Annotated in this window: 47 protein-coding genes and 1 pseudogene (1 of these 48 running past the window's edge); 19 read left to right on the top strand and 29 right to left on the bottom strand. The window is 65.4% G+C overall.

Translation table 11 applies throughout. The features are described from left to right. The 21 genes and pseudogenes from J5474_RS16845 to J5474_RS16745 all read right to left on the bottom strand — a co-directional run. Nucleotides 1-1,414: the 5' portion of an ATP-binding protein gene (locus J5474_RS16845; RefSeq protein ID WP_209362231.1), read on the bottom strand. The gene continues 656 nt to the left of window position 1, outside the view; the window shows 1,414 of its 2,070 coding nt (coding positions 1-1,414); the start codon lies at nt 1,412-1,414; the stop codon falls past the left edge of the window. Between the two features lie 611 nt (nt 1,415-2,025). Further along, nucleotides 2,026-2,976: a glycosyl transferase family protein gene (locus J5474_RS16840; RefSeq protein ID WP_209362229.1), complete on the bottom strand. Its 951-nt coding sequence runs from the start codon at nt 2,974-2,976 to the stop codon at nt 2,026-2,028. Beyond that, a complete protein-coding gene (locus J5474_RS16835; RefSeq protein ID WP_209362427.1) occupies nt 2,973-5,684 on the bottom strand; it encodes a nitrate reductase in 2,712 nt (903 codons plus the stop codon). Before J5474_RS16835 ends, J5474_RS16840 begins: the two co-directional genes overlap by 4 nt. A gap of 115 nt (nt 5,685-5,799) precedes the next feature. After that, nucleotides 5,800-6,996, bottom strand: a pseudogene (locus J5474_RS16830) (NAD(P)/FAD-dependent oxidoreductase); the annotation flags it as partial. A gap of 102 nt (nt 6,997-7,098) precedes the next feature. Beyond that, a complete protein-coding gene (locus tag J5474_RS16825; RefSeq protein ID WP_209362225.1) occupies nt 7,099-8,781 on the bottom strand; it encodes an ABC transporter ATP-binding protein in 1,683 nt (560 codons plus the stop codon). 5 nt (nt 8,782-8,786) lie between these two features. Beyond that, the gene (locus tag J5474_RS16820) at nt 8,787-9,869 is read right to left on the bottom strand and encodes an ABC transporter permease (protein WP_209362223.1); all 1,083 of its coding nucleotides are present in this window, start codon (nt 9,867-9,869) and stop codon (nt 8,787-8,789) included. Nucleotides 9,870-10,049: 180 nt separating this feature from the next. Next, complete coding sequence (locus tag J5474_RS16815) at nt 10,050-11,414, bottom strand: CmpA/NrtA family ABC transporter substrate-binding protein (RefSeq protein ID WP_209362220.1); 1,365 nt, start codon at nt 11,412-11,414, stop codon at nt 10,050-10,052. 285 nt (nt 11,415-11,699) lie between these two features. Beyond that, nucleotides 11,700-12,872, bottom strand: a complete 1,173-nt coding sequence (locus J5474_RS16810; protein ID WP_209362218.1) for a CmpA/NrtA family ABC transporter substrate-binding protein — start codon at nt 12,870-12,872, stop codon at nt 11,700-11,702. After that, nucleotides 12,869-13,453, bottom strand: a complete 585-nt coding sequence (locus tag J5474_RS16805) for an ANTAR domain-containing response regulator (RefSeq protein WP_209362216.1) — start codon at nt 13,451-13,453, stop codon at nt 12,869-12,871. The genes J5474_RS16810 and J5474_RS16805 overlap by 4 nt, the downstream gene beginning before the upstream one ends. 110 nt (nt 13,454-13,563) lie before the next feature. Continuing rightward, nucleotides 13,564-14,643, bottom strand: coding sequence for a DUF1513 domain-containing protein (locus tag J5474_RS16800; RefSeq protein ID WP_209362214.1), 1,080 nt, complete (start codon nt 14,641-14,643; stop codon nt 13,564-13,566). Nucleotide 14,644: 1 nt separating this feature from the next. Then, nucleotides 14,645-15,646: an imelysin family protein gene (locus J5474_RS16795; protein WP_209362212.1), complete on the bottom strand. Its 1,002-nt coding sequence runs from the start codon at nt 15,644-15,646 to the stop codon at nt 14,645-14,647. Continuing rightward, entirely contained in the window at nt 15,646-17,130 is a 1,485-nt protein-coding gene (locus J5474_RS16790; RefSeq protein WP_245216544.1) for a di-heme oxidoreductase family protein, read from the bottom strand. The genes J5474_RS16795 and J5474_RS16790 overlap by 1 nt, the downstream gene beginning before the upstream one ends. Before the next feature lie 156 nt (nt 17,131-17,286). Then, nucleotides 17,287-18,546: an imelysin family protein gene (locus J5474_RS16785; protein ID WP_209362208.1), complete on the bottom strand. Its 1,260-nt coding sequence runs from the start codon at nt 18,544-18,546 to the stop codon at nt 17,287-17,289. 212 nt (nt 18,547-18,758) lie between these two features. Continuing rightward, the gene (locus J5474_RS16780; RefSeq protein ID WP_209362206.1) at nt 18,759-19,634 is read right to left on the bottom strand and encodes a bifunctional helix-turn-helix transcriptional regulator/GNAT family N-acetyltransferase; all 876 of its coding nucleotides are present in this window, start codon (nt 19,632-19,634) and stop codon (nt 18,759-18,761) included. Between the two features lie 359 nt (nt 19,635-19,993). After that, complete coding sequence (locus J5474_RS16775) at nt 19,994-21,544, bottom strand: polyamine aminopropyltransferase (protein WP_245216531.1); 1,551 nt, start codon at nt 21,542-21,544, stop codon at nt 19,994-19,996. A gap of 7 nt (nt 21,545-21,551) precedes the next feature. Next, on the bottom strand, nt 21,552-21,776 hold the full coding sequence (locus J5474_RS16770; RefSeq protein ID WP_209362204.1) for a DUF350 domain-containing protein: 225 nt from the start codon (nt 21,774-21,776) through the stop codon (nt 21,552-21,554). Between the two features lie 31 nt (nt 21,777-21,807). Continuing rightward, nucleotides 21,808-21,969 carry a hypothetical protein gene (locus J5474_RS16765; RefSeq protein WP_209362201.1) on the bottom strand — a complete coding sequence of 54 codons (162 nt, stop codon included), beginning with the start codon at nt 21,967-21,969 and terminating at the stop codon, nt 21,808-21,810. Nucleotide 21,970: 1 nt separating this feature from the next. After that, entirely contained in the window at nt 21,971-23,257 is a 1,287-nt protein-coding gene (locus J5474_RS16760; protein ID WP_209362199.1) for a DUF4178 domain-containing protein, read from the bottom strand. Beyond that, nucleotides 23,254-23,853, bottom strand: a complete 600-nt coding sequence (locus J5474_RS16755) for a DUF4178 domain-containing protein (RefSeq protein ID WP_209362197.1) — start codon at nt 23,851-23,853, stop codon at nt 23,254-23,256. The genes J5474_RS16760 and J5474_RS16755 overlap by 4 nt, the downstream gene beginning before the upstream one ends. Before the next feature lie 59 nt (nt 23,854-23,912). Beyond that, complete coding sequence (locus J5474_RS16750) at nt 23,913-24,317, bottom strand: histidine kinase dimerization/phospho-acceptor domain-containing protein (protein ID WP_209362195.1); 405 nt, start codon at nt 24,315-24,317, stop codon at nt 23,913-23,915. A 92-nt stretch (nt 24,318-24,409) separates the two neighbouring features. Beyond that, nucleotides 24,410-24,928: a hypothetical protein gene (locus tag J5474_RS16745; protein WP_209362193.1), complete on the bottom strand. Its 519-nt coding sequence runs from the start codon at nt 24,926-24,928 to the stop codon at nt 24,410-24,412. Nucleotides 24,929-25,849: 921 nt separating this feature from the next. Between J5474_RS16745 and iolG the strand changes: the two genes are divergently transcribed. The 6 genes from iolG (at nt 25,850) to J5474_RS16715 (ending at nt 33,238) form a co-directional block, all read left to right on the top strand. After that, nucleotides 25,850-26,842: an inositol 2-dehydrogenase gene (gene iolG / locus J5474_RS16740; RefSeq protein ID WP_209362191.1), complete on the top strand. Its 993-nt coding sequence runs from the start codon at nt 25,850-25,852 to the stop codon at nt 26,840-26,842. Between the two features lie 593 nt (nt 26,843-27,435). Next, entirely contained in the window at nt 27,436-28,494 is a 1,059-nt protein-coding gene (locus J5474_RS16735) for a TRAP transporter substrate-binding protein (RefSeq protein WP_209362188.1), read from the top strand. Nucleotides 28,495-28,574: 80 nt separating this feature from the next. Next, complete coding sequence (locus J5474_RS16730; RefSeq protein WP_209362186.1) at nt 28,575-29,168, top strand: TRAP transporter small permease; 594 nt, start codon at nt 28,575-28,577, stop codon at nt 29,166-29,168. After that, nucleotides 29,165-30,478, top strand: coding sequence for a TRAP transporter large permease (locus tag J5474_RS16725; protein WP_209362184.1), 1,314 nt, complete (start codon nt 29,165-29,167; stop codon nt 30,476-30,478). Before J5474_RS16730 ends, J5474_RS16725 begins: the two co-directional genes overlap by 4 nt. 167 nt (nt 30,479-30,645) lie before the next feature. Next, entirely contained in the window at nt 30,646-31,407 is a 762-nt protein-coding gene (locus J5474_RS16720; RefSeq protein ID WP_209362182.1) for an SDR family NAD(P)-dependent oxidoreductase, read from the top strand. A gap of 40 nt (nt 31,408-31,447) precedes the next feature. After that, nucleotides 31,448-33,238 (top strand): feruloyl-CoA synthase, encoded by a 1,791-nt coding sequence (locus tag J5474_RS16715; protein WP_209362180.1) that lies wholly within the window; start codon nt 31,448-31,450, stop codon nt 33,236-33,238. Nucleotides 33,239-33,248: 10 nt separating this feature from the next. Here the strand turns inward: J5474_RS16715 and J5474_RS16710 are convergent, their stop codons facing one another. After that, on the bottom strand, nt 33,249-34,016 hold the full coding sequence (locus J5474_RS16710) for a sulfotransferase family protein (protein WP_209362174.1): 768 nt from the start codon (nt 34,014-34,016) through the stop codon (nt 33,249-33,251). 171 nt (nt 34,017-34,187) lie between these two features. On the opposite strand from J5474_RS16710, the gene J5474_RS16705 reads away from it, so the two are divergent. The 13 genes from J5474_RS16705 to J5474_RS16645 all read left to right on the top strand — a co-directional run bounded on the left by J5474_RS16705 (nt 34,188) and on the right by J5474_RS16645 (nt 49,942). Further along, nucleotides 34,188-36,224 carry an HAD-IIB family hydrolase gene (locus tag J5474_RS16705; RefSeq protein WP_245216530.1) on the top strand — a complete coding sequence of 679 codons (2,037 nt, stop codon included), beginning with the start codon at nt 34,188-34,190 and terminating at the stop codon, nt 36,222-36,224. 3 nt (nt 36,225-36,227) lie between these two features. Further along, a complete protein-coding gene (locus J5474_RS16700; protein ID WP_209362172.1) occupies nt 36,228-37,388 on the top strand; it encodes a glycosyltransferase in 1,161 nt (386 codons plus the stop codon). Next, complete coding sequence (locus tag J5474_RS16695; RefSeq protein WP_209362170.1) at nt 37,381-38,364, top strand: glycosyltransferase family 2 protein; 984 nt, start codon at nt 37,381-37,383, stop codon at nt 38,362-38,364. Before J5474_RS16700 ends, J5474_RS16695 begins: the two co-directional genes overlap by 8 nt. Nucleotides 38,365-38,369: 5 nt before the next feature. Then, a complete protein-coding gene (locus J5474_RS16690; RefSeq protein ID WP_209362167.1) occupies nt 38,370-39,503 on the top strand; it encodes a glycosyltransferase family 4 protein in 1,134 nt (377 codons plus the stop codon). Between the two features lie 233 nt (nt 39,504-39,736). Further along, the gene (locus tag J5474_RS16685; RefSeq protein ID WP_209362165.1) at nt 39,737-41,335 is read left to right on the top strand and encodes a benzoate-CoA ligase family protein; all 1,599 of its coding nucleotides are present in this window, start codon (nt 39,737-39,739) and stop codon (nt 41,333-41,335) included. Further along, nucleotides 41,332-42,138, top strand: a complete 807-nt coding sequence (locus J5474_RS16680; protein WP_209362162.1) for an alpha/beta fold hydrolase — start codon at nt 41,332-41,334, stop codon at nt 42,136-42,138. The genes J5474_RS16685 and J5474_RS16680 overlap by 4 nt, the downstream gene beginning before the upstream one ends. Continuing rightward, a complete protein-coding gene (locus tag J5474_RS16675) occupies nt 42,135-42,554 on the top strand; it encodes a DUF309 domain-containing protein (protein WP_209362160.1) in 420 nt (139 codons plus the stop codon). The genes J5474_RS16680 and J5474_RS16675 overlap by 4 nt, the downstream gene beginning before the upstream one ends. Before the next feature lie 79 nt (nt 42,555-42,633). After that, a complete protein-coding gene (boxC, locus tag J5474_RS16670; protein ID WP_209362158.1) occupies nt 42,634-44,295 on the top strand; it encodes a 2,3-epoxybenzoyl-CoA dihydrolase in 1,662 nt (553 codons plus the stop codon). A 42-nt stretch (nt 44,296-44,337) separates the two neighbouring features. After that, nucleotides 44,338-45,789: a benzoyl-CoA 2,3-epoxidase subunit BoxB gene (gene boxB, locus J5474_RS16665; protein ID WP_209362156.1), complete on the top strand. Its 1,452-nt coding sequence runs from the start codon at nt 44,338-44,340 to the stop codon at nt 45,787-45,789. A 122-nt stretch (nt 45,790-45,911) separates the two neighbouring features. After that, complete coding sequence (locus tag J5474_RS16660) at nt 45,912-46,076, top strand: hypothetical protein (protein WP_209362154.1); 165 nt, start codon at nt 45,912-45,914, stop codon at nt 46,074-46,076. A gap of 62 nt (nt 46,077-46,138) precedes the next feature. Beyond that, on the top strand, nt 46,139-47,323 hold the full coding sequence (gene boxA, locus J5474_RS16655; RefSeq protein ID WP_209362152.1) for a benzoyl-CoA 2,3-epoxidase subunit BoxA: 1,185 nt from the start codon (nt 46,139-46,141) through the stop codon (nt 47,321-47,323). A gap of 325 nt (nt 47,324-47,648) precedes the next feature. Continuing rightward, nucleotides 47,649-48,566: a helix-turn-helix transcriptional regulator gene (locus J5474_RS16650; RefSeq protein WP_209362150.1), complete on the top strand. Its 918-nt coding sequence runs from the start codon at nt 47,649-47,651 to the stop codon at nt 48,564-48,566. Between the two features lie 53 nt (nt 48,567-48,619). Next, a complete protein-coding gene (locus tag J5474_RS16645) occupies nt 48,620-49,942 on the top strand; it encodes a 3-hydroxyacyl-CoA dehydrogenase (RefSeq protein WP_209362148.1) in 1,323 nt (440 codons plus the stop codon). Here the strand turns inward: J5474_RS16645 and J5474_RS16640 are convergent. From J5474_RS16640 to J5474_RS16610, 7 genes are all read right to left on the bottom strand, one after another. Beyond that, the gene (locus J5474_RS16640) at nt 49,923-50,588 is read right to left on the bottom strand and encodes an HAD family hydrolase (protein ID WP_209362146.1); all 666 of its coding nucleotides are present in this window, start codon (nt 50,586-50,588) and stop codon (nt 49,923-49,925) included. The genes J5474_RS16645 and J5474_RS16640 overlap by 20 nt on opposite strands. Nucleotides 50,589-50,756: 168 nt before the next feature. Then, nucleotides 50,757-52,187: a 3'-5' exonuclease gene (locus J5474_RS16635; protein WP_245216529.1), complete on the bottom strand. Its 1,431-nt coding sequence runs from the start codon at nt 52,185-52,187 to the stop codon at nt 50,757-50,759. Then, on the bottom strand, nt 52,187-52,681 hold the full coding sequence (locus J5474_RS16630) for a hypothetical protein (RefSeq protein ID WP_209362144.1): 495 nt from the start codon (nt 52,679-52,681) through the stop codon (nt 52,187-52,189). Before J5474_RS16630 ends, J5474_RS16635 begins: the two co-directional genes overlap by 1 nt. An 85-nt stretch (nt 52,682-52,766) precedes the next feature. Beyond that, nucleotides 52,767-54,590, bottom strand: a complete 1,824-nt coding sequence (locus J5474_RS16625) for a DUF294 nucleotidyltransferase-like domain-containing protein (RefSeq protein WP_209362141.1) — start codon at nt 54,588-54,590, stop codon at nt 52,767-52,769. Between the two features lie 136 nt (nt 54,591-54,726). Continuing rightward, nucleotides 54,727-56,508 carry a sodium:solute symporter family protein gene (locus tag J5474_RS16620; RefSeq protein ID WP_209362139.1) on the bottom strand — a complete coding sequence of 594 codons (1,782 nt, stop codon included), beginning with the start codon at nt 56,506-56,508 and terminating at the stop codon, nt 54,727-54,729. Nucleotides 56,509-56,512: 4 nt separating this feature from the next. After that, on the bottom strand, nt 56,513-56,797 hold the full coding sequence (locus J5474_RS16615; RefSeq protein WP_209362137.1) for a DUF4212 domain-containing protein: 285 nt from the start codon (nt 56,795-56,797) through the stop codon (nt 56,513-56,515). Nucleotides 56,798-56,898: 101 nt separating this feature from the next. Next, the gene (locus tag J5474_RS16610) at nt 56,899-57,582 is read right to left on the bottom strand and encodes an adenylate kinase (RefSeq protein WP_209362135.1); all 684 of its coding nucleotides are present in this window, start codon (nt 57,580-57,582) and stop codon (nt 56,899-56,901) included. Nucleotides 57,583-57,671: the final 89 nt, after the last annotated feature.

Below are 57,671 nucleotides of genomic sequence, written 5' to 3'. Positions count from 1 at the left end.
CGAAGTCGCACAGCAGCAGGTCCCAATCTGCATCGTCCAACGCGGCGCGTGCCTCTTCCACGGTGGCGACGACGGCCACCTCGTAGTGCAAGCCGGTCAGAAGCCGGTTCAGCGCGGTTGCCAGTGCATTGGACGGTTCCACCAGCAGCACGCGGGCGTTGCCGTGCAGTTCCGGATCCTCGATGCCGCCTGCGATCTCCACCATCTCGCCGTTCAGAACCGCCCGGCCGAGGTAGATGTCGAACTGCGTGCCCTCGCCGGGGGTGCTGTCGATCAGCACCGTGCCGCCGCAGCGCGCCGCCAGCTCAAAGGCAGATCGCACGCCGAGCCCGGTGCCCTTGCCCTTTGGTTTTGTGGTGAAATACGGATCGCCGAGGCGGGTCAGAACCTCTGCCGGCATACCCGCCCCGGTGTCGCGAAAGGACAGACAGAGGTAGTCGCGCGCAAAAAGGCCGGTCGGGCGCTCTGCCTCCGGCACATTGCGCAGGCCAACCGTCACCGTTCCCGCGCGCTTTGCCTCGCGCAGGGCGTCGCGCGCGTTGGACAGCATGTTGAACACCACGGAGGCAAATCGCCCCGGTTCGCCGTAGAATTGCCAGCCGTCCTCCGGCAGGTCGAGTTCAAGCCGATTGCCGTGGCCGATCAGCTGCTGCATCAGCCCCTGATCGCGCCTCAGCATCTGCGCGGGGTCCGACAGCTCGGGTTGCTGATCATCCTTGCGCGAAAAGTCGAGCAACTGCCGTAACAATCGCTGACCACGCTCCACCGAGGCATCGACCTCGTCGAAGAGTGCTGCCTCGATCTCGCCTTCCAGTTTGCGCCGAACCAGTCGCTGCGCGGAGGTCATCACCGACAGCACATTGTTCATGTCGTGCACGACGGAGGCGACAAAGGCCCCCATGGTCTGGATCTTTTCGGCCTGACTGTTGTGCTGCTCCAGCACGCGGATCCGCTCGCGCTTGGTCTCCACGCGACGCTGCAACTGGGCGTTGGAATCGCGCAGGACGGCGACCTCCCGCTCCAGTTCCGCGGCGCGATTTGCGGTTTCGGTCATTTCGGTGAACATGGCGCAGATGCTCCCGCTACCGTCGCACTCCGTGATCATCCCCAGGCGTACAGACCACGTGCGGCCACCGCCGTATTCCGCAAGGCTGCGCGCCTCAAAGGCGGCATCGCCCTTCTGTCGGACCGTCTCCAGCGCGGCGCGGATCTCCGACAGCGTCGCAGCAGGCCACCACGCGGCGAAACCTTCACCCGGCAGACCGGCGTCGTCGGCCAGTCCCAGCGCCTCACGCGATCCGGGACTGATCCAGCGCACGGCGCCGTCCGTATCGAGATAGACCACCGGTGCGAGCGCACCGTGGGCCGGTCCTTCGCGGACCGCCTTCCGGATATCGAACGTCAACCCGCGCACGTCAGCTCCCGTTGCAAACAAGGCGAAAGAACAAACCGAAACCTACCCACAAGATTTGCCTATGACAACTGCTGTCGGCATCCTTTTGGCGGATCGCGGCCAGCCCCGCTTTACAGCAGACAACGCGCTAAGCGCCATGCATATTTTGAGGGCTGGATTGATCCCGCCGACATGGCACGGGCTGCCGCAAGGTCATCTTGGCGCGACTGGCCGCTGGACCGGGGAGAGGGATACCCCGCCCAGTCGGACGCCGCTCCCTGCGCTGGTGCCGATCGATGGAAGGATGTTCCCATTTGTCCGGCGCGTCATGCGTCGCTTATCGCTTGGCTGACATTTCTCACCGTCTATGCCTGTGAGCAAAGAAGAGATCGATCGGCAAATTCAGCGAATGCCATTTCGGCCGCAGGTGCAAAAAGTGCAGCCTCGGCCCTCGCTCCGATGCACCGTATTGATTTTCGACCTCGCGCTCCGGCAGGTGTTGTATTCGCCCGCACTCCGATCTGCGTAACGTTTTCTCTGTTCGTTGCGGCCTTTGGCACGCGGAACAGTTTTCCGCGCTGCCCTCCACAAGGCCCCTGACACTCACCGCATCTCCCTCCCTTCTCGGTCTTTCAGACCTTCTCGGGCAGAGCGCGTGTCCTTTGGTGCCACAGATCGTCTGCGTCACCGCTATCACCCAGCGTCTCCAGCGCCAGCGCGGCAGTGCCCAGCACCATGGCGCGGGCGAAGGTCGGTGCTTCGTCGCGGGCCCAAAGCGCTTCCAACGCCGTCATCGGGAAGGTCAGATCGCCCAGCCGCATCTGGTCGTCAATCAGCTCTGGCAGCGAGGCCTGCCATCGCGCGCCGCCGCGCAGGCCAAAGGCTTCCACGCCCTTGCCGGGGTGGCGCTCGAACTCGCCACCGCCGCCCTTGATGACGCTCAGGCTCTCCCACGCCAGAAGCTGCGCGGCATCCGCCTGCAAGAGCCGGTAGGAGGGGTGAAAGACGCCCTGCACGCTGGCGCGCGCCCGCCCCGGATTCAGCATCCGGCAGACGGTGTTGGCACAGGATCGCAGCCCCAGAACGCCCCTTAGCGACAGGAGCGAGAACAGCGCCGGATGCATCTCCTCCAGAGGCATGTACACGAGGTTACCCGCCTCCAGCGCCGTCTTTGCGCCTTCGGTTGTGGTGGCCACGGGGATGTTCAACGCCGCCACGCCCGTCCGCACGGCGCCGTCGGGCCCGTTCCAGCCGTGCATCAGAACCCGTCGGCCGCTGTCCGCCACCAGCTTTGCCGCCAGCAGGAACCACGGCAGCCCGCGCGTGCGTCCGGCGGCGTAGCTCGGCCAGTCGAGATCGATCGGGGGCAGGGGACCCGTGGCCGCCTGCGCAGCCTCTGCCAGTCCGGCGATTTCCTCCGCCGTCTCGCCCTTCATACGCAACAGCATCAGGAGCGCACCCACCGCATGGGGGTCGGCGCCGCTCAGCATCAGCCCCATTGCCTCGCGCGCCTCTTCGCGGGTCAGCGACCGTGACCGGCCCGGCCCGCGCCCCAGCGTGCGGACATGCGTGGCCAGCGTCACTCCGCAGCCTCTTTGGGCTGGGTCAGGTTGGGGCTTGTCGGCCTGACCGGCGTTTGTTCGGTCTGCGTCTGAACGCGCGTCAGCAGCGCCGCCAGTTCCGGGCGGCAGGATCCGCAGTTCGTCCCCGCCTGCAGGGCCTTGCCGATTTCGTCCACGCTGACCAATCCATCGCTTTCGATGGCGCGCAGTATGGTGTTCATTCCGACGTCGAAGCAAGCACAGACCACAACACCGGGGTCGGGCCGGTCAGCAGGCGCGCGACCGGACAGCAGCGTCAGGTCTGGCACCTCTGGCATCTGCACGAGGTAATCGCGCATCACGGCCACCGGCCCAGGGGAAACGAACAGCACCGCCACCAGCCGTCCGGCCTCGCGGAATGCCAGTCGCGCCGAACCAGCGGCGCGGTCCTCCAGGATCGACACCTCTGCCTGCGCCAGTCCGAACATTTCCCGCGCCGCCGTTTCCCAGTTTGGCGGTGCCGCGTAGCCTGCCATCTCGACCCGGTGGCCCGCCTTTGTCACCGCGCGCGCCCAGTAGTCGCCCGTCGGTGTCACGTTCCGCGCCGAGACGGCAAAGCCATACCACGCCGCCTGCATCCGGCTGACCTTCACCACGCTGGCCTTGCTCTCCGGCTGGCCGGAAACCGGGTCCACCACGGGCGCCACCACCGCATCGATGCGCGCCGCGGGCGCTGTTTCCCCGGTCCAGTGCATCGGCGCGAAAACCTGTCCGCGCAGTACGTCATCCGTGATCCTCGCCCGCAGGATCGCGCGGCCCTGTGGGCTGTCCAGCACGCACAGGTCCGCCAGGCCGATCCCCAGGTCCGCGGCGTCCTCCGGGTGAATTTCCAGAAACGGCTCCGCCAGATGGGCCGCCAGCCGGGGGCTGAGGGCGGTGCGCGTCATCGTGTGCCACTGATCGCGGATGCGGCCTGTGTTCAGCCGGAAGGGATAGCGCGGCCCTACCTTCGCCACGGGCGGTCGCCAAGCCACGGGTACCAGCCGGGCCTTTCCGTCAGCGTGGTAGAACTGTCCGTCGGCAAAGAACCGTCCGCCTGTGCGTGTGGCAGACACCGGCCAGCGCACCGGAGGCAGAGCGTCGTAACCCGCCCTATCCAGCCCCGCGAGCCCGCTGATGTCGAAATCCTTCCCGAACCGCCCTGCGATACCCGACAGTGCCGCATATTCGCGGAAGATCTCCGCCTCGGAGGCATAGTCGAAAGCGTTCTTGAACCCCATGCGGCGGCCCACTTCTGCCAATTGCGCCCAGTCAGGTCGTGTCAGTCCCGGCGCGGGCAGAACTGCGCGCTGGCGGCTGATGGTGCGGTCCGAATTCGTCACCGTGCCGCTTTTTTCGCCCCATGCCGTCGCGGGCAGCAGAACATCGGCCAGCCGCGCCGTGTCCGTCGCCGCCGTCACGTCGCTGACCACGACGAAATCGCAGCCCCGGATCGCCTCACGCACGGCGTCCGCGTCGGGCATGGAAACCGCCGGATTGGTGTGGATGACCCACAGCGCCTTGATCCGGCCGTCGCCAACGGCGCGGAACATGTCGACCGCCTTCAGGCCCGGCGCCTCCGGCACCCGGTCGCATCCCCAGAAGTCCCGCACCGCCGCGCGGTGGTCGGCGTTCTCCAGATCGAGATGGCAGGCCAGCATGTTCGCCAGACCGCCGACCTCGCGCCCGCCCATGGCGTTTGGCTGGCCGGTGACCGACAGCGGCCCGCAGCCCGGTTTGCCGATGCGCCCGGTGGCCAGATGGCAATTCAAGATGGCATTGACCTTGTCCGACCCCGCGCTCGACTGGTTCACCCCCTGACTGAAAACCGTCACCACCTTTTCATTATCGCGCCACAACCGGACAAAGGCCTGCACGTCCTCCTCGGCCAGCCCTGTCACGCTGATGTCGTCGTTCATCGCCTGCGCCAGCGTTTCGTCAAAGCCTTCAGTGTGCCGCAGGAAGGTCGCGTCCAGCGCGCCGCCCTCGTACAGATCCGCGAGCAGCCGGTTGAACAGCGCCACGTCGCTGCCGGGTTCTAGTGCCAGACGCAGGTCCGCCCCGTCACAGGACGCCGTGCGGCGCGGATCGACCACTACGATCTTTGTTCTACGCGCGGCCCGTGCCGCCAGCACACGCTGATACAGGACCGGGTGGCACCACGCCATGTTCGACCCTACCAGCACGATCAGATCGGCCTCTTCGAGGTCCTCGTAGGTCTGCGGCACCGTGTCCGTGCCAAACGCCCGGCGCTGCCCCGCCACGGTGGACGCCATGCAAAGCCTTGAATTCGTGTCAATGTTTGCAGTCCCCATAAAGCCCTTGGCGAGCTTGTTGGCGACATAGTAATCCTCTGTCAGCAATTGCCCGGAAACATAAAGCGCCACCGCATCCGGCCCGTGTTCGGCAATGGTCTCGCGGAACCGGTCGGCCACCAATTGCAGCGCGTCGTCCCAGCCCGTCGCGCGCCCGTTCACCACGGGCGCCAGAAGACGATGCGCCAGCCCCACGGTTTCCCCCAGCGCGGACCCCTTTGAACAAAGCCGCCCGCGGTTCGCGGGGTGGTCCGGGTCGCCGCGCACCTCCAGCCCGCCCTTGCCATCCGGCGTCAGCAGAACGCCACAGCCCACGCCACAATAGGCGCAGGTGGATTTCACCGTGACGCGGGGCTCCGCATCGTCGGCCAGTGCGGGCAGGGGGGCGCCGTCCATCACGCGGCACTCCGGGTCATCGCTCTTGTCCGCATCGTCGCCCTCTTCCTTTGCACCATTTTTCCTTTGCACCATTCGGTCACGCCGCGAGGCTCGACCGGCTTAACCCGTCAGTGCCCTGCGCATCCGGGCCGAAAATCAGCGTTTCCCGCATGGTGGAGACGTCTCGACCCTCCTGGATCAACTGGTGCAGCCAGTTGGCGCCCGTCACGTCGCCGTAAATTATCGCCCCGATCAGGCGGCCCCGTTCCAGCACCAACCGCTTGTAGATGCGGGCGGAAGGGTCGCGGAACACGATCTCCTCGCGCCCGTCGCCGCCCGTGAAATCGCCGGCACTGAACAGATCGCAGCCGGTAACCTTCAGCTTCGTTGCGAGTTCGCGCGGTACAAAGGCGTCCGCCACACCCGTCAACTCGTGCGCCAGCACGCGGGCCTGATCGTAGAGCGGCGCAACAAGGCCAAAGAGCGCGCCGTTGAACTCCACGCATTCCCCAAGTGCATAGACCCCCGGCACCTGCGTTCGCATCTGCGCATCCACCGTGATGGCCCGGCCGCAGGCAATTCCCGCTGTCTGCGCCAGTTGAAAGCTTGGTCGAATGCCGACCGCCATGACCACGATATCGCAGGGAATTTCACGCCCATCCTTCAGTACCACCGCCTCCGCGCGAGTCTTGCCCGCGATCTCTTCGGTGGCGGCGTCGAGGATCACGTCGATGCCCTTGCGCTCCTGATCTTCCTTAAGTAGCGCGCCTGCTTCCGGGTCGAGCTGCCGCTCCATCAGGTGATCCATGAGGTGTAGCACCGTCACCGCCATGCCACGGGCCCGAAGCCCGGCGGCGGCCTCCAGCCCGAGCAGACCACCGCCGATCACCACAGCCCGCGCGCCGGGCCGCGCGGCGGAGATCATCCGATCCGTGTCGTCGAGGTCGCGATAGGCCAGCACGCCGGGCAACCGGTGCCCCGGCACCGGAACGATGAACGGCGCAGAGCCGGTGGCGAGGATCAGTCTGTCATAGGACACCTGCCCATGTTCGGCCTCAACCACGCGGGCTTGCGTATCGATGGACAGCACACGCTCCCCAAAGCGACAGGTCACGCCCCGGCGCGCGTACCAGTCGGCGTCATGGGTAACGATCTGCTCGTATGTCTTCTCGCCGGACAGAACCGGCGAGAGCATGATGCGGTTGTACGTCCCGCGCGGCTCGGCATTGAAGAGCGTGATCTCGAAGCGGTCCGGAGCCTCCTCGGTCAGATGCTCCAACACCCGCCCCGCTGCCATGCCAGCACCGACGATGATGAGGCGTTCAGCCACAGGAGTGCACTCGCACGCAGAACTTGTAGAAAAGCCTTGGGGCGGGATGAGCCCAGCTTGCGCAATTAAGCCCCGAATCTGTGTCCGAATACCCCATCCCCGTCACTCCGCCGCGATGGCCGGCGCGGCCTGCTTGGTCTTCGGCTTGGCGCCGTGTTCGTATTCCTCGAGGAAATCCAGCACGTCCTGGCGGTACTTGTAGTAATCCGGGTGTTCGAGTAGGGCCTTGCGGCTGCGCGGGCGGGGCAAGTCGACGTCGACGATCTTGCCGATGGTCGCCTGCGGTCCGTTGGTCATCATCACCACCCGGTCGGCCAGCAGGATCGCCTCGTCCACGTCATGGGTGACGCAAACGGCCGTGACCTTCGTCCGGTCCCAGACCTCCATCAGCACCTCCTGCAAGTCCCACCGCGTCAGGCTGTCGAGCATCCCGAAAGGCTCGTCCAGAAGCAGCAGTTTGGGCGATAGCGCAAAGGCCCGCGCGATGCCGACGCGCTGTTTCATGCCGTTCGACATATCGGCGGTGGAACGGTCCATGGCATCGGCCAGTCCGACCCGTTCCAGGTAGTATTCCACCACGTCCTGACGTTCTGCCCGGCTCGCCTTCGGATAGACCTTGTCCACGCCGATGGCGCAGTTTTCCCGCGCGGTGAGCCAGGGGAAGAGGTTGGGCGACTGAAAGACCACCGCGCGCTCCGGGTCGGCGCCGCGCACCTCGAACCCGTCAAGTTTGATGACCCCCTTGGAGATCGGGTTCAGCCCCGCAGCCATGGTCAACACCGTGGACTTTCCACACCCGGAATGCCCGATAAGCGACACGAACTCCCCTTTGTTTAGCTTCAGGTTGAAGTCCTCCACCACGGTCAGCGGTCCCTTCGGAGTGGGGTAGACCTTGTGAAGCTGGCTGAACTCCAGATACTTTTCCTCGATCCCGGAGATCGCCGCCTGCAGGACTGCGGCGGGCACTGTGTGATTTGGCTTGATCCCTGGCAGAACCCGCACGCCCTCCGCCTTTGCACTCAGGCCAACGTCCATCAAGGTCCGGGTCACGTCGCGACGCAGCGCCTTGAAGGTCTCGTCGTTGTTCATCTCGGCGCGGTCACGCGGGCGCGGGATTGTGACGCGGAATTCCTCGCCCAAAGTCCCGTCCGGGTTCAGCGCGATGATCCGGTCCGCCAGCAGGATTGCCTCATCGACATCGTTGGTGATCAGCACGCAGGTCTTCTTGTCCTGCTCCCAGATGTGCTCGATCTCATCGGCGAGGTTCGCCCGAGTGAGCGCGTCGAGGGCGCTCAGCGGTTCGTCCAGCAGCAGCACCTCGGGTGACATCGCCAGCGCGCGCGCCACGTTCACCCGCTGGCGCATCCCGCCCGACAGTTCCGCGGGTCGGCGCTGGGCGGCATGGCCCAGTCCCACCATCGTAACGTATTGCGCCACGGTCGCGGCCTTTTCAGCCTTTGGCATCTTCGGAAAAACGCTGTCCAGCGCCAGCTTCACGTTGCCCTCAACGGTCAGCCAGGGCATCAGCGAGTAGCTCTGGAAAATCACGCCGCGCTCCGGCCCGGGGCCTTCGACCGGCTTGCCCTTGAAGGACACGCGGCCCTGCGTCGGCATCTCCAACCCCGCCATAAGGTTGATCAGCGTCGTCTTGCCCGTCCCGGAGAAGCCCAGGAGCACAAGAAACTCGCCCTCCTGCACGTCCAGATTGATGCTCTGCAACACCTTGGTTGCCGCCGTGCCCGTGCCGAAGCTTTTGGAAACGTTTTCGAATTTCAGGATGCTCATGGCGCTCACCGCTGGTTGGTGAAGGTAAAGAGGGACTGCAGCGCGTACATCACACGATCCAGCAAGAAGCCGATGATCCCGATGGTGAAGACCGCCACCATGATCTTGGCGAGGCTGGAGGACGATCCGTTCTGGAACTCGTCCCAGACGAACTTGCCCAGGCCCGGGTTCTGCGCCAGCATCTCGGCAGCGATCAGAACCATCCAACCCACGCCCAGCGAGAGCCGAAGCCCGGTAAAGATCAGCGGCAGAGCAGAGGGCAGCACCAGCCGGGTGATCTTTGTCCATGTGTTCATCTTCAGCACCTTGGAGACGTTCACCAGATCCCTGTCGATGCTTGCCACCCCCAGGGATGTGTTGATCAGCGTTGGCCAGAGGGAACAGAGCGTCACGGTAATTGCGGAGATAATGAACGATTTCGGGAACAAACCGCCGTCATTCGCGGCGAGGGCCGAGACGATCATCGTCACGATGGGCAGCCACGCCAACGGCGAGACCGGTTTGAAGATCTGGATCAGCGGGTTCAACCCGGCGTTCGCGGTGGGCGACAGACCGGCCAGGATGCCCAGCGGCACGGCGACCAATGTGGCGACCAGAAAACCCGCGAACACCGTCTGGATGGAGGTCCAGATCTGCTGATAGTAGGACGGCGCGCCGGTATAGGCCACGTCCTTCACCTGATCGGCCTTGCCTGCGGCGATCAGCTTGTCGTTGCGCTTGGCAACCATGGCTTCGAACTTGTCGCGTTTTTCGGCCTTGGCCTGTGCGTCCGCGTGGAGGTTCACCGCCTCTTCCCAGACCTGCGCGGGCCCCGGCACCGCGCCAAGACTGGTCTGCACCTTCGGCGCCAGCGTGCCCCACAGCAGCAGGAAGCCGACGATCGCCAGGACCGGCACGACCAGCAGGCGCCAGATCTCCTTCATCTGCGCCTGAGGATTGTCACCGGCGGCGGCCTTCAGCACGGGCGTGACCCATGACAGCCCCAGAACCTGAAACCATTTGTCGGCGTGGCTGATGCGGGTGAAAAGCCGGGCGCGCCGTTCTTCGCGGTCGGCATCGGCGGAAAAATTCGGATCGAGGGTGGTCATTTCGGGTCCTCGCTACGTCGCGGCTTCATGCCGGTCGTTGCTCAATATCTGGGCAAACCGCGAATGCTGCGTTGCGGTGTGCATGGGTTGTGCATGGGCGGTGCATGGATTGTGCAACCCCGTATTCAGAGCGATTTCTGCGCCCGTATTCATTCGCGGGCGCAGGGATTTTTCCGAGGATCACCCTTTGACTTCCGTGCCCACGACCGTTTGATCGCCCTTCAGGCCGATGGGCAGGCTGTCGAGATAAGCGTTGGGCGTGCGACCGTCGTAGCCGATGCTGTCGATCACGTCGGCGGCCGGAGTGGCGGCCTTGTAGCCGTCGCTCTCCCAATCGAAATCTGCCTCGTTTGCCAGCCCATCATCGACCAGCAGCCGCGCCGCTTGAAGGTATACCCCCGGCTTGTAGACCGACTTCGCCACCTCATCGTACCAGGAGTCCGGCTGAGGCTCCGCGATCTGGCCCCAGCGACGCATCTGAGTCAGGTACCACACGGCATCCGAGTAGTAGGGCTGTGTGGCATTGTACCGGAAGAAGACGTTGAAATCGGGCACTTCGCGCTTGTCGCCCTTCTCGTACTCGAAGGTTCCGGTCATCGAATTGGCGATCACCTCGGCGTCGGCTCCGACGTATTCCGGCTGGCTGAGGATCTTCACCGCCTCCATCCGGTTGGCGTTGTCGTTCTCGTCCAGCCACATGGCGGCGCGGATCAGAGCCTTGGTAACGGCGAGCGTGGTGTTGGGGTTCTCTTCCGCAAATTCCGCCGTGATCCCAAAGACTTTCTCGGGGTTGTTCTTCCACAGCTCGTAATCCGTAATCACGGGTACGCCGATCCCCTTGAAGACTGCGGCCTGGTTCCAGGGTTCGCCGACGCAGTAGCCATCGATGGTCCCTGCCTCCAGCGTGGCGGGCATCTGCGGCGGCGGCGTCACCGACAGCAGCACGTCCGCGTCGATCTGCCCAGAGATGTTCTCGGGGCTGTAATAGCCGGGGTTCAGGCCGCCAGCGGCGAGCCAGTAGCGCAATTCATAGTTGTGCGTCGAAACTGGGAAGACCATACCCATGTTGAATGGCTTTCCTTCGGCCTTGTAGTCCTCGACCACCGGTTTCAGCGCCGAGGCGCTGATCGGGTGCTGCGGGCGACCGTCGTCCATCACCGGCACGTTCGGCTTCATCGCGTCCCAGACGGCATTCGACACGGTAATCCCGTTGCCGTTCAAATCCATGGAAAAGGGCGTAATGATATGCGCCTGTGTGCCGTAGCCAATCGTGGCGGCCAGAGGCTGCCCGGCCAGCATATGCGCACCGTCCAGCTGCCCGTCGATCACACCGTCCAGCAGCACCTTCCAGTTGGCCTGCGCTTCGAGTGTCACAAACAGCCCTTCATCGAGGAAATAGCCCTGTTCATAGGCGACCGCGAGCGGCGCCATGTCGGTCAACTTGATAAATCCGAACTTCAGTTCGTCCCTTTCAAGTGCCAGTTCCGCGTAGGCCGGGGTCACGAGCGCCGTCGTGGCGACGAGGGCGGCAAGGAATGTCTTCATGGTCGCGTCGTCCCTTTTTCTTCAGTCGTGGCCCTGCAAGAGCCCGAAAAACAAAAAAACACCGTAGTCACTGCCCGGCGCGGGAGGAGAAGCGCAAGGCGGTGAGCTACGGTGCCCGGTGTTCCCGATCGTCGGGATGGAATGTCGTACCAGGCCACGTCCTTGCGACCCGGTGATTCGAGATTTCCGCAAATGCCGTCCCCGATCAAGCGACATGCTGCGGTGCAGCGGCATCCTGTCGCAGGTCAGGGCGCGATGCCGTAAACTTTGCCCAAATAAGGGGCGCTATCCCTTGAGCGGGTCAAAAACACGCCCGTCGAAGAACGCGTTTCGCAGGAGGGCAAGCTGCCCGTTCCGAGATGCCACGGCGGTAGGTTCCAGAATCGAACCCTCCAGTTTGTCCGACGCACCGGGCATCTCCGCCCCACTGCCGGCCAGCTGCTGGCGGTAGATATCGCTGCGAAAGACCGCGCCCGCCGTTTCCATAGCCGGTGCGAGGTCCAGCCCGTTACGCCCCGCCAGCCGGGCTCCGATCCACTTTGCCTGACTGCGCCATGGAAACGTTGCGGCGCCGTCGTGAAAGATCACGAAACGCGGGCAATCCCGCTGCTCGCCATGGCCGGAGACGGTCAATCGCCCCGAAAGACTGCGGTCGATCATCTCCGCCGGCACATCGAGGTAGCGCCCACGCGACAGAATTTCCGCTGCAGCACCACGCCGGTCACCGGCCTCCAGCCAGCGCCCCGCCTTCCAGACGGCGCGCATCAACCGCCCCAGCAGATGCGGTTCTGTCTCCGCCCAATCGCTGCGCACGGCCAGCACCTTTTCAGGACAGAAGGCCCAGATCGCGTTGCCCGGCAGCAGCAGAGCCCCGGCGCGGCTGTCCACGGCAAGTGAGCCCCACGGCTCTCCGACACAGAAGGCGTCCACGTCGCCGTCTGCCAGCGCCCGTGCCATCAGCGGCGGCGGCACGGTGCGCACCTCGTAGCGGGTGCCGGCCAGCGCGGTGCCGGAAATCCAGTAATCCAGCAGTTCGCGATGCATGGAAAAGGGAAAGGGTACGCCGAAGGTGATTGGCCTCTCGACCACGTCGGCCAGCACTTCTGCGGCCCTCACCGGGTCCGCGAAGTCAAAGAAATATCCCCTGTCGCGCATCTTCTGTTCCAGCGCGCGGCTCACGCCGATGACGTCGCCGTTGACCGACAAGACCGAAACGGCGGCGATCTCCTGCCGCACGCCACCCAGCCCCAAGGCCATCGCGACCGGCATGGTCGACAGCATATGGGCCGCGTCCACCCGGCCAAAGGCCAGCATGTCACGCAAGCTCGACCAGGACGAGGCAGGCACAAGATCAAGCGCGATGCCCTCGGCCTCCGCGAAGCCCATCTCCTGTGCGACGATGAGCGGTGCCGCATCCACAAGCGGGACGTAAGCCACTGGAAGCTCTACCACTTTCATGTCAGAAGTCCCGCCGTGGTGACGATGGCCTCTGCCACCTCCGCTACCCGGCGGCCCTGATCCATCGCAGCCTTGCGAAGCAGGGCGTAGGCCGCTGCCTCGTCGATGCCGCGCGCCTTCATCAGCACGCCCTTGGCGCGGTCGATGACCTTGCGTTCCTCGAGCGCGCGCCGCGTCTCAATCAATTCACGGCGCATTTGCTGCGACATCTGGAATCGCGCGATGGCCGCGTCCAGAACGGGCTTCAGCCGATCCGGGTGCAGCCCGTCGACCACATAGGCCGACAGCCCCGCCTCGATCGCCTCGCGCGCTAGACCGCCTGCGGCACCGCCGACGAACATGGCCACCGGACGCTCCAGCGGACCTGATGCCAGCGTCAGTTCCTCCAGCATGTCACGGGTTGGGTTGCCGGCGTCGATCAGCACCACGTCCGGACTGAGCGCGGCGATACGCCGGGCGAGCGCCGAGACATTGCCGATCACATGCACGTCAAAGTCGCCCCCGGCCTGAAGGGCATCCATGATCGAGATCGCTCGATCCCGGTCTTCCTCGACGACGACGATGGTCAGACGATTGCTCATGCCGTCTTTGTGCCTGTCGCGCAGGCGGGCGCAAGACGGTAACTTGTCCCGCTCGCATGAGATTGAAGCAAATGCCCGAAATTGCGGCGTTTCCGCGCCGAGGCGTGGATTCAGGCGCCGATGGGCACGATGTGATTGTCCCAGGCAACCTTGTGGGCCTGCATTGCGCGCGCGGTACCGTTTTCGATGCAGTGAAAGCCGCCAATGCCGGTGGAGGCAACGAACCCTGTGGCCCCTGGCGCCAGTCCGCAGACGTCCTCGAGCAGCACTTCGTGCACGAAGTGCCCGGTCCCTGCCTCGAATACCTGCACCCGTCCGCCGCGCGGCGAGGTGATCGCCACCTGCATCCCATCGCCGGAGAAGGATACACTGCCCGCGTAGCCCTGCATGGCGTCGTGGCGCGGCCCCTCCGCACTGGCCCAGACTGGCGCCTCGCCACGCCGATGCAGCATCAGCAGGGCCGGGGCCTCCGCCACATCACCCTGCCATTGCAGGGCCAACGCCACGCGGCCCATGGCATCCACCACGAGGTGCCGCATGGAATTCAGGTGCTCTCCGGCGGGGGGCTCCACCACCTCCATCACCTCTCCCGAAAGCGAAACATAGGCGAGGTTCGGGGCCATCATGGGCAGGTTCAGCTTTGCCCGCCCGGCGTCGGGGTGGGTCTCGATCCCGCCGTTCGCGATCACCAGGGAACCGCCGTCCGGCATCAGCCGCAATTCGTGCGGGCCGACCCCGTGCGACGGGAATTCGCCCAGCCGCCGATAGCCGCCAAAGACGTCCCACATGCCGATCACGCCCGCCGCATTCTCGAAGTCGTTCTCCGGAGTATACAGCACCGAGCCGTCCGGCGAAAACGCTCCGTGGCCGTAGAAGTGCCGCCCGGCGGGTGCTGCCATCTCGGCCTTCACCCTTCCGGAAAGGCAATCCAGAACAACGGCGTAGGTCCCGGGCCGGCGGGCAAAGGCTACCGCCTCCGCGCGCTCGGGGTGGGCCGCCGCCGCGTGGCCGCGCGCGGGCAACGCGACCGAGAACAAGCTCTCACCCGCCTCCGAGACGCCGTGCAACGCATAGCCCGATCCGTCCTTGGCCGCAGCGAGAAAGCGGGGCGCGCCCACATCGGACCATCCGCGTGCGGGCATCAGCCCTGCCGCGACCATCCCGCTCAACATGCCCCTGCGTGACAGCATTTCAGTCTCCATCCTGCGAATTGAACCCGGCGATGACGCCCAGTTCCGGGCCCAGTTCGGCACCCACCACAGTGCGGACGCGTTCGACCGCCGCTTGCAGCAGTTCCACCCGGAAGCGCCCCGCCGGGTTGTCTACCCCGGCAAAGATCGGGCTTTCCTGCGCGTCGATTTCCGCAAATGCTTTCTCGTAGGCCTCACGGATCTCTGCCGCTACCTTTGGGGCATCGGCCGCCAGCGCCAGGGCAAGGCTTTCGGTTGCTTCCAGAGACAGGCGAACATGCCGTATTGACCGCTCCGACCGGCGCGCCTCTGCCCGGGTCGGACGCGGTTTGTCAAAGCTGCCCATCGGACGTCCGATCCGCGTGTCGGAGGTGAACTGGAGCCCGGAGGTCACAGCCTTGAAAAGCTCCTGCAACGCTTCCTCTGTAGAGCGGTATCGGTCGCTTTCTGCATCAAACTCCTGCGCAAAGGTCTGCCAATCGACGAAAATGGCTTCTGCAATCTCCGACGTGTCGCGCGCGACGGCCCGCGTCAGCGCACAGCTGTAGTGTGATTCCTGCGCAAAGGCCGGATCGAAAAGCAGGTATTCCAGCGCATAGAACCCACGTGCCGCGATCGAGACCTGGCCGAAGGCTTCCACCGACTCCACCACCGGGTCCTCCGCCGCGATCAGACCTTGCAGGCTTTTCGGCGTCGCGTTTCGGGTGTCCGGCCAAAAGGCCAGAGCGAAGGCGCGATCAGCCACTTCCGCCGGGCCAAAGCGCAGGTGGCTGACCCGCACCCAAGCGTCAAAAGCGTCAGCCCATGCCGCGCGCAGAGCGTCACTGTCGGGGCTGCAATCGGCCTGCGCCGCATCTTCCAGCACCTGCGCCTTCTCGGCGAGCGTCTCGAAACCGGGCAGTACCTCAGACTTCACCACCGCGACAGGGTCGGGCGTGGCCCATCCCGCGCCCGACCACAGGCTGGCACAGAGGGCGATACAACAGGTGAGGGGTCTCGACATTACAGGCTCTCCAGGAATTTCAACAAGTTGGCGCGATCTTCCGGCGGCATTTCCACCACGGTGTCGCGCTGCGCCTGCGCCTCGCCGCCATGCCACAGCACCGCCTCCAGCAGCGACCGCGCCCGACCGTCGTGCAGGAAATAGCTATGCCCGGACACGGTGGCGGTCAAACCGATCCCCCACAAAGGCGGGGTCCGCCACTCTGTTCCGTCGGCCCGTGCCTCCGGTCGCCCGTCGGCCAGCCCCGGCCCCATATCGTGCAGCAGCATATCCGTATACGGCCATATCAACTGGAAGGACTGCTCCGGTTGGTCCTCCAGACGATGCGTGACAAAGCTCGGGTTGTGGCAGGACTGGCAGCCGGTCCGGTAGAAAACCTCCTTGCCGCGCAAAACCTCCGTTTTGTCCGCCCCGCGTCGTCCCGGCACCCCGAGGTTGCGCGAATAGAAGGTCACAAGGTCGAGCCCTTCGCCGTCGATCTCGAAACCACGGTCGTCCTGATCACCGTGCAGGGCGGCGCGGCAGTCGACCTGCGCGTCGGTACATTCGCCAGCGCCATCCGGGAAGATCGGGTTGGAAATCCCGATATCGCCCACAAAGGCCGCGGCGGACTGCTCCTTGATCGTTGGAGCGCCCGCTTTCAGGCCGAATCTGCCCAGCATGGGGCGGTCGAACTCTGCCGACCAGACAATCTGCGCGCGACCGGATATGCCGTCGCGATCGGCGTCCTCCGGGTCGGCCAGCGCTACGATATCATCGGCTGGCACCGCCTCCAGAAGGCCCAGCCCGATCATCTGCGGCGCCACGCGAGGGGACAGCATCGCGCCCTCCCCCAGCGGACCGTAGCCGAGATCCTTTGCCCGATAGGTTGGCACGCGCAGGGCTATCGCTTCGCCGCCGGACAGTAAAACCTCTCGTTCTTCGTATGAAATATCCAGACGGTACTCCGCCGCGTGGCCGGGGAGTCCGAAATCCTGCAGCTGAAGCCCGTAGGTCGGGTCGGGCTGCGTGGCAATATAGCCTTTGATCTCCTTGATCAGATCCTCGGACCCGCCGGGCACGGAGACCCTCAGAAACATGGAAATCGCCGTGTCTTCCGGTCCCTCCGGGGGATGGCCGCGCCCGTCCTTCAGGTGGCAGCGCTGGCAGGAGCGCGCGTTGTAGAGCGGCCCCAGCCCGTCGGAGGCCAGCGTCGAGGAGGGCGCGGAAACCCAAACTTTCCGGAAGAGCCCGTTGCCGACCTTGAAGTCCAACTCCCGCTCGAACGAGATATTGCCGGACGGTTGCGAGAAGGCATCCGCCGTGTCCCGCGCGCGGACCGTTGCGCCGCCGCCGGGCATATCCTCAAAGCGTTGGGGCGTGCCAAAATCCGTCGGCGGCTTCAGCACGCCCTTGATGCGCTCACGCTCGGCCGCGGTCCGGGGGATCACACTCAGGTGAGCGTCCGAAAGAGCCTGTGCGCAGGTTCCGCCCGCAGCCATCATGGTGCCCGCCACAACCATCATGCCGAGAACGCCCAGTTTCATGCGTCAACTCCGTCCTCCGCAAAGCAAACCCGGGCGTCCGCCGGAGGGAGGCGGACGCCCGGTGTGATGCGCAGGGCCACCCATCAGCCCCGGCACCCATTCCGTCACTGGCGCTTACTGAAACACCGCGCCAGGCGCGTCCAGCGAATCCGAACCCTCGATCTCGACCCCGTCGAGACCCAGCAAGGCGACCGCGCGCTCGATGCTGCGGGTCTGGTCGATAAGGGCGTTGACGCCGCCCATGACCAGCGCTTCGCCCTCGGCATTGCCGCGTTCCAGCATCATGTCGTAGGAAAACCCACCCTCGGCGGCGGCCTTGATCTCGCCAAGTTTCTCCATCGTGGTATCCAGTTTGCCACGCAGTTCCGCGTCCAGTTCCACGTCCGCTTCGGCAACGAGATCGCTCACCGACGGTCCTTTGACCACCGACCCGTCGACCCGCTCATAGCGACCGAGGTAGACGTTCCGGATGCCCATGCCGTCGTAGTAATGCGAATTGTGCGTGTTGTCGGAGAAGCAGTCGTGCTCTTCTTCCGGGTCATTCAGCATGAGGCCCAGCCGCATCCGCTCGCCGGCCTGTTCGCCATAGGAGAGCGAGCCCATCCCCGTGAGTATCGCCACGATCCCGGCGGTCTCGTCCGCGGTCAGCGCCTCGCGCGCGGCACCATCTTCGCCCCATTGCGCAGCCATCCATTCGAGATCGGAAACCAGAAGATCGGTCGCCGACACGAGGTAGTCCGCCCGCCTGTCGCAGTTGCCGTTGGTGCAGTCGTCGCCCTGGGCATAGTCGGTCCATGCACGATCCCCGGCGCCAAACGCATGACCGTTCAAATCCTGGCCCCAGAGCAGGAATTCGATCGCGTGATAGCCGGAGGCGACGTTGGCCTCTATGCCGTCTGCTTCATGCAGTACGTCCGAGATCAATTCGGGCGTGATTTCCGTCGCGTCCACGTCTTCGCCCGACAGGGTGAAGTTCGGCGTCGCCACCACGTTCAGCGCGGCGAATTCATTCTCGTCCGAGGGCCCACCGTAGGCGGCATCGACGTAGTCGATCAGCCCTTCGTCCAGCGGCCATGCGTTCACCTTGCCCTCCCAGTCATCGACGATGGGGTTGCCGAAGCGGAACGCCTCCGTCTGTTGGTAGGGCGCTCGCGATGCCAGCCACGCGGTACGGGCCGCCATCAGCGTCTCTTCCGATGGGTTCGTGACCAGCGCGTCAACGGCCTTGCGCAGCGCTTGTGCCGTTTCCGCCGCATCCGTGTAACCCGCTTCGGCCAGATCGGCGTAAGTGTCGAGGACCGCGCCGCGATCCGCCGCCAGAGCCGGACCCGCAATGATCGCCAACGCTGCCACACCTGTCAGGTGATGATTCATGACTGTTTCCCTCGGTTTTTGTTCGGCCTCTTCCTGACTAATTTGGTAAGACTTGTCAATCCCACGGGGGCGCTCCGCATCTGTCGCCGAAATCTCGATGAATCACGGCATGGTCCTGCACAGGTCATCCTGAATTTGGATCAGAGAATAGCGGGCCGAGCCGAACGGACAGGTCGGATACACGCTGGCTCGGAGGTTGCGTCATGGTGCCGTCAGATCTCCAGTTCGAAAAAGAAATCCGGATAGGGGTCCTCGTTGAAACGCTCGATCTCCCGCCAGCCGCGCTTGCGGTAGAAGGCGACCGCCTCCGGCAGGGCAGAGTTCGTGTCGAGCCGTAACAGCGTGCCACCAAGGGCTGCCGCGCGTGTCTCCACCGCGTCCATCAGGCGTCCCGCCAGCCCCATGCCGCGCGCGGAGGGCGCGACCCAGAGCCGCTTGATCTCGAAATAGCCCTTGTCCGTTCCCTTCAGTCCGACGCAGCCGATGGGCATCCCGTCACACAACGCAATCAGGAAGGCGCCGCGCGGGGCCGTCATGTCGCTTGCATCCGGGTCTGCGGAGAGGGTCACGTCAAAGCCGGATCGGAAACGGCGCCCCAGTTCGGCGTAGTATTCTTCAAGACAGGCCCGCGCGCGCGGGTCGGACGGGGGCACTTCCTCGACCGCTACACGGTCCCAGCCAAGCGCGGTGGCCACGATGTCCATGGCGTTCAGCAGCATGTCCGGATTCGGATGGCGGGCAACAATTTCCTGCGCCTGTATGTCGGAAAGTCGCTCATATTCGGCGAATTCCGTCAGACCAGCCTCCGTCAGGCGCGCCTCTCGGCGGCGGCCGTCCTCCTCTGAGGGGGTGACAGTGATCAGATCTTCTTCTTCCAGCCCGCGCAGGAGGCGGCTCATCAGCCCGGAATCCAGCCGCAGATAGGCCCGGATCTCCCCCACATCGTGCATCCCGTGCCCGATTGCGTTCAGAACCCGCGCAGGACCCAAGGGGCGCCCGCGGCCGAGAAAAGAGGTGTCGAGCACGCCGGCCTCTGTGGTGACGGCGCGGTGAAAGCGGCGGGTGCGCAGGATCGGGTCGGACGGCATGGTGGCTCCTTTTTTGCCTGACATTTGTCAGTCAACTGGCGTTGCGTCAAGTCGGGCCGAGAGGATGACAAGACAGATGTCCTGCACAGCCGCACGATATGGTCGCCCGCCGCATCGCGGGCGGAGAGGGGACAACCTGCACTTCGGAGCGCGCGCAAATGCGATGGCAAACCCCCGAAGCTGTCCGTCCCCGGCTGGCCCACGTCCTGTGCCGTCAGGTTGGGTGCGGGCGCGGGGGAGGGGGCGCAGGACCCTTGCGAGTTGTTTCGCCTGGCTTGTACAGGAGCGCACGTCCGCGACTGTCGAGCGCGAACAATGACCCAAAGTCGCAGGGGCTGGGACCGCTGGTTCGGGCTGCGCTACTCGAACCAGCGGTCCCAGCCCGTGAGGTAGTATTCAACGAGGGCGTGGGTCTGCAGGGTGTTGGACTGGACGGGGCGGCGGGCGGCGTCCGGGGGGAAACTGCGGGCGGCGGACCATGTGGCTTCCGTCAGGAACTTCAGCCCCTCGGGCAGGGAGAGCGGCCGGGCGCGGTGCGGAAGGGGCGTGACGAGTGTGAATCCCCAGTCCCCGAAACTGGGCACGTAGACGTGATAGGGAAGGGTCGTGAGCGTGTCGTCCGGGAGGGCGGGGTTACGGACCTCCCCCCAGGTGGCGACGATGGACCAGAAGGCCTCTGGCGCGTAAGTGGGAGAACCGGATTGCGTGACCAGCGCACCGCCAGAGGCGAGGCGTTCGATCAGCAGGGAGTAGAATTCGCGGCTGTAAAGCTTTGAGAGCGCAATGTTCTTTGGGTCCGGCAGATCGAGGATGACGACGTCGAAGGTCGCTTGCGATTGTTCGGCAAAGCGCCAGGCGTCGCTGTTGACGATGCTCACGCGCGGGTCCGAAAGCACGTGGGCGTTCAGCGCCGCAAGCTCTGCGTGGTCGCGGAACAGCGCGGTCATGCGCGGGTCAAGGTCCACCAGAGTGATGTGCTCCACGCCGTCGTGCCGCAATACCTCGCGCGTCGCCATGCCGTCACCGCCGCCGAGGATCAGAACGTTGGCGTGGCGTTCGGCAATCGACATGGCCGGATGCACCAGCGCCTCATGGTAGCGGTACTCGTCATAGCTGTCGAACTGCAGTGAGTGGTCGAGGTAAAGCCGCGTGCGATCCCGGAACCGGGTGACGGAGATCTTCTGGTAGGCGGTCTGTTCCGTCAGGATGACATCGTCCTCGAACAGCGCCTGATCGGCGACGGAAACGAGCCGTTCCGCCTGCACCAGCGCCACCACCGCCGCCACCAGTGCCAGCCCGCAGGCGACCCATTGCGCACGCAGCGCCCGGTCGCGGAAGATCCAGAGCGACAGCAGCGCCACCGCCAGATTAAGCACCCCGAAGCTCAGGCTGGCCGACATCAGGCCAAGGTTTGGAATCACGAAAAGCGGGAAGGCGAGCGAAGCGACCAGCGCGCCGATGTAGTCCACCGTCAGTACGTTCTCGAAACGAAAGCGCCGGGCGCCGACGGTTTCCAGCACGCGGGCGATCAGCGGGATCTCCATTCCCGAGAGCGCGCCGATGGCGATAAGCGCGCCGTAGAGCGGGCCACCCACGGTGTCGGTCACGGCGTAGGAGAAGAACAGCACGGGCGCGAGAAAGCCGCCGATCACCCCCAGCGCCACCTGCGCCCATATAAAACCGCGCACAGGGTCGGCGACGAAACGCGAAACCCAGGCTCCCAGTCCCATGGCCGAGAGGAACACCCCGATGACAAAGGAGAACTGCCGCACGGAATCGCCCAGCAGGTAGCTGGAGACAGTTGCAGCGATCAGCTCGTAGATCAGTCCGGCGATGGCAACCAGCAGGGTCGCCAGCAGCAGCCAGACTTCGCGCAGGCGGTTGTCCTGCGGCACGTCGGGAGCGGTCAAGATCGGCTCAGGAGACGATGACGGCGGCGATGATGATGGCAAGCGACAGGAAGACCGAGCCGATCAGCACGGCGAGCGCGGTGTTCTGGTCCTCCTCGATCTCCTTGACCACGGAGAAATGCGTAAGCCGGTTGATCAGCCACCAGCACAGGCCCATGAGCGCCACGCCCAGAAAGGTGAATACGATGGTAGAAATGATTTCCGAGAACTGGAGGATATGCACGGGGTCCATTGGGTGTCCTTTCTGGTGCCGCCAGGGCGGCCTACTTGATGCGACCCGCGATGGCGCTGCGCCCGTTGGAGCCTTCGCGGATGGATTTGGAAACGTCGGTAGAAGTGCCGCCATAGCCGTACCATGCGGCATAGGTCGTGCCGCCAATGGCGAGACCGGAGAGCGTCAGGAAGATCACGCGGAACAGGGGCATTTCAGTCCTCCTCGGTCCAGTCGGAGTCCGCGAAGCGGCGCTGATGGCGGCGGCGGCGCAGGCCCCATTGCGCCGCCGCGATCAGTCCGAAGACCACGGCGAGCAGCACCAGCCAGAAGGGCGCGCCCTGGCCCTCCCTTGCGGAGACGCTGAAGCCGGAAGGCGGGCTGCCACCGGCCCAGGGTTCGTTCTCGGATTCGCTCAGCACCAGCTGGTAGGTACCTGTCGCGGGGGGGCGGAATTTCAGGTTGGCCGAGGTGTTGCCCTCCGACCACCTGCCGTCGCTGTCGCGGCCGGAGTAGTATTCCATGCTGCGGCCTGATTCAAAGAGCGTCTCGCCCTCGGGGTCGACGACTTCGAAACCGACGAACAGCCATGCGTTGGAGGGCGTGGCGTTGAAATCGACACGCACCAGTTGTTCGGTGGAGGCCACGTCAAAGTCGAGCGTCTGCGGCAGCTTGGCCACTTCAACCCAGGTGGCGGGCAGCGCGGTGCGTTGCGGCATGCCGTAGCTGACCACGATGGCCAGCACGACACAGAGCGCCGCCATCGCCAGTGCGGCGCGGATGACGAAGGTCTCGTTGCCGCCGCCGCGCCGGGGTTGCAGCGGATGCGAGCCCTGCGCGGTGGGCAGCGCATCGAGTTCGAAGGCCGCCTGCACAACGGCCCCGGACACATAGACAGAACGGTAAATCTCGCGCTCCGCCGCTTCGCCCGCGGTGCCGTAATCCAGCATCGCGGTTTCGGAGATCAGCGAGACGGTCTTTGTCTTTTCGCCCATCTCTGGGGCCCAGGTGAACTCGCCCTCCAGATAGGACGTCGTTGCCAGCGAGGTTTCGTAATAGGTGTAGCGTTCGCCCAGCAGCAGCGCGGTGGGGCGATGTTCGGCCCTGTCCACCATGCGAGAGCTTATCCACGGCGGTGTCACCGGGCGCCGGATACGCCGGGAAAAGGTGAAGTGCCCGCCCTCGACGCTCAGCCATGCGTAGCCGTGGGTGGGCGAGTAGAGCTGGTGTTCTACCCAGTCCACGCCACTTTCCGTCTTGCCGATGGTGCCGATCACCGTCCAGTCGACGCCCATGAGGGTGCCCGACATCCCCAGCGCAAGGGGGGTATCGGGGCGGGGACGGGCGTCGAATTTCTTCAGGATGCGGTAGTTTTCCTGCGCGTCCAGTTCTGCGCCACAATAGGCGCAGATGTGTACCAGCACGCGTCCGCCGCCCAGCACGTTCAGCCCCGCGCCGCAGGATGTGCAGTTGATCGACTTCAGCGTGGGCGTGCGGGTCATGCGGTCCCCTCACGCGGGAGCACCTGACCGGCCGTCCAGGCCGGGGGCGCGTCGATCTCGAACGGGTCGTGCCATTCGCCACGGAACCAGCGGGTTTCGGCCTCGGGACCGTCGCCGCTGGTTTCCACGGAAATCAGCCCGCCGTCCTCGCCCTGCGCGTTGGCGTAGGCAAAGACCTCGCCCACCTGCAAGACCTCGCCGAATGCGCCGCGCAGGGCGGCGCATTCGCCAGCCCCCTTCTCCACGCAGCGGTATTTCACGCCGGCATACTGAAAGATCGACCCGATCCGGGCGTCGGTGCGGAAGCGCGGCTTTGTGCCCTCTGAGATTGCGGTCTGTACGACCACATCGCCCTCATCGACGGAGATCCACGCGCCGTTGCCGCGCGGGTCCTCGCACCAGTATTCGTCCCACCAGCCGCGCCCATAGCTGAAACGCGCGTGGCCCAGAACCTCCCACGCGCGACGGCCAAGCTTCACGAGGTCACCAATGGTAAACAGCGTCGGGCCGTCGTGCATCTCGCCCGCTGAGCCCGCCTGTTCCAGCCGGTCCCCGGACACGAACAGCGTCGTGTCGCAGGACGGGCAGGTCTGCATCACAATGGTCCTGACCGTTTCCTGGATCGGATGGCCGCAATTGGGGCAACTCAAATTCATTAGTTTTTTAACCATGGCGGGCGATTCCAGGCAACGGCTTTGGCGATAACCGCCGGGGTCGGTGGCCACCGTAAACTGCCGCGAAGGCGCCCAGCCCGCCCCCACACCGAATTGGGGCGGGCCAGCGTGCGCCGCGTTTCCCCGAGCAGATCGGTCAGGTCCACCACCTGCGGGCGCAGCGTCTGCCGCCGGGCAAAGGCCAGAAGCTGCCGCACCATCGCTGCGCCGTGCTGCACTGCCTTGACGATCTCCTGGGTCGGATCCGTGTCCGCCTGCTCAAGCTCCTGCGGAAGTTGCACGTTGCCCTGGATGACCGTGAGAAGGTTGTTGAAATCATGCGCTATGCCGCCGGTCAGCAGCCCGATGTCCCCCAGTCGTCGGGAGGCCATCAGCTGTGCCTGCAACGCTTGGCGTTTGGTAATGTCGGTCAGCAGCCCGGTTGCGCGGTGCGGCCCTCGGCGTCGGCCAGGTATCGGCCCTTGACATGAAGCCAGCGTTATTCGCCGTCCCGCGTCAGCCGGCGGATTTCATGGTCGATCGTATCGCCGGGGACGTGGTGGTTTTCGACGAAGGCACGACGCAGCGACTGCCGGGCCTCCGGGGCGATCAGGGCCAGCGCGCGCCTGTCGCGCAGGATGGCCCACGGTTTGTCGGCCGAGTATCCCAACGCGGAGGGGCTGGGGGAGAGATGAGACCGGTCCTTCGGGATGTTCCATTCCCAGACTGCGGCCAGTTCGGCGGCGAGGGAAAAGCGTTCCTCGCTGGCGCGCAGCCGGACGGACTGTTCGGCCACGGAGCCGGCCAGCAGACGATTGGCATGCCGCTGGCGCACGCGCAGCAGCGCCATGGCTGTCACATCCTCTTCGGACAGGATGGCGATCAAATCGCGGGTGACCGGGTCGCGCCCGCGCCGCGCGGTGACGGGGTTAATGCGCGTGCCATTGCGGGAGACCGCCTGTACCTCCTCGGAAAAGGCGCGCCCCTGCGTGACATCCGCGAGAATGCGTTCCGCCACTTCCGGAAGCGGTAGCGCTCCGCCAGCTTCGGTGTCCCGTCAGGCGCGGCGGACGCAGGCGGGGTCTGCGCCAGCAGATGCCCATCCAGCGCAAAGGTCGAAACCAGCAGCGCGGTGGCCTGGTTCGGCTCCACCATGCGCAGCGTTCCGGTGCCTTGGGTATTGGGGCCCCAGACGCGCAACAGCTCGATCGGGCTGCCGTGGCCGCCGCTCTCGGGGCCGTGTTGCACAGGCTGGAAAGACAGCAGCGTGCGGCGCAGTGCGTCATCGGGAAAAGCGTCCAGATTTCGCGGTTGGGGCCGGTGCGGGTGTCTGTCTCGACGATGCCGTGCAGCCGGCTACGGGCGGTATAGGTATCGGTATCGGTGTCGGTGGAAAAGCGCCGCGCCAGAGCGTATCAAGGTCGGCGACCCGCCAGAAGTCGAGCGCGCGGCGATTGGCCCACCACATGCCGTGCGCATCAACGTCGAACACCCGGACCGGCGTGCCGAGTGTTGAAACTGCCGCACCTCCGCGGGTGTGCGGAAAGGCATTCGGTTCATGCGCCGTCCCTGTCATGACGGGGCGGAGAGTTGACGGCGCTACTGGCCGCGAAAATATGTTCGCGTCTGCCCCGAGATCCCAAACCTGCGATCTGACGTCGTCCGGAAAGGGCCGCGTGATGGAATTCCCTCACGCCGCGCGCGCCCGTCTGACTGCCCCTGACACAAAGCTGCCGGGCCCTGTGCGGTGCCTCTTGCGCGGGGCGTGGCGGGCGTGACAGGCGTAGGGGCGGAGGAGACGCGGCGCAGGCCGCAGCAGGCAGGCGAACGCCCGGATCCCCGCCGAACCCCGCTTGCCGTCCAAATGCGACGCGGTGCGGCCCGGCGGGCGCGGCCGGTATCCTGCCAGACCCCGAGACCGGACAGAGGAGCCGCGCATATGACCCTTCGTTTTGCCATTCTGGGTGCAGGCCGCATCGGCCAGGCCCACGCCCGAGCGATTTCCGCGACGCCCGGCGCCGCCTTTGTCGCACTGTATGAACCGCTGGAAGCGGCGGCGACCTCGATGCAGCAGCGTTATGGCAGCGACTTGCGCAGCACCGAGGAAATCGTGCAGGCCGAAGACATCGACGCGGTGGCGATCTGTACGCCCACCGACACCCACGCCGACCTGATCGAATTGTTCGCCCGCGCCGGGAAGGCGATCTTCTGCGAAAAGCCTGTGGATCTCTCGTCGGAGCGCGTGAAACAGGCGCTTAAGACCGTGGAGGAAACCGGGGCCACGCTGATGGTGGGTTTCAACCGGCGTTTCGACCCGGATTTCATGGGGGTGAAGGCGGCGATCGACGCGGGCAGCATCGGCGACGTGGAGATGGTCACCATCACCTCGCGAGATCCCGGCCCGCCGCCGGTCTCCTATATCAAGGTCTCGGGCGGGATCTTCCGTGACATGACGATCCACGATTTCGACATCGCGCGCTGGCTGCTGGGCGAGGAGCCGGTGACGGTGATGGCGCAGGGGTCGAACCTTGTCGATCCGGACATCGCGGCGGCGGGAGACTACGACTCCGTCAACGTGATCCTGAAGACGGCCTCCGGCAAGCAGGCGGTCATCACCAATTCCCGCCGCGCCAGCTACGGCTACGACCAGCGCATCGAGGTGCACGGATCAAAAGGAATGGCCGCGGCGGCCAACCGGCACGAGTCGACGGTGGAGGTTGCCGGCGAGGGCGGGTACGCCCGGCCGCCACTGCTGAATTTCTTCATGGACCGCTATGCCGTGGCCTATGCCAACGAGATCGCCGCCTTCGTCGCTGCTGTCACGGACGGCAAACCGACGCCCACAACGGGTCTGGACGGGCTGAAGGCATTGGAACTGGCAGACGCCGCACTGGAATCGGCGAAGACCGGGCGGGCAGTGACACTGGGGTGAGTGTTCTGGCCCGATTTTTTGGCAGGGAGCACTCCTGAACCGCACTCGGAGACCGGGTCGGATACTGCGTATGAATGAAGCGCACCTAGGTGTGCAGTACAACACAGGCGCGCGGGCGTGCAGGGGCCTTTGTGTAATCCCGGCCGTCGCAATAGCCGGAGTGCCCAAACGGGTAGGTGCAGGCCAGCAGGTTTGACCCACAACAGTTGACCGATCATGATGCCGCCGTCAGGGCGGCATCTTTCGTTCGCCCATACAGCAAAGCGCCCCGTTGACAGGGGCGAGAAACACATTTTTGTTTCCTTGTGGAAGAAACTGGACAGCTTGATCCAAAAGGTGTTCCATGTCGGGAGGGTGTCAAGTTTGTTGCAATATAGTGCGAATACTGCAACATGCTGCATAAGCGGTCGTGATGGAGGGGAGGACATCTTGACGCGAGGACGCAAGGTCATGCGCGGATTGTGCACGGCCACTGTGTCGGGCGCGCGCGGGCCGCAGGGGGGAATTTTCAAGACAACCGGGAATACCCGATACCCCGGCGGGGTGTCGGCGAAGGGTCCGACAGGGCCAGGGGTCATTCAGGGAGGAAAATGATGACCACACGGAGAACCTTCATGGGTGTCGCGGCGGGGCTTGCGGCCACGCTGATGACCACCACTTCGGCACTGGCGGCGGAGGTGACGCTGACGCTGGAACACTTCCTGCCGCCGCAGGCCAACGTGCCGGTGCAGGTGCTGGACGTCTGGGCCGACAAGGTGGAAGCCGACTCGGGCGGGCGTATCGAGATCGAGCGCTACCCTTCGATGCAACTGGGTGGCGCGCCGCCTGAGTTGATCGACCACGTTCAGGACGGTATCGTCGATATCGGCTGGACCGTGGTCGGCTACACGCCGGGCCGCTTCCCGCGCACGGAGGTCTTTGAACTGCCGTTCATGGTAAAGGATGCCCGCGCGGCCTCCTACGCCTACGCCAAGATCTTTGAAGAGCAGATGAAGGACGCGGACTTCAAGGACGTGAAGATCGTCGGCACCTGGGTGCACGGCCCGGGCATGTTCCACACCAACAAGCCGGTGATGCAGCCCGGCGACCTGCAGGGCATGAAGATCCGTGGCGGGTCGCGGCTGGTGAACGATCTGCTGACCCGCGTCGGGGCAGAGCCCATCGGGATGCCGGTTCCGGCCGTGTCCGAGGCGCTGTCGAAGGGCGTACTGGACGGCACCACCATCCCGTGGGAAGTGACGCCCGCCGTCAAGGTCCCGGAACTGGTGCGCAACCACACGGAATTCGAAGGCCCGGCATTGTATACGCTGACCTTTGTTCTGGCGATGAACAAGGATCGCTACGAGAGTCTGCCCGATGATCTGAAGCGGGTGATCGACGACAACTCGGGCGTGCCGTTCTCGATCTTTGCCGGTGGCACGCAGGCGGATGCGGACGGCCCGGCGCGCCAGGTCGCGGTGGATCTGGGCAACGACATCAAGACCGTGAGCCAGGCTGATGCCGAGGCGCAGTGGATGCCGGTCGTGCAGCCGATCTATGAAAGCTGGATCGCGGACATGAACGCCAAGGGTATCGACGGTCAGGCTCTGATCGACGAGGCCAAGCAGTTGATGTCCGAGTACACGCCGGACATGGACACCTGGGGCAAGTAAGCCCTAAGGAGGGGCCGCGCCGCAATCGGTGCGGCCCCGGTTTTCGCCGGAAAACACAAGACTGACGGGGGAATGCAGCGATGGCCGGTTTACACCGCATCGTCCTTGGACTTGCGCGCCTGATGGCATTGGCCGGGGGCGTCGTGCTGACGTTCCTCATCGTCATGGTCTGCCTTTCGATTATCGGGCGGGCGGGCAACGGCGTGCTGCACTGGATGCTGGACGCAGGCTTCATGACGGGGACCGCGCAGGGGCTGATCGACTGGGGCTTTGGCGCGATCCGGGGCGATTTCGAGCTGGTGGAGGCGGGCATGGCCTTCTGCATCTTTGCCTTCCTGCCCTACTGTACTGTCACGGGGGGACATGCCTCCGTCGATGTTTTCACCAACTTCCTGCCGCGCGGCGTGAACCGTGTGCTGGACGTATTGATCGCGGTGCTCTTTGCCGTGGTTCTGGTGGTGATCGCCATGCAGCTGTACGAAGGCTTCCTGCGCAAGATGTCGTCAGGCCAGACCACGCTGCTGCTGGAATTCCCGGTCAGCTGGGCCTATGGCGCGAGCCTCGTCGGTGCGGTCGCCGCGGCGGCGGTGGGGTGTTACCTCGTTATGGTGCGGGTCTATGAAATTCTGACGGGACGCCTGATCGTGCCGAATGCCGTGGGGGCGGACCATTGAGCAATCTCGAAATCGGAATCTGGTCCTTCCCGGCGCTTCTGCTGCTGATCTTCCTGCGGGTGCCGATCGGTCTGGCGATGTTTTCGGCCGGGTTCGCGGGGATGTGGGTGACCATGGGCAACACGCGTCTGCCCATGGCGCAGCTCAAGGACCTCGCCTATTCACAGTTCTCCAACTACTCGCTGTCCATCGTGCCGATGTTCCTGCTGATGGGCTATTTCGCGACGCTCGGGGGCATGAGCCAGGCGTTGTTCAAGGCGGCCGAGAATTTCCTCGGGCACCGTAAGGGCGGCGTGGCCATGGCGGCGATCGGCGCCTGCGCGGGCTTTGGCGCGATCTGCGGCTCGTCCCTGGCGACGGCGGCCACCATGAGCCGCGTGTCGCTGCCGGAGCTGAAGCGCTACGGCTACGACGGCGGGTTCTCCACCGCGACACTGGCGGCGGGCGGCACGCTGGGCATTCTCATTCCGCCCTCGGTGGTGTTGGTGATATATGCCATCCTGACGGAACAGAACATTGCCAAACTGTTTCTCGCGGCATTTGTGCCGGGCGTGCTGGCGGCCATCGGCTACATGGTCGCCGTGTCGATCTATGTCCGCGTCCACCCCGCGAGCGCCGGCGTTCGGGAGCCGGTTCCGATGCGAGAACGCTTTCGGGCGCTGATCGATGTCTGGCCGGTGCTGCTGGTGTTCCTCGCGGTGGTGGGCGGGATCTATGGCGGCATCTTCACCCCGACCGAGGGTGCGGCGGTGGGCGCGCTGGGCACGGGCATCATCGCACTGGTGAACGGCGGGCTGACATGGCGGACACTGCTGGACAGTTTTTCCGATACGGCGCGGTCCTCGGCGATGATCTTCTTCATCGTGCTGGGGGCGGCCTTCTATAATGCCTTCCTCGCGCGGACCCGTGTGCCACAGGAACTGTCGGAATGGGTTGTGGGGTTGGGCATGACGCCGATTGCCGTGCTGGCGGCGATCCTCGTGATCTACCTGATCCTGGGATGCTTCATGGACAGCCTGTCGATGATCCTGCTGACGATCCCGATCTTCTTTCCGGTCGTCATGGCGCTGGATTTCGGCCTGACGGCGGAACACACGGCGATCTGGTTCGGCATCCTTGTTCTGATCGTGGTGGAAGTCGGGCTGATCACGCCGCCAGTGGGGATGAACTTGTTCGTCATCAACGCGATGTCGCCGGAGACCCCGATGGTCAGCACCTATCGCGCGGTGCTCTATTACGTGGCTTCGGACATCGTGCGCGTGGTGTTGCTGGTGGCCTTTCCGGCGATCACGCTGTTCCTGCTGGCCTGAGGCGGGGCGGGGAGGCCGGGCAATGGATTGGAGCGTGCCCTTGGGTGGGTGCGCCCTGTCGGGCGGCAGAGGGGGCTCTGCCCCCGTCGCGGCGGGGCCGCGACTCCCCCGCGGTATTTTGGAACCAAAGAAGCGAAGGCCGGAAGTGGCCCTGAAGGAGGGACGAAATGAAGATTGCGGGACAGGTGGCGATCGTGACCGGCGGCGCCAGCGGGCTGGGTGCGGCGACGGCGCGGCGGCTGGCGGCCGAGGGGGCAACGGTGGGTATCCTCGACTTCGACGGCGACCGGGCGGTGGAGGTGGCGCGCGAGATCGGTGGTCACGCGGTGAGGGTTGACGTCTCGCAGGAGAGTTCCGTTGCCGAGGCGCTGGCCGAGGTGAAGACCCGGCTGGGCGCGCCGCGTATCGCGGTCAGCTGCGCGGGCATCGGTCTGGCGGCGCGGGTTGTGGGACGCGAGGGCGTGCTGTCCACGGACCTGTTCGAGAAGACGATCCGGGTGAACCTGATGGGGTCTTACTACGTCATGAGCCATGCCGCGCGCGAGATGATGGCGCTTGAACCGCTCGAGGGCGGGGAGCGCGGCGTGGTGATCAATACAGCCTCCGTCGCCTATGAGGACGGGCAGGTGGGGCAGGTGGCCTATGCCGCCTCCAAGGGCGGAATCGCGTCGATGTGCCTGCCTGCCGCGCGCGAGATGGCGAAGCAGGGCGTGCGGGTCATGGCGATCGCGCCTGGCCTGTTCAACACGCCGATGATGGAGGGACTGCCGAAGGAAACCGTGGAGGGGATCGTCGCAAACATTCCCTTCCCGCATCGTCTGGGCGATCCGGCGGAATACGCGCAGCTGGTCTGCCAGATCTGCGAGAGCGCCTACCTGAACGGCACGGTCATCCGTCTGGACGCGGCGGTGCGATTGCCGCAGCGATAGGACCCCGCAAGAGGGTCGTGGTCCAGGGGAGGAGAGGCCGATGACTGTGATGTATCGCGCGCACCGGGTGCGCCGGGAAGACCGGGTGGATGGCACGATCATCCTCACCTCGGGCCATGACATGGGGCCGGTCGCGGCGAAGACCGGCGACTGGCTGGACCTGTGGGCACGGAAGGCACCCGAGCGGGTCTTTCTTGCGGAGCGTCGGGGCGATGGCTGGCGGGAGGTCACATACGCCGAAACGCGACACGTTGTGCGGCGGCTCGCTGGCGGGCTTGTAGCGCGCGGCATGGGGCCCGGGACGCCCGTGGTGGTGATCTCCGGGAACGGAGTGGACCACGGGCTGCTCGCGCTGGCGGCGCAATACGTCGGCGTGCCGGTGGTGCCGCTGGCTGAGCAATACGCGCTGATTCCGGAGGCGCGGTCGCAGCTTGCTCACTGCGTCGAGGTGGTGACGCCCGCCATGGTCTTTGCCGATGATGGAGAGCGCTACGCCGCGGCGCTGGCGCTGCCGCTCTTTGACGGCGTGGAAAAGGTCGTGGCGCACAATGCCGGTCCGAATATGGCCGCTCTATCGGACCTGATGACGTCGGACGCAGGCGTCGATGCGGCGGCGGAGCGTGTCGGGCCCGACACGGTGGCGAAGTACCTGATGACCTCGGGCTCTACCTCGCACCCCAAGGCGGTGATCACCACCCAGGGCATGATGTGTGCCAATCAGGCGCAGATCCTTGACGCGCTGCCCTTTCTGGGCGACCCCGAGAAGCCGCCCCGCATCGTGGATTGGCTGCCCTGGAACCATGTCTTTGGCGGGTCGCACAATTTCAACATGATGCTGGCGAATGGCGGGTCGCTCTATATCGATGGCGGCAAGCCTGTGCCCGCGCTGGTCGGTCAATCGATTGAGAACAACCGCCTGATGGGGGCGACGCTCGCCTTCAATGTGCCGGTGGGTTTTGCGCAGATGCGTGACGCGATGCGGTCCGATGCGGTGCTGAAGGAACGGTATTTCGCGGAACTGGACATGCTGTTCTACGCGGGGGCTTCGCTGCCGCAGGACGTCTGGGAAGACCTGGAGGCCATGGCGCGAGACGTGCGCGGCACTGTACCCCTGATGAATTCGTCCTGGGGGCTGACGGAGACCGGTCCCGCCTGCCTGATCCAGCACGAACCCACGCATATGTCGGGTATCGTCGGCGTGCCCATGACCGGGGTGGCAGTGAAGCTGATCCCCGGCGCGGACATGCGCTGCGAGGTCCGCGTGAAGGGGCCGAACATCATGACCGGCTACCTGAACGACCCCGAGAAGACCGCCGTGGCATTCGACGAAGAGGGGTACTTCATCACCGGGGACGCAATGCGCTTTGTCGACCCGGAGGACATGACCAAGGGCCTGAAGTTCGACGGGCGGATTTCCGAGGACTTCAAGCTGTTGACGGGGACGTGGGTGCGGGCGGCCAACCTGCGCCTTGACCTGATGCGCGATCTGGCACCGCTGGCGGCGGACGTGGTGATTTGCGGCGCGGACCGTCCGGAGATCGGCGTGCTGATTTTTCCCTCGGCCGCGGCGCGGGACATGGCGGTGATCGAGGGCGATCTGCTGCGGTCGGAGGTTCTCCGCAACGAGGTGGCGCAAAGGCTGCGGGCGCGGGGCGCGCACGGTTCCGCCACGCAGGTTGCGCGGGCGCTGGTGATGAGCGAACCGCCTTCGCTGGGGGATGGCGAGATCACGGCGAAGGGCAACCTCAATTTCCGCACGGTGCAGACGCGGCGGGCGGCGCTGGTGGACCGGCTATTCGATGATGCCGAAGCGCAGGTGATCCGCCCCTGACAGTCCGGGGTCAGGCGACGGCCTGACAGGCCTCGCGCACCGCCCGCAGCGGGTGGCGCACCTCGGGCGGGCGAGGCAGGGTCTCGCCCGGCCCATAACCCCAGCGGGCGGCGCGGACGGCCTGGATCGCCGACATTCGGGGGGCGTCGGGGTAGTCGGTATTGCCGTTGGCGATCCTCATCGGGATCTGCGCGGTCTCCACGCCCAGAAAGGCCGCAAGGCGATCAAGGCTGGCCTGCGGGTCGGCTATGAGATCTTCGTAGCGCAGGACGAGGACTGCGTGGAGGTAGGTCATATCCTCAGCCACCGTATCATGGGCGTCGAGCCAGTGATCGACCAGGGCTGGGGCCGGGCAATCGACCCATTTCGCCACGGCGCTGGCGACCTTCTCCGGGTGGCGGGTGACGACGACGAACTGGCTCAGGGGAAAGATCTGCTGATAGAGTCGCATTCGGGTCAGGTTGACGGGCGACTTTTCCACCCGCCATGCGCCTTCGCCGAACCACGGCGCCCAGTCCTCCTCCAGCCTTGTCCGCGTCTCCAGCCGGTCGTAGCCGCAGCCCTCAACGAGGTGCTGGCTTGGGTCGGTGGCAAACTGCATCGGCGCGCCGTGACGGGCTGTGTGGGGGATCGCGCCTTGCAGGTAGACGCCTTCATTCTCCGGCACAGGGGCGCCTTCGATGGCGGCCACACCGGGCAGCGCTGCAATCAGCCGCGCGGTGAGCGAGGTGCCGGAGCGGTGCAGACCGCCGACGAAGACGTAGCGATGGGACAGCATGGGCAGGGAGCCTTTCGATGCTTTCGGTTGGAATTCCGCGGGCTTGGACGTCCCGCGCAGGTAGGCGCTGCCGCCGCCACGTCAAAGGCATAATTTATGGAACCCGGGGGGGAGGGGGGTGTTGAGGGGGCACGAACCACCATCACTCACGTCACCAAAGAGAGGTCCGGGATGCACGTTATGCACGTGGCTCTCGGCGGCTGCCTTGCGGCGCCGCCGATCCGATACGGCTTGACCGAAGATACCGGCGGGCACATCGCCTACGTGCTGGGCGCAGCCCTCGCGCAGTCACGGCAGACGGATACGGAAGTGACCATCGTCACCCGCGCCTTCGACGCGCCGCGCCTCGGCGCGGGCTTTGGTCTGTCCAAGGAACGGGTCACGGACAATTGCACCATCCGCCGCCTGCGCACCGCATGCAGTGATTACCTGTCGAAGGACGCGCTTGAGGCTGAACTCCCCGCGCTGACGGAGGCGTTTGTCGCGATGCTCGCGGACGGGCCGCGCCCCGACGTGATCCATGCGCACTTTGGCGATGCGGCGGCGCTGGCCATCGCGGCCGAAGACCGTTTTGGCATTCCGTGGATCTATTCGAGCCATTCGCTGGGTCACGAGAAATGCAGCGGCCGTGCGCCTGGTGCCGCACTGCGTCGCCGCATCGTGCGGGAACGCCGCGCGGTGGAGCGGGCGAGCGCCATCGTTGCCTCATCGCGCGATGAGGCGGAGCGGCAGATCGCAGGCCTCTCGGCGGATGCCGAAGGTCGTGTGCACCGCGTGTCCCCCGGCGTGACCGTGGCGGGCGAAGGCGTGGCGGAGCGGGCGCGATCAAGGGTTGCCCCTTTCCTGCGCGCGCCGGAAAAACCGGTGATCCTCGCCATCGCGCGACCAATCGCAAAGAAAAACCTCGATGGGCTTCTGCGCGCTTATGCTCAGGACGAGGCGCTGCAGGAAAAGGCCAACCTTGTTATCGTGGCGGGGCTGCGCGAGGGGCTGCACGACGCGGACGCAGAGAAGCAGGCGGTGATCCGCGGGCTCTTCGATATCGTGGACCGCCACGACCTCTGGGGGAAGGTGGCGCTGCCGCGTCATCACCGGCCCGAAGACATTCCCGATTTCTATGCGCTTGCGTCGGAGGGTGGCGTCTTCTGCAACCCGGCGCATCACGAACCTTTTGGCCTGACCATCATCGAGGCGGCCTGTTCCGGCGTGCCGGTGGTGGCGACACGATGTGGCGGACCGGTGGACATTCTTGCCACGCTTGGGCTGGGCGGGTTGTGCGATCCGCAGGACCCGGCCAGCATCGCGTCAGCGCTGCACGCGGTACTGGACATGCCGGAACGCGCGGTACGGGTGGCCCGCGCACGCCGACAGGCCCAGACGGCCTACGACTGGAACGCATGGGCCGAAGACGTGCGCCGCATCAGTGCGGGTATCTCTCTGCCCACGACGGAAGCCGGGCCTGTGGCGGCGACGGACCTGCTGGCCTGCGACATAGACGGCACTTTGACCGGTGACCGGCAGGCGGCGCGCCGCTTTGAAGCGTGGCGGGCGGATGTGCCGGAGGGGGTGCGCTTTGCCGTGGCCACCGGTCGCTCCCTGCCAGAGGCGCGGCGGGTGCTCTGTGACTGGGGGATCGCCGCGCCCGCGACGCTGATCACCTCTGTCGGTACTGAGATCTGGCGGCGCGCGCCGGGCGGAGGCTACCGCCTCTGCCGGGACTTTGCCCAGATCATCCACCGTTACTGGCAGCGCGACCGGGTGGCCGAGGTACTGGAGGCGAATGGTGTTTCCTGGCAGCCGGGTTACGAGCAGCGGCGCTGGAAACTCAGCCTTGTCGGCACCGCCGGCGACGCCGACCGTATCGCAACCGTATTGCGGGACCGGGGCCTGCCGACGCGGGTGATCGCTTCGCACGGGCGGTTCATCGACGTTGTGCCCTGCCGTGCGGGGAAGGCGCAGGCCATCCTATTCGAGGCGGAACGGCTTGGCCTTCTGCCGACCGAAGTGATCGTGGCAGGGGACAGCGGCAACGACCGGGACATGCTGGAAACCTTTGCCCGTGCGATCCTGCCCGGCAACGCGTTGGCCGAGCTGGACAGTCTGTGCACCGGCTACCGTGCCCGGCAGAGCCATGCGGCGGGCGTCTTGGAAGGTCTGGAGTATTTCGGTCTGGCGGGCGGCCCTTGCCACGACATGGCGGCGGAGTGAGCGATGCGAGATCTTGCCCCCGACCTCCGACCCTTCGGCTACTTCGTCCATCATCAGGGGCGCGGCCATGCGGAGCGCTGCGCTGCCGTGGTGAACGCTCTGCCCACGACGCGCCCGGTGACAGTGTTCAGTGCCCGCGACGACATATTTCCGCCCTTGCGCGATGGGGTGACTGTGGTGCAGATCCCCTCGCTCTTTGAACCGCGCGGCGACGAGGCGTCGGGCGCCGGCGCGATCCCCACGCCCGAGACGCTGCACTGCGCGCCCGTCGGCTGGGGCGGTATCCGCGATGCAATGGGGGCGATGACGCGCTTCTTTGTCGAGGAGGCGCCGGAACTGATGATCTGCGACGTCTCCGCAGAGGTGGCGCAGCTCGCGCGGATCTGTTCCGTTCCGCACGTGAAGGTGCTGCAGCACGGTGACCGCAGCGACCCCGGTCACCGGGCGGCCTATGACGGCGCGGCGGGGCTGCTCGCGCCCTTCCACCGCGACCTCGCGCAACCGGACTGGTCCGCGGCGATGTTGGCAAAGACGCATTTCGCCGCCGGTCTGGGGTGCGACACCGCGCTGCCGGGACGCTCCGAGGCACGCGCCCGGCTGGGTATTGCATCGGATGCCCGCGTGGTACTGGTGATCTCCGGCGGGGGTGGCAACGGCTGGTCAGAGGCACCGCTGGGCGTTGCGGCCCGTACCTTTCCGGAGATGCAGTGGCATGTCATCGGCCGCCTCCAGCGCGACTGGCACGCCACATTGCCCCCGAACCTGCACAGTCACGGTTGGGTCGACAATGCGCCGGATCACATCGCGGCCGCCGATCTGGTTATTTCGTCCACCGGCAACACGACCTGCGCACAGGTGCTGAATGCTGGCGTGCCGTGGATCGTGGTGCCGGAGTGGCGCTACTTCGATGAGCAACTGGAAAAGGCCTGCGCGCTCGATCGGGCGGGGGCGGCGCGCTTTCTGCCGCATCTGCCGTCCTCCGCCCACGCATGGCGTCGCGTCCTTGCTGACGCCACCGCATCTCACGATCCGTCCCGCCAGCAGGCGCTTGCCGGGCAGGGCGGTTCAGAAACCACGGCCCGCTGGCTCAGCGCCCTTGCCGACCGCCTCTGGCGCAGCGCGCAGCCGTCCCAATCAAACCCCAAGGAGTTCGATTATGCCTGATACCTCGGTCCTGACCATCGCCCGCGGGCGCGACGTTCACCTGCACAACGTGCTGCGGGCGCTCGACATGCAGGACACCCCTCCGCGCGAAGTGATCATCGGTGTCATGCAGGACCTGCCCTATGCCAACCTTCCGCAGCTTCGTTTTCCGGTAAAACAGATCAAGGTGACGCGCCCCGACGGGCAGCTTCCCCTTGCGCGTGCGCGGAACGCCGTGGCGGCAGCCGCGCAGGGCGAAGTCCTGGCCTTCGTCGACGTGGACTGCATTCCGGCGCCCGGCTATGTTTCGGACGTGGAGCGTGCCTGCGTTCCCGGACGGGGCCTTGTGATGGGAGAGGTCGCCTACCTGCCCGCAGGGGCCACCGATGGCGGTATCGACTTCGCCCGCTTCGAGGAGATCGGCGTACGCCATTCCGACCGGCAGGCCGCCCCCGCCGAAGGGCTGCGCCGGTGCGAGGACTACCGCTGCTTCTGGTCGCTGAATTTCGCCATGCATCGCGACGACTGGGCGCGGTCTGGCGGGTTCTGCGAGGATTACTACGGCTATGGCGCGGAGGACACGGACTTTGGCCGGACGCTGGATGCGAAGGGCGTCGCCATCTGGTGGGCGCAGGGCGCGAAGGTCTACCACCAGTATCACGACCATTGCATGCCGCCGATCCACCACTTGCGGTCGGTTGTGCGCAACGCTGATGTCTTTGCCGCGCGCTGGGGCCACCGGACGATGGAGCATTGGCTGCATGGCTTCCGCATGATGGGGCTGATCGACAAACGCGGAGGAGAGATCGTCATCCTGCGCGAACCGGACGACGCGGACTATGCGCTTTGCCGTCAGACTTCCGACATGCCGTATGCCAACACCCGCCGGGTGCTGGACAAACTGCAGGAGATCGAAGCAGGGCGGCGGAATTCACGTGACCGCGTGGCAGAGGTCGAGGCCGCGCAGGCCGACATGATGCACACGGCGGCGGAGTGAGACCCATGCGGATCGCGGTGGTCTCCCACATACGCCACCCCATCGCCGCCCCCTTCATGGGCGGGATGGAGGCGCATTCGTGGCACCTTGTGCGTGGGCTGGTGGCGCGGGGCCACGACGTGACCCTGTTCGCCAGCGGCGACAGCGATCCGGGGGGCGCGCGGCTGGTGCCCGTCGTGGCGCACCACTACGACCGCGATTACCCATGGGGGGACTACCATGGATCGCAGGTGCTGAACGCGCATTGCGACGCGGGTTTTACGGCGGTGCTGCCGATGCTCGCCTCCGGTGACTTCGACGTGATCCACAATAACAGCCTGCACCGCTATCCGCCCCGATTGGCGCGGCGGGACCGGATTCCGATGCTGAGCTCCATGCACGTACCGCCCTTTGGCGCATTGCAGCAGGCGGTGCATGACAGTGCAGCCCCATGGTCGCGTTTTACTGTCTGCTCAAACGCCCAGCGCCGCGCATGGTGGCCTGAGGGCGCGCCGCCGGAGGCGCATGTGGTCGGTAATGGCATCGACCTGTCCGCCTGGCCCTTCCGGGCGGAAGGGGACGGCACTGCGGTCTGGGCCGGGCGCATTACGCCGAACAAGGGGTTGCACCTGGCCGTTCAGGCGGCAGCGGTGGCGGACCTGCCGCTGCGGATATTCGGCACGATGGAGGATGCGGCGTATTTCGAGCGCGCGGTGCGGCCGCATCTGACCGAGGCGATCCGCTACGAAGGGCACCTTCCCGGTGACCTGCTGGCGAACGAAATCTGCCGCGCCTCCGTGTTGCTCTTCACGCCGCTCTGGGACGAGCCTTTCGGGCTTGTCGCCATAGAGGCCATGGCGTGCGGTGTGCCAGTGGCCGCCACGGAAATGGGAGCAGTGCGCGAGGTGATCGGAGACGCGGGTTGTTATGCGCCGCCGGACGACGTGACCGCGCTGGCAAGGGCCCTGCGCAGGGCGACGGCCATCGACCGGCAGGTGCCGCGCACGCGGGTGGCCGAACGTTTCAGCCTCGAAGCGATGCTGGATGCCTATGAGGAACTGTACGAGCGTTGCATGGCTGGCGTACGGGCGGGGCAGCTGCCTGAGGTGCGCTTCGCTCCGATAATGTTGCCACCGCCCGTGGAAATTGCGGCGGAGTAATCCAGACTTGGGAATTGGGAAGGCGGGCCGGGCAGGTCCGCCTTCGTCGCTCCCGGAGGCTCCAAATACCAAATATGCATAAAAGTGCATAAATTATTGCAATTCCCATATGAATAGTTGATTTGCCCACCTTGGATGGCATTATAGCGCACAAGCGACTCTGGTGGAGGAGACCGGAGGCGTGCAGAGGCTACCGATCGCGTGCAGCGGCAAGCAGCCCACGGGAGGAAAACATGACGGCAAACGAGAATGCGGCGGTCTACTTCGTGGACCGCCACGTCGCGGAAGGGCGCGGTGGAAACGTTGCCTTCCGCGAGGCGGCGGGCAAACGGCGGGATCTGACCTACGGCAGGCTGGCCGAACGTTCGGACCTTGTGGCGGGCGGCCTGGAGCGGTTGGGCATCCACCCCGAACAGCGCATCGCCTGCCTCGTCCTGGACCAGATCGAATATCCAGAATTGTTCTGGGGCGCGCTGAAGGCGCAGGTCGTGCCCATTGCGTTGAACACGCTCCTGACGGCGGAGACCTACGACTTCATCCTGCGGGACAGCCGCGCCGTTGCGCTCTTTGTCTCGGCCGAATTGTATGACGTGGTACAGCCGGTGTTGGCAAACAATCCGGTTCTGCGGCAGGTGGTGGTGATCGGCGACACGGTGCCCGAAGGAGCGCTGTCCTGGGACGCAATGCTGTCAGGCGCCAGCCCGCGTAAGGCCGCGACGGTGGGTGAGGACGAATGCGCCTTCTGGCTGTATTCTTCAGGCTCCACCGGGCAGCCGAAGGGCGTGCGCCACGTGCATGGGGCGCTGAAGGCCACCGCCGATACCTATGGCGCGCAGGTGCTGGGCATCCGGGAGGACGACGTGGTCTATTCGGTGGCGAAGATTTTCTTTGCCTACGGGCTGGGCAACGCGATGACCTTTCCGATGTCGGTCGGCGCCACGACGGTGCTGTTCCACGGCCGCCCGCTGCCGGAGGTGGCGGCCGGGATCATCCGTGACGAGAAGCCATCAATCTTTTGCGGCGTGCCGACGCTCTATGCGGCTATGGTGCATTGGCTGGAAAAGAACGGCGTGCCGGAGCATTGCCTGCGGTGCTGCATCTCGGCGGGGGAGGCGCTGCCGGAAGAGGTGGGCCGCGCGTGGGGCAAGCTCTGGGGGGGCGACATCCTGGACGGTGTGGGATCGACGGAAATGCTGCACATCTTCCTGTCGAACCGGCCTGGGGACGTGGTCTACGGCACCTCAGGCGTGGCTGTTCCCGGCTACGATCTCCGCTGTGTCGACGAGGAAGGCACGGAGATCAAGCCTGGCGGCGTCGGAGAGTTGCTGGTGCGCGGTGCCTCGGCGGCGGAGGGGTATTGGAACAAGCGGTCGAAAAGCCGCACGACCTTCGAGGGCGAGTGGACACGCACGGGCGACAAGTACGAGATCACCGAGGCCGGGCGGTTCGTCTACTGTGGACGGACCGACGATATGTTCAAGGTCTCGGGCATCTGGGTCAGTCCCTTCGAAGTCGAACAGGCGCTGGTCTCGCATCCCGGCGTTCTGGAGGCGGCCGTGGTGCCGTTTCGTGACGCCGACGATCTGGAAAAACCAAAGGCCTTTGTCGTTTTGAAGGACGGCACGGAGCCGGCCGCGGTAACGGCGGAACTGAAGGAATTCGTGAAGGCGAAGGTCGGCGCGTGGAAGTACCCGCGCTGGGTGGAGGTGCTGGACGACCTGCCAAAGACCGCCACGGGGAAGATCCAGCGTTTCAAGCTGCGCGGACGGGCGCCCTGCGATGACCTGCACGCGGCGGATACGAAGAATGCACAGAAGGAGGGCGCGGCATGAACTGGCCGAAGGAGATTACCGCCGGGGGAAAACGGCTGGAATGTCGCAGGCTTGGGCCGCAACCGGGCGAGGCACCGACCGTCGTGCTGCTGCACGAGGGTTTGGGGGCGATGGCGCTCTGGCGCGACTTTCCCGAACGGCTGGCGGCGGCGACCGGCTGGGGCGTTTTCGTCTATTCGCGCGCGGGTTATGGCCAGTCGGAGGCGGCGGACCTGCCAAGGCCGCTCGACTACATGACCCGCGAGGCCACGGAAGTCCTGCCGGAGGTGCTGGAGACCATCGGGTTCGAGCGCGGCGTGCTGATGGGCCATTCCGACGGGGCGACAATCGCTGCGGAATACGCGGGCTCGGTCGAGGATTTCCGGGTGCGTGGACTGATCCTCGAGGCACCGCATTTTTTCACCGAAACAATGGGGCTGGCCGAGATCGCGCGCGCGCGGGAGGTCTTCGCCACCGGCGACTTCAAGGCGAAGATGGCGAAGTATCATGACGATCCGGAGGCGACCTTTCGCGGCTGGAACGACGCCTGGCTCGATCCGAAGTTCAAGTCCTGGCACGTGGGAGAGGTAATCGACTATTGGCGGGTACCCTGCCTGGCCATTCAGGGAGCGCAGGATCAATACGGCACGCTGGCGCAGATCCGTGAGATCGAGGAGCGCAGCTACGCTCCGGTGGAAACGCTCGTGTTGGATGACTGCCGCCACGCGCCGCACGCAGATCAGGCGGAGGCGGTCCTTGCGGCCTGCGCCGAGTTTCTTGCCCGGCTGGAACGCATCGAGGCGGCGGAGCCGGATGCGGCGTGACGGCCGGTCCCTACCTTCCGGGCCGGACGCCGCGTCCGCCGGAGGGGGCGTTCGATCACCTAAAAGAGGTATCGCACCCGCTGGAACGCTGTCCCGCGTGGCGTGCGGGTGTGCAGTTCTTCCGGGAGGGCTACTACTGGGAGGCGCATGAGGTCTGGGAGGCAGTCTGGATGGCCGCCCCCGAAAACGGGCCGGAAAAGATCATGGTGCAGGCGGCGATCCAGCTGGCCAATGCAAGGCTGAAGCAGGCGCTGGACCGTCCACGCGCGGCGATACGGCTGCAGCGGATGGCCAGCGGCCTGATGCAGGAGGCGTGGAACCGGGGCGGTGGCAGCGTAATGGGGATGGTGCGGCCCCTATCGGGAAGTGGTGTGCAATATAGTGCAGAAAGAGCCCTGTTGCGCGGCAGAAATTAGCGTCCGGGCGGGAAAATCGGGATTGTTAGGTTTCGTATTTGCGATATAATGCAGAAATGCGCGGGAGGAGACAGGGCACATGACCAAGCGAATCGAATTTCAGGTGGACCCCGCGGCGTACCGCCATTGGAAGATCGACTACGACGGTGCTGTGGCGAACCTCACCATGGATGTGGACGAGAACGGAGGTCTCTTCGACGGCTACCAGTTGAAGATGAATTCCTACGATCTGGGTGTCGACATCGAGCTGGCGGACATCGTGCAGCGGATGCGCTTCGAGCACCCGGAGGTGAAGGTCGTGGTGATGAGGTCCGGCAAGGACCGGATTTTTTGCGCCGGGGCCAACATCCGGATGCTGGGCGGCGCGAAGCACACGCACAAGGTCAACTTTTGCAAGTTCACCAATGAGACGCGAAACACCTTCGAGGCGGCGGAGGAAGACAGCGGCCAGAAATACATCGCAGCGGTAAAGGGGGCCTGCGCGGGCGGTGGCTACGAACTGGCGCTGGCCTGCAACCACATCATGCTGACGGATGACTCGTCGTCTTCGGTGTCGCTGCCAGAGGTGCCATTGTTGGCGGTGTTGCCGGGCACTGGCGGGCTGACGCGGGTGACGGACAAGCGCCGTGTGCGGCGCGACCGGGCGGACGTCTTCTGTTCCACCGAAGAAGGTGTGCGGGGCAAGCGCGCGGCTGAATGGCGGCTGGTGGACGAGGTCATCCCGAACTCGAAGTTTGACGAGACGGTCGATCGGCGCGCAAGGGAATTTGCTGCGGCCTCGACAAAGGCGGACGTGGCGCAGGGCATCGCGCTGGGCCCGCTTGACCGGACGTTTCACGAGGACGGCTCCGTTACCTATTCGACGGTGGAGGTTCAGGCCAACCGCGCGGGCCGCACCGTGACGATCACCATAAAGGGCCCGGAGGCGAAGCCGCCCGCCGACATGACCGCCTTCGAGGCGCAGGGCGACCAGGCCTGGATGCTGCGCGCGGCACGGGAAGTGGACGATGCGATCCTGCATCTGCGGCTGAACGAGCCGGAACTGGGCCTGATGGTCTGGAAGACGCAAGGCGACGCGGAGGTGCTTCTGGCGCATGAGGCGCTCCTGATGACCAACCGCGACCACTGGCTTGCGAACGAGGTGCTGCAATACTGGAAGCGCGTGCTCAAGCGTGTGGATGTGACCTCGCGTTCCATGGTCGCTCTGGTCGAGCACGGGTCATGCTTTGCGGGTGTGCTGGCAGAACTGCTGTTCGCCGTCGACCGCAGCTACATGATGGAGGACGAATTCGAGGGCGACAACAGACCCATTGCGGCGGTGACCCTGTCGGATGCCAATTTTGGCCCGATGCCGATGGCCAACGGGCTGACGCGCCTCGCGACCCGGTTCCTGGGCGAACCGGAGGCAGTCACCGCCGCAGAGGCTCGGAAGGACGTGGGCCTGGAGGCCGAAGAGGCCGAGGCGGCGGGATTGGTGACGGAGATCCTCGACGACATCGACTGGGAAGACGAGATCCGTATCTTCCTAGAGGAACGCGCGAGCTTCAGCCCGGATGCGATGACGGGCATGGAGGCCAACCTGCGTTTCGCCGGGCCGGAGACCATGGAGACGCGGATCTTTGGACGACTGACAGCCTGGCAGAACTGGATATTCATCCGCCCGAATGCGGTGGGCGAGAACGGCGCTCTGCAGCGCTACGGCACCGGCGTGCGCGGCGAATACAACATGGAGCGCGTGTGACGGATTTTCGCCGAAAATCCGGATCCCCGAGGAGGACATCGAATGCTTGACCTGATCAACGTGAGCTATGACACGCAGATCCCCAACAACGTGGGGTTGTCGTCGGACAAGAAGGTGCTGAAGGCGCTGGAGCGCTGGCACCCCGGCTACATCAACTGGTGGAATGACCTGATTCCGCAGAATTTTCAGGAATCCATGGTCTATCTGCGCACCGCCGTTTCGGTCGATCCGAAGGGTTGGGCGAAATTCGACTACGTTAAGATGCCGGAATACCGCTGGGGCGTGCTGCTGGCGCCGCAGGTCGAGGATCGCCGCATCCCAATGGGTGAACACGCGGGCGAACTGGCGTGGCAGGAGGTGCCGGGCGAGTATCGCAACATGCTCAAACGTCTCATCGTGATCCAGGGCGACACGGAACCCGGATCGGTCGAGCAGCAACGGTTCCTTGGGCTGACTGCGCCGTCGCTTTACGACATGCGCAACCTTTTTCAGGTGAACGTGGAGGAGGGCCGCCACCTGTGGGCGATGGTCTACCTTCTGTTCAAGTACTTCGGCAAGGATGGCCGCGAGGAGGCCGACGACCTGCTGCGCCGCTCGTCCGGCTCGGAGGAAGCGCCCCGGATGCTGGGCGCCTTCAACGAGGAAACGCCGGACTGGCTGTCGTTCTTCATGTTTACCTATTTCACCGACCGCGACGGCAAGATGCAGCTTGAATCGCTGGCGCAATCGGGCTTCGACCCGCTGTCGCGCACCTGCCGTTTCATGTTGACCGAGGAAGCGCACCACATGTTCGTGGGCGAAACCGGCGTGGGAAGGACGATTCAGGCGACACTGGATGCGATGAACAAGGCGGGGATCACCGACCCGTATGACATCAACAAGATCCGCGAGATGGGCGTCATCGATCTGCCGACCATCCAGAAGAAACTGAACCTGCATTACACGCTCTCGCTGGACCTCTTCGGACAGGAGGTGTCGACCAATGCCGCCAATGCTTTCAACTCGGGCATCAAGGGTCGCTACATGGAGACCCGGATCGACGACGACCACCGTCTGCAGGGTGACACCTACGTGGTGCGCACGGTGAAAAACGGGCTGATCGTGGCAGAAGATGTGCCCGCGCTGACCGCGATCAATATGCGTCTGCGCGACGATTACGTGCGTGATGCGGCGGGGGGTGTCGGCCGCTGGAACAAGCTGATCGAGAAGTCCGGGATCGATTTCCGCCTGACCCTGCCACACGAGGCGTTTCACCGGCAGATCGGAGTCTTTGCCGCGATCAAGGCCGACCCGGAGGGCAATATCATCTCGGACGACGAATGGGAGAAGCGCCGCGATGAGTGGCTGCCCTCGAAGGCGGATGGCGACTTCATCACCTCGTTGATGAAACCATGCTTCGAGCCGGGCAAGTTCGCGTCGTGGATCGCGGCGCCGAAGGTGGGGATCGACAACAAGCCGGGTGATTTCGAATACGTGAAGCTGCACATGGCGTGATCGTGAAAGGAGATGGTCAGGATTTTCGTCGTAAATCCTGAACCGAGCGTCGGCGGGGGGGGAGCGCCGCCAGCCGGTAGAAATACCCGCCCCCCCGATACAGACCAGACAGGAAAGCCGAGATGGATACGAAACGCGTTGTTGGACATGCGCCGCGCACCCGAGCGGTGGCCGAAGAGCTCATCGGCATTGAAGGTCCCTGCATCGGGTGCAAGGGCTGCACCGGGCTCTGCGCCGCGCTGATAGAGGCGCTGTCGGTGCCGGACGTGGTGCTGCACCGAGGCTGATCCCGGCGAATTTACAAGACGAAGGGCCGGGGGACGGGCATACCTCCGGAGGAGGATGGCGCGTGAACAAACCCCTGAAGCAACACCTGATCGATCCGGAAATCTGCATCCGCTGCTATACCTGCGAGATGACCTGCCCGGTGGAGGCCATTGTCCACAACGACGACAATGTCGTGGTGGACGCGTCGAAGTGCAACTTCTGCATGGATTGCATTCCCGTTTGCCCCACCGGTTCCATCGACGAATGGCGCGTGGTGGCAGAACCCTATCCGGTAGACGAGCAGTTCGGCTGGGACGAACTGCCCGACCAGGAGGACTTGGGCGGCAGCGAAGCGGATACCGGGCTGGAGGCCCTGGATGAGGACATGGCGGCGCTCTTGGCGGAGGCGCATGCCGGCGCGGGGGGCAAGGCGAAGCCCCCCCTGAGCGCGGCCAAGCCCACGGTGAACCTGTACACCCTCGGCAAGCCCGCGGTGGCGAAGGTGACCGGCATCGTGCCGCTGACCAAGGATCCGGGGCACGACGTGCGCCACATCATCCTCGACTTTGCGGGGCAGACCATGCCGGTGCTCGAAGGCCAGTCCATCGGGATCATCCCGCCGGGGCATGACGCCGAGGGGCGACCGCTGCTGCCCCGGCTTTACTCCGTGTCGTCTCCGCGCGACGGCGAACGGCCGAACTACAACAACCTGTCACTGACTGTGAAGCGCGAGAAGGGCGGTGTCTGCTCGAATTATCTATGCGATCTGAAGGTGGGCGACACGGTGCAGGTCACGGGGCCCTTCGGGGCGACCTTCCTGTTGCCCGACGATCCGGAGGCGCGGCTCCTGATGGTGTGCACCGGAACGGGATCGGCGCCGATGCGGGGCTTCACCATGCGCAGGCAGCGCACGGTCGGCGGCCGGTCTGGCGGCATGGTGATGTTCTTTGGCGCCCGCACCCCGGATGCGCTGCCCTATTTCGGGCCGCTCAAGAAAGTGCCCGCAGCATTGCTCGAACAGCATCTGGTCTATTCCCGTGCCACGGAGGCGAAGGAATACGTTCAGGATCGCATGATGGCCGAAGAGGAGCGCGTGGCCGAACTGCTGGCTGACCCGAAGACCCACGTCTACGTCTGCGGCCTCCGCGGGATGGAGCAGGGGGTGGAGCAGGCCTTTGTTTCGATCGCGGAAAGCATCGGCCAGCCCTGGGGGGCGCTGAAGGACGCGATGCGCGAGGAAGGACGCTACCACGTCGAAACCTATTGAGGCCTGGAAAAGGACGCAGGCGGTCCGGCAGGTCAGGGCGAGTTGGGGGCGCTGCCCCCGTCGCGGAGTTTCTGGAACCAGGGGGTGGTCACTTCTGATCATGGGCGCGGGGCTGGAAATTGGAATGTGTCAGCCACTTGGGCACGGAATTTTGGAATGACTTGCTAGGTGCCTGCTGAACGATGCCGGTTCGGGTCGCGGAGGCATGGCATGCCTGTATCTGACCTGACGCCGGCGCGTTATGGTGAAAAGCCCCGAAACGCCGTTGAACGCCGCGCAGAAGCCGATAGTGTGATGCATTATAGTTCACAATGGTGCGGGCAAGATGAGCAAGGTGCAGCCACTGGCTGGGGAATTGACGCACCGCGGGGCGGAGGCGGAGCGCGCGGTAAATGCCGTCTTGGCGCGCGTCGGCGATCGGGTGCGCCGCGCCCGCGAGGCGCGGCATATTCCCCGCCGGGTGCTGTCGGAGATGTCGGGGGTTTCGCCACGGTACCTTGCTCAGCTCGAGGGGGGCGAGGGCAACATCTCTATCGGCCTGTTGACGCGCGTGGCGCTGGCGCTGGACCTGACCATCGACCGATTGGTGGGGGAGGAAGATCCCTGGACGTCGGAAACCCTTCGGGTGGCAGACCTTTTCGCGCGAGCGGACCGGCCCGCGCAGGTGCGGGTTCTGGCAGCGCTGGACAGGCGGGCGCCGGAGGGCGCGCGGGCGCAACGGCTCTGCCTTGTTGGACTGCGCGGCGCGGGCAAGTCGACCTTGGGGCGGCTGGCGGGGGAGGCGCTCGGTGTGCCATTTCTGGAACTGAACGCAGAGATCGCGCGCCTGGGCGGTATGCCGGTGGCAGAGATCATGGCGCTTTATGGTGCGGAGGGCTACCGCGCGCTGGAGGCAGAGGCGGTCGAGGGCGTCATCAAGGCGCACGAGCGGATCATCCTCGCGGTGGGCGGCGGCCTTGTGGCAGAGAGCGCGACCTACGAGCGCGTTCTCGAGCGCTTTCATACCGTTTGGGTGAAGGCCTCGCCCGAGGAGCATATGGAGCGAGTCCGGGCGCAGGGCGATCTTCGACCGATGGCGGGTCGGCCGGAGGCGATGCAGCAGTTGCGCACGATCCTGCGCGCGCGCGAGGCTCTTTATGAGCGGGCGCATGCGGCATTGGACACCAGCGACGCGACGCTGCATGAAAGCCTTGAGGCTTTGCGGAAGTTACTGACCCGAAAGGGGTTTCTGGGCCCGATCTGAGGAGTTTTCGGCATGAAGGAGCGCTATGGGCGGCGCGGCCTGGGGGGCAGACCATGGATAAGCCGCCCGTTAAGGCCTTTGATCTGACCGTGCGGCGGAACTACGCGACCACAGGTCTTGTGGTGGGGCGCGCAGTCGGTGCGCCGGATTGGTCGGCGGCGGAGCCTGGCGATATCAACCGCGTTGCCGTGGTGGGCGGGGGCAGCATGGGTGGCGGGATCGTTTCTGCCTGCCTTAACGCCGGGTTGCATATGACTTTGGTTGAGCCCGACTTGGAGAGCCTGACCCGGGCCGAGGCGAGCTTGAGAAAATTCATCGATGCTTCTCCGTCGCACGGGCCGATCGGCGTGGCAGAGGCGTGGCGCAGCCAGCTGGTCCTTACTAGCGACTATGCAGCGGCAGCAGGGGCGGGACTCGCCATCGAGGCAACTTCCGACGCCATGGAGATCAGACGCGACATCTTTGATCGGCTTCAGGCTGTGTTGGGGCCAGAGGCCGTTCTGGCCAGCGCGACATCCACCCCGGATCTGAACGAAATCGCGGGCGCTGTCAGCGAGCCTTCCCGTGTGGTGGGCCTGCATTTCTTCGCCCCCGCAGACGTCAGTAACCTGCTCGAGATCGTGCGCGGAGACGCTACCAGTGACCGCGCATTGGCGACAGGCCTTGCCCTCGCGAAGCGATTGCAGAAGGTCCCGGTTCTTGCCCGAAATCGCGAGGGCTTCATCGGAAACCGTATCCTCGCGCGGTATCGGGAGGCGGCAGATACCGTCTTCATGGATGGCTCGACGCCGTGGGACGTGGACGAAGCCATGGTGGAATTCGGTTTCGCCATGGGGCCTTATGAGGCGCAAGACATAACCGGTCTCGATGTGGCCCACGCCAACCTCCGCAGGCGGGAGGCCGCGCGCGATCCGGCGCGGCGTACCATTCCCATCATCGACCGGATGATGGAACTGGGCAAACTCGGGCGCAAGACCGGCGCGGGCTGGTACCGCTACCCGGGCGGCGGCGGCAAGGTGGACGATCCCATCGTCGCCGACCTTGCGCTGGAAGAGGCGCATTTCGCCGGGATCACGCGGGTGGACTATGGCCCGGAGGAGATCCGCGAGCGATTGCTGCTGGCGATGATCAACGAAGCGGCGGATATACTCGGCGAAGGGGTCGCCCAGAGCGCACGGGACATCGACCTCGTGTCTGTGCATGGACTCGGTTTTCCGCGCTGGCGCGGCGGGCTGCTGCACTACGCCGATGCGCTGGGGGCGCCTGCGATCGTCGAACGGCTGCACGCGCTGGCTGAGGAAGACCCGGTGGCCTGGCGCGTCTCACCCTTGCTGATGGATTGCCTCACGCGGGGTGTCACGCTGACAGAGCGTTGACGCCGATCAGACCGGGTAGTTCCGACATGGAGGCGAACAGGCTGGCGCCGGTCTCGGCCAGCGCGGGGTTGCCCTCCGGCGCGTAGCCGTAGACGCGCATCCCGGCCGCGATGCCGGCGCGGGCGCCGGTGGCGCTGTCCTCGATCACGACGCAGGCTTCGGGGGGATGGCCAAGCCGGCGGGCAACTTCGAGGTAGAGGTCAGGCGCCGGTTTCGGGCGCGCCAAAGTCTGACCGGACAGGATCACGTCGAAACGCGCGCGCACTTCCGGATGCTGGCCCAGGGTGACGTTCATCTTCTCCTCTGACCCGTTCGACCCGATCCCCATGGCGATTCCCGCGCGGGCGAGCCGGTCCAGCAACGCAGGGATGCCGGGGATCAACGCGGTGCCTTCGGCCAGGTGTGCATAAAGACGTCGGTAGAAGATTTCTACCCAATCCTCCGGCAGTTCGGCGCCAAGCGCACGGGCACGACGCGCCACGTCGGCCATTGTGCCACCAATCAGGGAATGCAGTTGGGCGTCGGTCAGGAGGAAACCGCGTCCGGCGATATCCTCGCGGATCAGGGCAAGGGTCTGCGGTTCGCTGTCGACGATGACGCCGTCGCAGTCGAAGATCACCGCGCGAGGGAGGTTCGTTTCATCCATGCGCCGGACACTGGTCCGACGCGGCGTGTGATTCAAGGTCTGAAACGCGGGTTTCGGCCGCCATTCTCCCTTCTTCGTTTCGCAACTTACCACGGGGGCAGGGGGAATCCATGACCGCGTGGGTGAAGATCCGCGTGGGTCGCCCGCCAGAGGGCAACCGCAGGCTCTTCAGTTCAGGTCGGCCAGCAGGCGTCCGTGGCGCTTTGTCTCCGTCAGCACAGCAGCCAGCGTGCCCAGTCCGCGCGCGTGCAGCATAGGCAGCATCCGGGTCAGCACGTCGGCCGTGGCCATTGCATCCCCCAGCGCCGTATGGCGCAGCGCGGGCGGGATCTCGACCCCGAGCCGCGTGCACAGCGCATCCAGTGTATGGGTCTGGGAGGCCCCGAAAAGCACCGCCGACAGCAGCACCGTGTCCAACACCGGATGATCCCACTCCACGCCCATGCGTGACTTGTGCCGGTGCAGAAAGGCCATGTCGAAAGGTGCATTATGTGCCACGATCACCGACCCCTGCGCAAAACGGTGAAACCGGCGCCCCGCCTCCGCGATGTCGGGTTGGTCCGCGACCATGGCGTCGGTTACCCGGTGCACGCGGGTCGACGCTGCAGGAATCGGGCGACCGGGGTTCACCAGTTGGTCGATCCGCTCTCCCGGCACGATGCGCCCGTTGACGATGCGCACCGCACCGATCTGCACGATCTCGTCCTTGTGCGGCAGCAGGCCCGTCGTTTCCGTGTCAAAGATGGTATAAGTCAGGCTTGGCAGCGGCAATTCGTGCAGCGCGCCCTCGGGCTGGTCGAGCAGGGCAAAGTCATAGGTTAGCGGCCGTGCGGCCGTGGGGCTTTCTTCGAGGTGGGCTGTATCGACCAGCACCATGCAGCCGCCTCCGGGCATCGGACGCAGGCGAACGTCGTAGCTTTGCCGGCCATCGGCGCCGGGCAGCGGGGCGGCGACCTCGCGTCCGGACTTTGCCACGCGGTGCAGGGCAGTGCGCAGGGGGCCGGGCTGGAGATAATCCGACAGCGGTGCGTTCAGGCGCGGCTGGCCCTGGCTCGCAAGAACCTCGGCGGCCTGCGCGTCATAGAGCACGATCCGCCCTTCGGAACTCAGCAGCAGGGTGGCCACGGGGATCTCTGACAGCAGCGCTGTCAGGCGGTCCTTTTCCGTCGCCAGCCGCGCGGTCTCTACCGCCACGCGGTCGGCGGAGACGAGCGTGCTTTGCGACAGCTGCAGGCTTAGCGCGGAGGCCGCCGGGGCGAGGTCGCCAAGGTGGCGCGCCAGATCCTTGTCGACGCCCCCCGCAACCCCGCCGTGGGCGCGGGCACGCAGCGCGGCAGAGAGCGACTCGATCGGTTTCGCCACGTTTTCGTCGAACAGCAGCCACACCCCGGCGCAAAGTGCGACAAGCCCGAAGCTGGCGAGGATAGCCGCGAAGGTAAATCCGTTGGTTGCATCACTCACCTGCGCCCGCTGCCAGCCAACGTAAAGCGCGCCCAGCATCAAAGCCACACCGCCGAGCGCCAGCAGGCAGAAAAACAGGAAGACACGCAGGCGCAGCGATAGGCGGGAAAGCCGCGCCATGGGCCCCGACAGGGGCATCAGGAGGCCTCGCAGACGGTCTGAACGATGGCGTCGTCATGCCCTGCCGCGTACCAGACGGGTTCTGTCCCTTCGCCGCGCGCGGGAGCGGCACGGCGGCCCGAGGCGCAGTCGACCAGAATCTGAGCCGCGACGGTGGGTTGCCAGCGTACAAACATGTACATGTCGGTGAGATAGAGCGCTGGCGCCCCATCGTTGGGCTGCATACGGCGGGTGTCGATGGCGACGAAGCGGTCGGTCATCGGGTGCAGGTAGGTCCATGGCCGCCAGAACGCCTTTGCGGGGTAAGCTTCGGCCACGGTCACCCCGTCTGGCAGGCTGGCCACCGTCCGGCCATACCAGCCGTATTCCGACGAGATCGCTGCCGCCAGCATTGCCGCACCCGCGCCCACCGGCACCAGCCAGCGCGGCAGCGGAAGCCAGCGTGTCACCAGCAACATGACGCCCGCCCCGGCGACTCCGGCAAAGATCGTGGCCAGCAGTTCCCAGAACATCCCCGTTCCTCCCTATCACGATGGCCTTGACGGCCCCGTACCCCCGTTTGCGCCAGAAATCACGGACACGCCAGACCAGCCTATGTCAGGACAGCATCCCCTTGCCATGCCCCAAGGCCGATTGCAGGGACTTGACCACCACAAAGGCATCGCGCAGGTGGCTGCGCTCGAAATCCGCCAGGCGGGCCGGGGCGAGGTAGTTGTCCGGCGGCTCCCCCGCCTTGATCTGCCGTGCCTGATGCGCTAGCCGGGTTTCGGCGATCAGGTCGTAGGCGTGCAGCAGATCCTGACCGCCCGTGCAGCTGAGCAGCCCATCGGCAATGGCCGCCTCAAGCCGGGCGCGGGTGTTCACCGGCCCGAGCCTGCCCTGCAGGGCGTAGAGGCGTGCAAGGTCGACAACCGGCACAATGCCGGAATGCTTCAGATCGATGTGGTTGCGGTGTTCGCCCGACCGGATCGTGGCGAGGCCGCGCAACAGGCCAAGCGGCGGCGTGTGTTTCAGCGAGTTCGCCAGCATGTGCGCCACGAAGATCGAGTTCCGCGAAGCCATCTCCAGCGTTTCGTGCTGCAGGTCCTGCAGCAGGGCGGGCGAGCCCCCGATGGGGCGCAAGTCGAACATGACGGAGGAGAGCATCTGCGCCTCCGGGCTGGGCCGCGTGATCCAGCCTTGGAAGTAGCCGCGCCAGGTGGCCAGCGGCTGACACCAGCGGGGGGTGGAGGCCATCATCTTACCGGGACAGAAGACGTAGCCGCAGGCGTTCAGCCCCTCGGTCACACGCTGCGCCAGGGCGGTGAACCAAGGGCGCATGTCCTCGGTATAGGCGTCGTCGAGGATCAGCACGTTGTCCTGATCGGTGATGCCGGTCTGCTCCTGCCGCCCCTGACTGCCGCAGGCGGCCCAGAGGTACGGAACCGGGGCGGGTCCGAGGTCGCGTTCCGTCAGCATCAGCAGCCGGCGGGTGGCAGTGTCGGCGATGTCGGTCACGAGCCGCGTCACGACGTCGTGCCTGTTGCCGGCCGCGACAAGTTGCACGAGCAACTGCGGGATGCGCGCCGTGACGCGGGCCATGGCGGCGGCGTCGGGGGCATCGGCGATCCCGGCGACCAGATCGGCGGAACTCATGGCCTGATAGCGGGTCAGGTCTGTTTGCGTGACCATGCCGACAAGCCGCCCGCCGGCGGTGATCGGCACATGGCCGATGCGCCGTTCCAGCATCATATGCAGCACATCGGAGCCGATGGCAGAAGGCGGCAATGTTTCCGGGGCGGCGGTCATTACCCGCGCCACCGGTGTGTCGAGCGGCAGTCCGCCCGCGACCACCTTGCCCGAAAGATCGCGGAGCGTGACGATGCCGGTCAGCGTATCACCCTCGGTGACGCAAAGGGAGGAGACATGCCGTGCCTGCATCAGGGCCGCGGCCTCCTGCACGGTGGTGGCAGGCCCGCAGGTGAGGGGGGACGTGGCCATGAGTGTCTCGACCCGGCTGGTGGTGAGGTCACGGCTGGCCGGACGCGCGGCGCGCCTGCGATCAAAGAAGCGCGCGACCGTGGGCTGCGTTTCGACCAGCCGGAGGAAGGCGTCCTTTTGCAGGACCAGCAGCAGGCTGTCCTCCGTAGCGCGTGCGGCGGTGACGGCGTGGCCGTCGCGCAGCAAGCCGCGTTCGCCAAAGGAATTGCGCGGACCGAGGGCAGAAATCTGCACGCCGTTGCGATCCGTCACGGCCACCGCGCCGGAATGGATCAGAAAAAGCCCCTCAAGTGGTTCGTCCAGCGCGTAGACGCTTTGGCCGGCGGCGAACGGGCAGGGGCGCCACGCGGGCAGGAGCGCTTCGATAACGGGCTCCGCCAGCCCGTCGTAGGGGTGCACCGTGGCGAGGAAGGCCTTCAGGGTTGCGCGGTCGAGGGACATTGGAGGCTTTCCTTGGCGAACACGGTCAGAGCCTCTGTGGCGCAGCGTTGCCATCGGTGCCTTGATCTGGCGCAGGGGCGTCAAAAGGAAAACCGGCCCCGCAGCGGGGACCGGTTCGTTGGCTTGGAGAGCGGGTTCAGTGGCCGTCCACGGCAGCAGAGGCACCGCGCGGGATGCGCACCGATTCCACCAGTTCCTCGATTTCGCGGGGGATCGGCTTGGTCATTCCCGACACGGTGAACGCCACCGTGAAGTTGATCACCGCGCCCACCGCGCCGAAGGAGGTCGACTTGATCCCGAAGAACAGCGGCGCCGCGTCGGTGAAGCTGTTGGTATCGGGAACGAAGAACCAGCCTTTGTGCAGAAAGATGTAGACCAGCGTCACGAGGAAGCCCGAAAGCATCCCCGCCACGGCGCCCTTGTTGTTCACCTTCGAGAAGATGCCCATCATCAGCACAGGGAAGATCGACGCCGCCGCGAGGCCGAAGGCCAGCGCCACGGTCTGCGCCGCGAAACCGGGCGGGTTGAGGCCCAGCCAGGTCGCCACGGCGATCGACACGCCCATGGCGATACGCGCCGCGAGCAATTCGTTCTTTTCCGAGATGTTCGGAGTCAGCTGGCCCTTCATCAGGTCATGGCTGACCGCCGAGGAAATGGCGAGCAGCAGACCGGCTGCGGTCGAAAGCGCGGCGGCGAGACCACCGGCGGCCACGAGGCCGATCACCCAGGAGGGCAGGTTGGCGATTTCCGGGTTCGCGAGAACCAGAATGTCGTTGTTGAAGTTGGTCAGTTCATTGCCGGTCCAGCCTTCGGCCGCAGCCCTTTCCTGCATCGCGGGCGAGGTTTCATTGTAGTACTGGATGCGGCCGTCGCCGTTCTTGTCCTCCCAGCCCAGCATGCCGGTCTTCTGCCATGTTGCCATCCAGTCATAGGCCGGGTCGGTCTCGATCTGTTCGAGGCTGACAGCCTGCGCGGCTGTGCCTTCCGGCCAGAACTGCTGCGTGATGTTCAGGCGTGCCATGGCACCCACGGCAGGGGCCGTCAGGTACAGCAGCGCGATGAAGACCAGCGCCCAGCCCGCGGACCAGCGCGCGTCAGACACCTTCGGCACGGTGAAGAACCGCATGATGACGTGCGGCAGACCGGCGGTGCCGATCATCAGTGACAGGGTGAACAGAACCATGTTCAGCGTGTCGCCGTTGTGCGCGGTGTACTGGTTGAAGCCGAGTTCGGTCACAATCTGGTCGAGCGTCTGAAGCAGCGGCACTCCGTCCGAAGTGGAACCGAAGAGGCCGAGCCCCGGGATCGGGTTGCCGGTCAGTTGCAGCGAGATGAAGATCGCCGGGATCGTGTAGGCGAGGATCAACACGACGTATTGCGCGACCTGCGTGTAGGTCACGCCCTTCATGCCGCCGAACACCGCGTAGGCGAAGACGATCACGGCGCCGATCAGAAGGCCCGTGGTGTTCGACACTTCGAGGAAGCGGCCGAAGGCCACGCCGACGCCGGTCATCTGGCCGATCACGTAGGTGACGGAGGCGATGATCAGGCAGATCACGGCTACCATGCGCGCGGTGGGCGAATAGAAACGGTCGCCGATGAACTCGGACACGGTGAACTTGCCGAACTTGCGCAGGTAGGGCGCCAGAAGAAGCGCCAGCAGCACATAACCGCCGGTCCAGCCCATCAGGAAGGCGGAATTGTCATAGCCGGTGAAGGCGATGAGGCCTGCCATCGACAAGAAAGAGGCCGCCGACATCCAGTCGGCCGCCGTCGCCATGCCGTTGGTGACGGGGTGCACGCCGCGCCCGGCGGCGTAGAACTCCGAGGTCGATCCGGCGCGGGCCCAGATTGCGATGCCGATGTAGATCGCGAAGGAGGCGCCCACGAACAGCAGGTTGATGGTAAACTGATCCATGTCCTTATTCCTCGTCCACGCCGTATTCACGGTCGAGCTTGTTCATCCGCCAGGCGTAGAAGAAAATCAGCGCCAGGAAGACCAGGATCGAGCCTTGCTGCGCGAACCAGAATCCGAGGTCGGAACCGCCGACCGCGATGCCCGACAGCATCGGGCGCAGCAGGATGCCAAACCCGAAACTGCACAGCGCCCAGATGACGAGGCAGATGATGATGAGGCGCAGGTTGGCTTGCCAGTAGCTTCGGCCCGCCTCGGCCTGCGCGGCCGTATTGGTTGCGTGATCCGCCATGATGCGCGGTCTCCTCTTCCCTTGTTTTCCGCCCCTCGCACCGTCAGGCCGGGGGCGCCCCTTCCCTTGCCCGGCCCGGTTGAGGGCGGGGCGCGCGACGGTCAGCCCGTCGCGGTCTTCACGATCGCGGCGAGCTTCGCCGCGATGTCCTCGATCTCGCCCATGGCGTCGATGCCGATCAGCGCGCCCTGGGCGCGGTAATGGGCAATCAGCGGCGCGGTCTGGGCGTGGTAGGCCTCGAGACGGCTTGCCACCGTCTCGGCGGTGTCGTCGGCGCGGCGCTTGAACTCGGTGCCCGAGCACTTGTCGCAGTGGCCCGCGCGGGCCGGCTGCTTGAAGCTGTCGTGGTAGCCCTCGCCGCAGGTGGCACAGGTAAAGCGCCCTGCTATGCGGGTGACCATCGCGGCGTCGTCGACCTCGAGGCTGACGGCGGCGTCGATCTTCTGGCCGCTTTCGCGCAGGAGCGTATCCAGCGCCTCTGCCTGAACGGCAGTGCGCGGGAAGCCGTCGAGGATGACGCCCCGCGCGCAGTCGGGCCGGGCCAGGCGATCGCGCAGGATGGCGATGACGATGTCGTCGGAGACAAGCTGCCCCGCTTGCATCACGGCCTCGGCCCGTTGGCCCGCTTCGGTGCCCTCCGCGACGGCCGCGCGAAGCAGATCCCCAGTCGAGAGCTGGACGAGGCCGAAGGTCTCTTCCAGCATCCGCGCCTGCGTGCCCTTGCCGGCGCCGGGCGGGCCGAGCAGGATCAGGACGGGGGCGATATTCTTCGCAACATCAAGCATCTGTCACCCCCTGTTCATCCTGTTTTCGATGAGGTCGTCGACGACGGCGGGTTCTGCGAGTGTTGATGTGTCTCCGAGGGCGCCGTAGT

The organism is Sagittula salina (assembly GCF_017813235.1).
Taxonomy (GTDB): Bacteria; Pseudomonadota; Alphaproteobacteria; order Rhodobacterales; family Rhodobacteraceae; genus Sagittula; species Sagittula salina.
The sequence above is the reverse complement of the archived record's forward strand: the minus strand, read 5'-3'. Positions and strand labels throughout refer to the sequence as shown.

Coding starts and splice junctions, on each gene's coding strand:
- J5474_RS16835 (WP_209362427.1), bottom strand. CDS start 5,684: ATGGACGGCGCCCCCCTGCCCGCACTGGCCGACGATGCGGAGCCCCGC.
- J5474_RS16720 (WP_209362182.1), top strand. CDS start 30,646: ATGAAGATTGCGGGACAGGTGGCGATCGTGACCGGCGGCGCCAGCGGG.
- J5474_RS16735 (WP_209362188.1), top strand. CDS start 27,436: ATGACCACACGGAGAACCTTCATGGGTGTCGCGGCGGGGCTTGCGGCC.
- J5474_RS16710 (WP_209362174.1), bottom strand. CDS start 34,016: ATGCTGTCCCATCGCTACGTCTTCGTCGGCGGTCTGCACCGCTCCGGC.
- J5474_RS16690 (WP_209362167.1), top strand. CDS start 38,370: ATGCGGATCGCGGTGGTCTCCCACATACGCCACCCCATCGCCGCCCCC.
- J5474_RS16760 (WP_209362199.1), bottom strand. CDS start 23,257: ATGACCCGCACGCCCACGCTGAAGTCGATCAACTGCACATCCTGCGGC.
- J5474_RS16715 (WP_209362180.1), top strand. CDS start 31,448: ATGACTGTGATGTATCGCGCGCACCGGGTGCGCCGGGAAGACCGGGTG.
- J5474_RS16685 (WP_209362165.1), top strand. CDS start 39,737: ATGACGGCAAACGAGAATGCGGCGGTCTACTTCGTGGACCGCCACGTC.
- J5474_RS16825 (WP_209362225.1), bottom strand. CDS start 8,781: ATGAGCATCCTGAAATTCGAAAACGTTTCCAAAAGCTTCGGCACGGGC.
- J5474_RS16620 (WP_209362139.1), bottom strand. CDS start 56,508: ATGGATCAGTTTACCATCAACCTGCTGTTCGTGGGCGCCTCCTTCGCG.
- J5474_RS16820 (WP_209362223.1), bottom strand. CDS start 9,869: ATGACCACCCTCGATCCGAATTTTTCCGCCGATGCCGACCGCGAAGAA.
- boxB (WP_209362156.1), top strand. CDS start 44,338: ATGCTTGACCTGATCAACGTGAGCTATGACACGCAGATCCCCAACAAC.
- J5474_RS16795 (WP_209362212.1), bottom strand. CDS start 15,646: ATGTCGAGACCCCTCACCTGTTGTATCGCCCTCTGTGCCAGCCTGTGG.
- J5474_RS16630 (WP_209362144.1), bottom strand. CDS start 52,681: ATGTTCTGGGAACTGCTGGCCACGATCTTTGCCGGAGTCGCCGGGGCG.
- iolG (WP_209362191.1), top strand. CDS start 25,850: ATGACCCTTCGTTTTGCCATTCTGGGTGCAGGCCGCATCGGCCAGGCC.
- J5474_RS16800 (WP_209362214.1), bottom strand. CDS start 14,643: ATGCTGTCACGCAGGGGCATGTTGAGCGGGATGGTCGCGGCAGGGCTG.
- J5474_RS16785 (WP_209362208.1), bottom strand. CDS start 18,546: ATGAATCATCACCTGACAGGTGTGGCAGCGTTGGCGATCATTGCGGGT.
- J5474_RS16640 (WP_209362146.1), bottom strand. CDS start 50,588: ATGGATGAAACGAACCTCCCTCGCGCGGTGATCTTCGACTGCGACGGC.
- J5474_RS16755 (WP_209362197.1), bottom strand. CDS start 23,853: ATGCAGACCTGCCCGTCCTGCGACACGACGCTGTTCGTGTCCGGGGAC.
- J5474_RS16805 (WP_209362216.1), bottom strand. CDS start 13,453: ATGAGCAATCGTCTGACCATCGTCGTCGTCGAGGAAGACCGGGATCGA.
- J5474_RS16700 (WP_209362172.1), top strand. CDS start 36,228: ATGCGAGATCTTGCCCCCGACCTCCGACCCTTCGGCTACTTCGTCCAT.
- J5474_RS16770 (WP_209362204.1), bottom strand. CDS start 21,776: ATGGACCCCGTGCATATCCTCCAGTTCTCGGAAATCATTTCTACCATC.
- J5474_RS16705 (WP_245216530.1), top strand. CDS start 34,188: ATGCACGTTATGCACGTGGCTCTCGGCGGCTGCCTTGCGGCGCCGCCG.
- J5474_RS16660 (WP_209362154.1), top strand. CDS start 45,912: ATGGATACGAAACGCGTTGTTGGACATGCGCCGCGCACCCGAGCGGTG.
- J5474_RS16815 (WP_209362220.1), bottom strand. CDS start 11,414: ATGAAGACATTCCTTGCCGCCCTCGTCGCCACGACGGCGCTCGTGACC.
- boxC (WP_209362158.1), top strand. CDS start 42,634: ATGACCAAGCGAATCGAATTTCAGGTGGACCCCGCGGCGTACCGCCAT.
- J5474_RS16695 (WP_209362170.1), top strand. CDS start 37,381: ATGCCTGATACCTCGGTCCTGACCATCGCCCGCGGGCGCGACGTTCAC.
- J5474_RS16615 (WP_209362137.1), bottom strand. CDS start 56,797: ATGGCGGATCACGCAACCAATACGGCCGCGCAGGCCGAGGCGGGCCGA.
- J5474_RS16765 (WP_209362201.1), bottom strand. CDS start 21,969: ATGCCCCTGTTCCGCGTGATCTTCCTGACGCTCTCCGGTCTCGCCATT.
- J5474_RS16790 (WP_245216544.1), bottom strand. CDS start 17,130: ATGATGGCTGCGGGCGGAACCTGCGCACAGGCTCTTTCGGACGCTCAC.
- J5474_RS16730 (WP_209362186.1), top strand. CDS start 28,575: ATGGCCGGTTTACACCGCATCGTCCTTGGACTTGCGCGCCTGATGGCA.
- J5474_RS16610 (WP_209362135.1), bottom strand. CDS start 57,582: ATGCTTGATGTTGCGAAGAATATCGCCCCCGTCCTGATCCTGCTCGGC.
- J5474_RS16625 (WP_209362141.1), bottom strand. CDS start 54,590: ATGTCCCTCGACCGCGCAACCCTGAAGGCCTTCCTCGCCACGGTGCAC.
- J5474_RS16645 (WP_209362148.1), top strand. CDS start 48,620: ATGGATAAGCCGCCCGTTAAGGCCTTTGATCTGACCGTGCGGCGGAAC.
- J5474_RS16680 (WP_209362162.1), top strand. CDS start 41,332: ATGAACTGGCCGAAGGAGATTACCGCCGGGGGAAAACGGCTGGAATGT.
- J5474_RS16810 (WP_209362218.1), bottom strand. CDS start 12,872: ATGAAAGTGGTAGAGCTTCCAGTGGCTTACGTCCCGCTTGTGGATGCG.
- J5474_RS16780 (WP_209362206.1), bottom strand. CDS start 19,634: ATGCCGTCCGACCCGATCCTGCGCACCCGCCGCTTTCACCGCGCCGTC.
- J5474_RS16650 (WP_209362150.1), top strand. CDS start 47,649: ATGAGCAAGGTGCAGCCACTGGCTGGGGAATTGACGCACCGCGGGGCG.
- J5474_RS16635 (WP_245216529.1), bottom strand. CDS start 52,187: ATGCCCCTGTCGGGGCCCATGGCGCGGCTTTCCCGCCTATCGCTGCGC.